The 57,671-nt window shown below is 64.7% G+C and carries 42 protein-coding genes and 2 tRNA genes (2 of these 44 cut by a window edge); 24 read left to right on the top strand and 20 right to left on the bottom strand.

From position 1 onward, the window contains the following. A protein-coding gene (locus tag L6Q67_RS04260; RefSeq protein ID WP_296565810.1) for an SAM-dependent methyltransferase crosses the window boundary here: on the top strand, positions 1–605 show its 3' portion. It extends 109 nt beyond the left edge of the window; the window shows 605 of its 714 coding nt (coding positions 110–714); its start codon lies off the left edge, out of view; its stop codon occupies positions 603–605. A 25-nt stretch (positions 606–630) separates the two neighbouring features. Here L6Q67_RS04260 and L6Q67_RS04255 read toward each other — a convergent pair whose 3' ends face one another. The 3 genes from L6Q67_RS04255 to L6Q67_RS04245 are packed head-to-tail and all read right to left on the bottom strand — an operon-like array spanning position 631 to position 2,559. Then, on the bottom strand, positions 631–957 hold the full coding sequence (locus L6Q67_RS04255) for a Rieske 2Fe-2S domain-containing protein (protein WP_296565807.1): 327 nt from the start codon (positions 955–957) through the stop codon (positions 631–633). Beyond that, entirely contained in the window at positions 954–1,610 is a 657-nt protein-coding gene (locus tag L6Q67_RS04250; protein WP_296565804.1) for an HAD family hydrolase, read from the bottom strand. The genes L6Q67_RS04255 and L6Q67_RS04250 overlap by 4 nt, the downstream gene beginning before the upstream one ends. Further along, complete coding sequence (locus L6Q67_RS04245) at positions 1,603–2,559, bottom strand: RluA family pseudouridine synthase (protein WP_296565801.1); 957 nt, start codon at positions 2,557–2,559, stop codon at positions 1,603–1,605. Before L6Q67_RS04245 ends, L6Q67_RS04250 begins: the two co-directional genes overlap by 8 nt. A gap of 556 nt (positions 2,560–3,115) precedes the next feature. Between L6Q67_RS04245 and L6Q67_RS04240 the strand changes: the two genes are divergently transcribed. Further along, positions 3,116–6,064, top strand: coding sequence for an Rne/Rng family ribonuclease (locus L6Q67_RS04240; RefSeq protein ID WP_296565798.1), 2,949 nt, complete (start codon positions 3,116–3,118; stop codon positions 6,062–6,064). An 80-nt stretch (positions 6,065–6,144) separates the two neighbouring features. Here L6Q67_RS04240 and L6Q67_RS04235 read toward each other — a convergent pair whose 3' ends face one another. Together L6Q67_RS04235 and uvrB are read right to left on the bottom strand one after the other, a co-directional pair. Next, on the bottom strand, positions 6,145–6,639 hold the full coding sequence (locus tag L6Q67_RS04235) for a low molecular weight protein-tyrosine-phosphatase (RefSeq protein WP_296566200.1): 495 nt from the start codon (positions 6,637–6,639) through the stop codon (positions 6,145–6,147). Between the two features lie 78 nt (positions 6,640–6,717). Then, entirely contained in the window at positions 6,718–8,796 is a 2,079-nt protein-coding gene (uvrB, locus tag L6Q67_RS04230) for an excinuclease ABC subunit UvrB (protein ID WP_296565796.1), read from the bottom strand. Between the two features lie 117 nt (positions 8,797–8,913). Between uvrB and L6Q67_RS04225 the strand changes: the two genes are divergently transcribed. The 8 genes from L6Q67_RS04225 (at position 8,914) to pabB (ending at position 17,600) form a co-directional block, all read left to right on the top strand. Continuing rightward, a complete protein-coding gene (locus L6Q67_RS04225; protein WP_296565794.1) occupies positions 8,914–10,122 on the top strand; it encodes an amino acid aminotransferase in 1,209 nt (402 codons plus the stop codon). A gap of 105 nt (positions 10,123–10,227) precedes the next feature. Further along, positions 10,228–10,303: transfer RNA gene (locus L6Q67_RS04220), tRNA-Asn, on the top strand. A 196-nt stretch (positions 10,304–10,499) separates the two neighbouring features. After that, a complete protein-coding gene (locus L6Q67_RS04215) occupies positions 10,500–11,834 on the top strand; it encodes a PAS domain-containing methyl-accepting chemotaxis protein (protein WP_296565791.1) in 1,335 nt (444 codons plus the stop codon). A gap of 81 nt (positions 11,835–11,915) precedes the next feature. Then, positions 11,916–11,991 (top strand) — tRNA-Asn (locus L6Q67_RS04210). 219 nt (positions 11,992–12,210) lie between these two features. Next, on the top strand, positions 12,211–13,299 hold the full coding sequence (moaA, locus tag L6Q67_RS04205; RefSeq protein ID WP_296565788.1) for a GTP 3',8-cyclase MoaA: 1,089 nt from the start codon (positions 12,211–12,213) through the stop codon (positions 13,297–13,299). A 180-nt stretch (positions 13,300–13,479) separates the two neighbouring features. Further along, on the top strand, positions 13,480–14,403 hold the full coding sequence (locus L6Q67_RS04200; RefSeq protein ID WP_296565785.1) for a hypothetical protein: 924 nt from the start codon (positions 13,480–13,482) through the stop codon (positions 14,401–14,403). Between the two features lie 139 nt (positions 14,404–14,542). Beyond that, entirely contained in the window at positions 14,543–15,703 is a 1,161-nt protein-coding gene (ppk2, locus tag L6Q67_RS04195) for a polyphosphate kinase 2 (protein WP_296565783.1), read from the top strand. Between the two features lie 106 nt (positions 15,704–15,809). Continuing rightward, positions 15,810–17,600, top strand: a complete 1,791-nt coding sequence (gene pabB / locus L6Q67_RS04190) for an aminodeoxychorismate synthase component I (RefSeq protein ID WP_296565781.1) — start codon at positions 15,810–15,812, stop codon at positions 17,598–17,600. A 12-nt stretch (positions 17,601–17,612) separates the two neighbouring features. On the opposite strand, the gene L6Q67_RS04185 is transcribed toward pabB, so the two are convergent. The 3 genes from L6Q67_RS04185 to L6Q67_RS04175 all read right to left on the bottom strand — a co-directional run bounded on the left by L6Q67_RS04185 (position 17,613) and on the right by L6Q67_RS04175 (position 19,644). Beyond that, a complete protein-coding gene (locus L6Q67_RS04185; protein WP_296565778.1) occupies positions 17,613–18,359 on the bottom strand; it encodes a hypothetical protein in 747 nt (248 codons plus the stop codon). After that, entirely contained in the window at positions 18,356–19,021 is a 666-nt protein-coding gene (gene parA / locus L6Q67_RS04180) for a ParA family partition ATPase (protein ID WP_296565775.1), read from the bottom strand. Before parA ends, L6Q67_RS04185 begins: the two co-directional genes overlap by 4 nt. A gap of 203 nt (positions 19,022–19,224) precedes the next feature. Beyond that, entirely contained in the window at positions 19,225–19,644 is a 420-nt protein-coding gene (locus tag L6Q67_RS04175) for a hypothetical protein (protein ID WP_296565771.1), read from the bottom strand. 196 nt (positions 19,645–19,840) lie between these two features. On the opposite strand from L6Q67_RS04175, the gene L6Q67_RS04170 reads away from it, so the two are divergent. Further along, positions 19,841–21,124: an aminotransferase class I/II-fold pyridoxal phosphate-dependent enzyme gene (locus tag L6Q67_RS04170; RefSeq protein ID WP_296565768.1), complete on the top strand. Its 1,284-nt coding sequence runs from the start codon at positions 19,841–19,843 to the stop codon at positions 21,122–21,124. A 72-nt stretch (positions 21,125–21,196) separates the two neighbouring features. Here L6Q67_RS04170 and leuA read toward each other — a convergent pair whose 3' ends face one another. Further along, positions 21,197–22,888: a 2-isopropylmalate synthase gene (gene leuA / locus L6Q67_RS04165; RefSeq protein ID WP_296565766.1), complete on the bottom strand. Its 1,692-nt coding sequence runs from the start codon at positions 22,886–22,888 to the stop codon at positions 21,197–21,199. Positions 22,889–23,252: 364 nt separating this feature from the next. Then, complete coding sequence (locus L6Q67_RS04160) at positions 23,253–24,701, bottom strand: hypothetical protein (RefSeq protein ID WP_296565763.1); 1,449 nt, start codon at positions 24,699–24,701, stop codon at positions 23,253–23,255. A 206-nt stretch (positions 24,702–24,907) separates the two neighbouring features. On the opposite strand from L6Q67_RS04160, the gene L6Q67_RS04155 reads away from it, so the two are divergent. Both L6Q67_RS04155 and L6Q67_RS04150 read left to right on the top strand, forming a co-directional pair. Beyond that, positions 24,908–25,702 (top strand): thymidylate synthase, encoded by a 795-nt coding sequence (locus L6Q67_RS04155; RefSeq protein ID WP_296565760.1) that lies wholly within the window; start codon positions 24,908–24,910, stop codon positions 25,700–25,702. Continuing rightward, positions 25,699–26,199: a dihydrofolate reductase gene (locus tag L6Q67_RS04150; RefSeq protein WP_296565758.1), complete on the top strand. Its 501-nt coding sequence runs from the start codon at positions 25,699–25,701 to the stop codon at positions 26,197–26,199. Before L6Q67_RS04155 ends, L6Q67_RS04150 begins: the two co-directional genes overlap by 4 nt. 78 nt (positions 26,200–26,277) lie before the next feature. Here L6Q67_RS04150 and L6Q67_RS04145 read toward each other — a convergent pair whose 3' ends face one another. The 3 genes from L6Q67_RS04145 to apbC all read right to left on the bottom strand — a co-directional run bounded on the left by L6Q67_RS04145 (position 26,278) and on the right by apbC (position 30,402). After that, on the bottom strand, positions 26,278–28,521 hold the full coding sequence (locus L6Q67_RS04145; RefSeq protein ID WP_296565756.1) for an arginine/lysine/ornithine decarboxylase: 2,244 nt from the start codon (positions 28,519–28,521) through the stop codon (positions 26,278–26,280). Between the two features lie 114 nt (positions 28,522–28,635). Continuing rightward, the gene (gene dcd, locus L6Q67_RS04140; protein ID WP_296565754.1) at positions 28,636–29,205 is read right to left on the bottom strand and encodes a dCTP deaminase; all 570 of its coding nucleotides are present in this window, start codon (positions 29,203–29,205) and stop codon (positions 28,636–28,638) included. A 105-nt stretch (positions 29,206–29,310) separates the two neighbouring features. Further along, a complete protein-coding gene (apbC, locus tag L6Q67_RS04135) occupies positions 29,311–30,402 on the bottom strand; it encodes an iron-sulfur cluster carrier protein ApbC (protein ID WP_296565750.1) in 1,092 nt (363 codons plus the stop codon). Between the two features lie 169 nt (positions 30,403–30,571). Between apbC and metG the strand changes: the two genes are divergently transcribed. The 4 genes from metG (at position 30,572) to L6Q67_RS04115 (ending at position 37,543) form a co-directional block, all read left to right on the top strand. Beyond that, complete coding sequence (gene metG, locus L6Q67_RS04130; RefSeq protein WP_296565748.1) at positions 30,572–32,734, top strand: methionine--tRNA ligase; 2,163 nt, start codon at positions 30,572–30,574, stop codon at positions 32,732–32,734. Between the two features lie 36 nt (positions 32,735–32,770). Further along, the gene (locus L6Q67_RS04125) at positions 32,771–33,052 is read left to right on the top strand and encodes a hypothetical protein (RefSeq protein ID WP_296565746.1); all 282 of its coding nucleotides are present in this window, start codon (positions 32,771–32,773) and stop codon (positions 33,050–33,052) included. A 134-nt stretch (positions 33,053–33,186) separates the two neighbouring features. After that, positions 33,187–34,872, top strand: coding sequence for a SulP family inorganic anion transporter (locus L6Q67_RS04120; RefSeq protein ID WP_296565743.1), 1,686 nt, complete (start codon positions 33,187–33,189; stop codon positions 34,870–34,872). 178 nt (positions 34,873–35,050) lie between these two features. After that, a complete protein-coding gene (locus tag L6Q67_RS04115) occupies positions 35,051–37,543 on the top strand; it encodes a bifunctional diguanylate cyclase/phosphodiesterase (RefSeq protein WP_296565741.1) in 2,493 nt (830 codons plus the stop codon). A 21-nt stretch (positions 37,544–37,564) separates the two neighbouring features. On the opposite strand, the gene dnaE is transcribed toward L6Q67_RS04115, so the two are convergent. The 3 genes from dnaE to L6Q67_RS04100 are packed head-to-tail and all read right to left on the bottom strand — an operon-like array spanning position 37,565 to position 43,548. After that, positions 37,565–41,053, bottom strand: coding sequence for a DNA polymerase III subunit alpha (dnaE, locus tag L6Q67_RS04110; RefSeq protein ID WP_296565739.1), 3,489 nt, complete (start codon positions 41,051–41,053; stop codon positions 37,565–37,567). A 32-nt stretch (positions 41,054–41,085) separates the two neighbouring features. Further along, positions 41,086–42,402 (bottom strand): hemolysin family protein, encoded by a 1,317-nt coding sequence (locus L6Q67_RS04105; RefSeq protein WP_296565735.1) that lies wholly within the window; start codon positions 42,400–42,402, stop codon positions 41,086–41,088. Positions 42,403–42,426: 24 nt separating this feature from the next. Further along, entirely contained in the window at positions 42,427–43,548 is a 1,122-nt protein-coding gene (locus L6Q67_RS04100; RefSeq protein ID WP_296565733.1) for a rhomboid family intramembrane serine protease, read from the bottom strand. A 188-nt stretch (positions 43,549–43,736) separates the two neighbouring features. Between L6Q67_RS04100 and L6Q67_RS04095 the strand changes: the two genes are divergently transcribed. Beyond that, positions 43,737–44,789, top strand: coding sequence for a GGDEF domain-containing protein (locus L6Q67_RS04095; protein WP_296565730.1), 1,053 nt, complete (start codon positions 43,737–43,739; stop codon positions 44,787–44,789). A 12-nt stretch (positions 44,790–44,801) separates the two neighbouring features. Here the strand turns inward: L6Q67_RS04095 and L6Q67_RS04090 are convergent, their stop codons facing one another. The 3 genes from L6Q67_RS04090 to L6Q67_RS04080 form a co-directional block, all read right to left on the bottom strand. Beyond that, positions 44,802–45,182, bottom strand: a complete 381-nt coding sequence (locus L6Q67_RS04090; RefSeq protein ID WP_296565726.1) for a hypothetical protein — start codon at positions 45,180–45,182, stop codon at positions 44,802–44,804. 8 nt (positions 45,183–45,190) lie between these two features. After that, positions 45,191–46,165 (bottom strand): quinone oxidoreductase, encoded by a 975-nt coding sequence (locus L6Q67_RS04085; protein ID WP_296565723.1) that lies wholly within the window; start codon positions 46,163–46,165, stop codon positions 45,191–45,193. Between the two features lie 102 nt (positions 46,166–46,267). Further along, the gene (locus L6Q67_RS04080; RefSeq protein WP_296565721.1) at positions 46,268–48,562 is read right to left on the bottom strand and encodes an NADP-dependent malic enzyme; all 2,295 of its coding nucleotides are present in this window, start codon (positions 48,560–48,562) and stop codon (positions 46,268–46,270) included. Positions 48,563–48,906: 344 nt separating this feature from the next. On the opposite strand from L6Q67_RS04080, the gene L6Q67_RS04075 reads away from it, so the two are divergent. From L6Q67_RS04075 to L6Q67_RS04065, 3 genes are all read left to right on the top strand, one after another. Further along, positions 48,907–49,677, top strand: coding sequence for a ParA family protein (locus L6Q67_RS04075; protein WP_296565710.1), 771 nt, complete (start codon positions 48,907–48,909; stop codon positions 49,675–49,677). 192 nt (positions 49,678–49,869) lie between these two features. Next, positions 49,870–50,997 (top strand): glycosyltransferase family 2 protein, encoded by a 1,128-nt coding sequence (locus L6Q67_RS04070; RefSeq protein ID WP_296565707.1) that lies wholly within the window; start codon positions 49,870–49,872, stop codon positions 50,995–50,997. Positions 50,998–51,071: 74 nt separating this feature from the next. Continuing rightward, entirely contained in the window at positions 51,072–52,367 is a 1,296-nt protein-coding gene (locus L6Q67_RS04065) for a glycosyltransferase family 39 protein (RefSeq protein WP_296565704.1), read from the top strand. Positions 52,368–52,397: 30 nt separating this feature from the next. On the opposite strand, the gene L6Q67_RS04060 is transcribed toward L6Q67_RS04065, so the two are convergent. Then, entirely contained in the window at positions 52,398–54,620 is a 2,223-nt protein-coding gene (locus tag L6Q67_RS04060) for a UvrD-helicase domain-containing protein (protein ID WP_296565702.1), read from the bottom strand. A 332-nt stretch (positions 54,621–54,952) separates the two neighbouring features. Between L6Q67_RS04060 and L6Q67_RS04055 the strand changes: the two genes are divergently transcribed. The 3 genes from L6Q67_RS04055 to secD form a co-directional block, all read left to right on the top strand. Continuing rightward, positions 54,953–55,279, top strand: a complete 327-nt coding sequence (locus tag L6Q67_RS04055) for a hypothetical protein (RefSeq protein ID WP_296565698.1) — start codon at positions 54,953–54,955, stop codon at positions 55,277–55,279. 192 nt (positions 55,280–55,471) lie between these two features. Then, a complete protein-coding gene (yajC, locus tag L6Q67_RS04050) occupies positions 55,472–55,804 on the top strand; it encodes a preprotein translocase subunit YajC (RefSeq protein WP_296565690.1) in 333 nt (110 codons plus the stop codon). Positions 55,805–55,878: 74 nt separating this feature from the next. Continuing rightward, positions 55,879–57,671, top strand: partial view of a protein translocase subunit SecD gene (gene secD, locus L6Q67_RS04045; protein ID WP_296565687.1) — the 5' portion only. Its footprint extends 67 nt past the window's final position; only the first 1,793 of its 1,860 coding nucleotides appear in the window; its start codon is at positions 55,879–55,881; its stop codon lies beyond the right edge, outside the window.

The following is a 57,671-nucleotide window of genomic DNA, read 5'->3' as shown; positions in this document are numbered from 1 at the left end:
TCGTCGAAAACGCCAAGACGGCCCGCGCCGAACTCAAGCGCCTGGAGCACCCCGCCCAACTGCGCGACCTGGACATCCGGGAACTTCCCGAAAAGCCCGGCACCGCAGACCTGGATGGTTTGCTGGCCCCACTGCTGGCCGGCCAGGATGCCGGCCTGATGTCAGAGGCCGGCTGCCCTGCGGTCGCCGACCCCGGCGCCCTCCTCGTCCGCCGCGCCCACGAAAAAGGCATCACGGTCGTTCCGCTGGTCGGCCCCTCCTCCCTGCTGCTGGCCCTGATGGCTTCAGGGCTCAACGGACAGAGCTTCGCCTTTCACGGCTACCTGCCCGTCGATGAAGAGGCCCGCAACAAGCGCATTCGCGAGCTGGAAACGGAATCGGCGCGATACGCCCGCACCCAGCTGTTCATCGAAACGCCTTACCGCAACGAGCGCATGTTCGAGGCCCTGCGCAGCACCTGCCGGCCAGACACCCGTTTGTGCGTGGCGCGTGACCTGACCCTCGAAAGCGAGTGGATCACCACCCACAGCATCGCCGACTGGAAGCGTGCTCCGGCGCCCGACCTTGCCAGGCGCCCCACCGTCTTCCTGATCCTCACCGCCTGAGCAAGGCCGGCAGGCAGGCGCCGGCTCACTCGACCAGATAGATTCCGCCGCCCCGCTCCTCGACACGCAGCGGCACAAGACGCGCACCACGGCAAGGGCCCGAGACGCAGTATCCGGTCTCCGGCTCGTACAGGGCGCCATGGGTCGCACAGATCACATACAGCCGGGAATCATCGAAGAACTTGCCGGGCAGCCAGTCGAGCTCCACCGGCACGTGGGCGCAGCGGTTGATGTAAGCATGAACCCGCCCCTGAAAGCGCACCACGAAGGCCGGCTCCTGGCCGGTCACGCGCGTCACGCTGAAGCGCACCCCATCCTCACCCTCGCGCACCGCCTCCGAACTGCAGATCATGCCTGCTCCTCGAGCCAGGCGCGGAGCTCGGCAGGCGTATGCACGCAGGCCAGAGGGGCCTCCGCCAGCAACTGCGCTGCCGGATGAGCACCAAAACTGACCGCCAGCCCCGCCACCCCGGCATTCCTGGCCATCTGCAGATCGTGGGTGGTATCGCCGATCATCAGACAGGCATCCGGCCCCACCGCCAATTCCTCCATCAGCTCATGGAGCATGGCTGGATGGGGCTTGGAGAAACACTCGTCCGCACAGCGCGTGGCATGGAAGAAACGGCCCAGCCCGGAAAACTCAAGCGCACGGGCCAGCCCCTTGCGGCTCTTGCCGGTCGCCACCGCCAGGCTGTGGCCTCGCCCGTGGAGCGACTCGATCAGCGAATGCGTGCCCTCAAAGAGCTCGAGCTCATGATCACCCGACAGATAGTGATGGCGATAGCGCTCCACCATCGCGGGATAGTCCTTCTCCGCAAGCTCCGGAACCGCGTGGCGCAGCGCATCCACCAGACCCAGGCCGATGACGTAGCGCGCCCGCGCATCCGGCGGCACCGGCAGCCCGAGGTCGGCGCTGGCAGCCTGGATGGCGCGCACGATGGCCGCCGCGGAATCCATCAGCGTGCCATCCCAGTCAAAGACAATCAGCTCGAAACGCTTAGCCATGCTCCCTCTCCCGGGTCTGTTCGACGAAGGCCACAAAGCCTTCCAGTTCGGCCGGCAGGGGCGCCGAGAGTTCAATCGCCTGGTCGGTCAGCGGATGCCGGAAGGCCAGCTTCGCCGCGTGCAGGAACATCCGCTTCAGCCCCTCCTTCTCGAGTTGCTTGTTGAGCGCGAAATCCCCGTACTTGTCGTCACCGCACAAGGGAAAGCCCAGGTGACTCAGATGAACGCGGATCTGGTGAGTCCGCCCCGTCTTCAGTTCCACCTCGACCAGGCTATAGCCGCTCCAGCGCTTCACCAGCCGGACGATGCTGTGCGCCGGCTTTCCCTCCGGGTTCACGCTGACGCGACGCTCGCCGTTGTCCAGAAGGTATTTGTGCAATGGCAGCTTTACGTGCTGCTGCAGATTAAGCCAGCGCCCCGCCACCATGGTCAGGTAGCGCTTCTGTACCTTGCCGTCACGCATCATGTCGTGGAGTACCGTGAGCGCGCTGCGCTTCTTGGCAACGATCAGCAGGCCCGAAGTTTCCCGGTCGAGGCGATGCACCAGTTCCAGAAACTTTGCCTCCGGCCGCTGCCGGCGGAGTTGCTCGATGACACCGAAACTGACACCACTTCCCCCGTGCACCGCCAGGCCAGCGGGCTTGTCGAGCACCAGCAGGGCTTCATCCTCAAAAACGATGTCGAAGGCCTTGCCCACCGGCACCGGGGCTGCCGCAGGCTTGTCCGCCAGGCGGATCGGCGGGATGCGCAATTCGTCCCCCTCCTGCAGTCGGTAGGTCTGGTCGACGCGCCGACTATTCACCCGCACTTCGCCGCTGCGCAGGATGCGATAGATGTGGCTCTTGGGCACCCCCTTGCACACCCTCACCAGGAAGTTGTCGATGCGCTGTCCGGCGCTGCCGTCATCCACGCGGACATGGCTTACAGCGGGAGCTTTACTCAAGGCCATCTTTTTGAAATATACTAATTAACGGTTTTTTCGGTACTGATGCGTCGCGCCCGCCTGCAGCTGTATGTCGCTGTGCTGTCGGATTTCGACACCGGCCCGCGTCGTCCCAGAGCGACTCAACGCCTGGTTTTCCAGCGCCTTCACCGCTCCCGAACAAACCACAGGAAGGTCCATCGCCGGACAAAAAGAGGGCGATGGTACTGTATTCGACAATAAACTTGTATCAATTGCGCGCAGGCGCACACGCAGATTGACGGCCCTGAAACCGGGGGTCGCGAAGCACACCAGGCAAGCAGGCCCGAGGTCGCAACGAGAGACGCCGTCGTACCCGTGAGTACGCCCCGTCCCGGAATGGCGAGACCAGGCGACGCAGCCGGCGCTTCGCAGCCCCCCAGCGTATATCGCGGGTTCAGGGTGCAAAAGACGAATCCCGCCACCCACTTTAGTTTGTTTCCCCCCGATGAAGGATAGTCGCGAAAACGCCAAACTAAGTCACCGCAGTTAAGCGGGTGGCGCGCTTCGTCCTGCCCGTGTGCCGCGCGGGAGAAGAAGACGAATGAAGCGCATGCTCTTCAACGCAACGCAGGCCGAGGAACTCCGCGTTGCCATTGTCGACGGTCAGAAGCTGATTGACCTCGACATTGAGTCGGCCGCCAAGGAACAACGTAAGAGCAACATCTACAAAGCCGTCATCACGCGCATCGAGCCCAGCCTCGAAGCCGCGTTTGTCGACTATGGCGCCGAGCGCCACGGCTTCCTGCCGTTCAAGGAAATCTCCCGCTCCTACTTCCAGCCCGGCGTGGAAGCCAGCCGCGCCTCCATCAAGGAAGCCCTCAAGGAAGGCCAGGAGCTGATCGTCCAGGTCGAGAAGGACGAGCGTGGCAACAAGGGCGCCGCCCTGACCACCTTCGTTTCCCTGGCTGGCCGCTACCTGGTGCTGATGCCCAACAACCCCCGTGGCGGTGGCGTGTCCCGCCGTGTCGAGGGTGACGAGCGCGCCGAACTGCGTGACGTCATGGATCAACTCGAAGTGCCTGGCGGCATGAGCCTGATCGCCCGCACTGCCGCCATCGGCCGCAATGCCGAAGAGCTGCAATGGGACTTGAACTACCTCCTGCAACTGTGGCGCGCCATCGACGGTGCCGCCCAGTCCCAGGACGGCGCCTTCCTGATCTACCAGGAAGGCAGTCTGGTCATCCGTGCCATCCGTGACTACTTCCAGCCCGACATCGGCGAGATCCTGATCGACACCGACGACGTGTACGAACAGGCCCGCCAGTTCATGGCCCACGTGATGCCGCAGAACGTGAACCGCGTGAAGCGTTACCACGACGACGTGCCGCTGTTCTCGCGCTTCCAGATCGAACACCAGATCGAGTCCGCCTACTCCCGCCAGGTCAGCCTGCCCTCCGGCGGCGCCATCGTGATCGACCACACCGAGGCCCTGGTCTCCGTGGACGTGAACTCCGGCCGCGCCACCCGTGGCGCAGACATCGAGGAAACCGCCTTCAAGACCAACTGCGAAGCCGCCGACGAAGTGGCCCGCCAGCTGCGTCTGCGCGACCTGGGCGGCCTGATCGTCATCGACTTCATCGACATGGAGTCGCAAAAGAACCAGCGTGAGGTCGAGAACCGTCTGCGCGACGCCCTGCGCTATGACCGCGCCCGCGTCCAGACCGGCAAGATCAGCCGCTTCGGCCTGCTCGAACTGTCCCGCCAGCGCCTGCGCCCGGCCCTCGCCGAGACCAGCTACATCCCCTGCCCGCGCTGCAACGGCACCGGTCACATCCGCAGCACCGAATCCTCGGCCCTGCACATCCTGCGCATCCTCGAAGAAGAGGCCATGAAGGACAACACCGGCGCCCTGCACTGTCAGGTTCCGGTGGACGTGGCCACCTTCCTGCTCAACGAGAAGCGCGACGACATCGCCAAGATCGAGGTTCGCCACAAGGTCGGCCTGGTGTTGATCCCGAACCGCCACCTCGAGACGCCGCAGCACGAGATCGTCCGCCTGCGCCACGACCAGCTCAACCAGGAAGACAGCGCCCTGCCGAGCTATCGCATGGCCACCAAGCCGGCCGACGAGTCCTACTCTCCGCCGTCGGCCAATACCGATCGCCCGGTGCGTCAGGAAGCCGCGGTCAAGGGCATCACCCCGGACCAGCCCGCCCCCATCGTCGAGGCAAAGGCTGCGCCGGCGCCCGCCCCCGTGCCCGAAAGCCAGCCCGGCCTGCTGTCCCGCATCTTCGCCTTCTTCCGCGGCGAAAAGCAGCCCGAACCCGCACCGGTGGTCGTCCAGCCGGAAGCACCCCGTCGCGAATCCCGCCCGCGCAACGAGCGCGGTCGTCGTGAAGGCCGCGAGGGCCGCGAAGGTCGCGGTCGCCGCGACGGCCAGCGTGAAGAACGCGGCGAGCGCAGCGACAGCCGTGAAGCTCGGGACAACAATCGCAACAACGCCCCCGAAGCCCAGGCAGAAGCCCGGGAGAAGCCCCAGCGTCAGCGTGGCGAACGCCAGGAACGGGAAGGCCGCAACGGTGAACGTACCGAGCGCGCCGAACGCGGTGAGCGGAGTGAGCGTGGCGAGCGCGGTCGCAACCGCAACGCCCAGACCCCGAAGCCGGCCGAGACCGAAGCCCTCGTCGCCACCGAGCAGCTGAGCGCCGTTGCTGTCTCTGCAGCCGTCGCCGCCCCTGAGGCAGCAGCGGCCATCGAAGGCGAAGCGGGTGCGGAGCGCAGCCGTCGCAGCCGTCGTGGCCGTCGTGGCGGCCGTCGCAACGAGGAAGCCGGCACCAACGAAAACGCCGCCCAGGGCGAACTGGAGATCGGTGAGCAGGCCCAGATCGCGGAATCCACCGCGGCAGTGGCGGTCAGCACCGCAGCAGTGGAAGCGGTCGTTGCCGCGACCGAAGCCACTCCGGCTCCGGCCGCTCCCGAGACGACGGAAGCCGTGGCAACCGTCGCAGCGGAGCCGGCACCTGCAGCAACTCCCTCAGTCGCACAGGTCGACGAGGCCCCCGTCGCTGCAGAAGCGGTCGTCGCCCCGCCCGTCGCTGCACAAGGCGCAGATCTTGACCTGATCGAGCAGGCCGTGGCGGTCAGCCGTCAGCCCGCCGTCGAACTGGCTGCCGAAGCCCCCGTCGCCCCGGCAGCCCCGGAAGCCGTCGAAGCGCCGGTCGAGGTGGTCGCGCCCAGCGTGGAGGTCGTTACCGCCGCAGCAGCAGAACCGGTCGCCATCGAAACCCCCGCCGATGTGGTGGCGCCCGCGGCCCCGGCAGAGCCTGCGGTGGTCAACATCGTCGAGATCGCCACCCAGGCGACGCCCGTCGCCATCGAACTGCCCGATCTCGAAGCCAGCGGTCTGGTGATGATCGAAACCCGGGCCGGCTCGGTGAGCGCCCAGGCAGCGATCCCTGCCGAGCCAGCCCAAGCCCTCGGCCGTCGTCGCACCCGCAGTGCCGCACCGGTCGTAGAGGAAGCGCTGGTCCAGGTGGAAACCCAGAAGTAATCAGCAGCACGACAAGCAAAAGGCCAGTCCCGAGGGACTGGCCTTTTGCGTTTACTGCACCCCTGCCAGGATCAGGTGCTTCAACTCACGGACTGACGCCGTCGATTCACTTCCGGAAGAATATCCTCGATCAGCCCCTGCACCGCGTCCTCACACAAATCGAGGACAGCGTCGAACCCCTTCGCCCCACCATAGTAGGGATCGGGCACATCGTCGCGACGGGAGCTGCGGGCAAAGCTCATGAACATGCGCACCTTGTGCTTGCAGCCATCGGGTGCCCTGTCCCGCAGGTAGTTGAAGTGGTCCCGGTCCATGGCCAGCACCAGGTCGAAATCGGCGTAATCCTTGGGTTGAACCTTGCGCGCCCGGAGGCGGGAAAGATCGTAGCCCCGACGCAGGGCCGCCGTCTGGGCCCGCGGATCCGGCGCCTCGCCAGAGTGATAGCCCTGGGTGCCCGCTGAATCCACGCCAACCACGTCCTCAAGCCCCGCCATGGCCAACCAGCGGCGTGCCACACCTTCCGCCGTAGGTGACCGGCAGATATTGCCGGTACACACGAACAGTATTTTCATTATGGGTGTCCCTCCTACCGGTAATTTAAGCAGTCGGCGGGCGGAACGTACAAGCTCAAGGACCAATTTCTTCAGATTCTCTCAGCCAGCGGCGTCGGGTGAAGCGGATGCGTCATGTCCCTCAGCCCCGAAAGCCTGCTGACGCAGGCGAAAAAGCCGGTCACGCGCAGCCGCTGCTTTCTCGAATTCGAGGTTGCGGGCGTGCTCCTGCATTTCCTTCTCGAGCTGACGGATGGTCTTGGCCAGCGCCTTTTCATCCAGGACTCCGTACTCGGCACGGGTCTCGGCGGCGTTGACGGTGGCATCCCCTGAGCCTGCATCATAGACACCGTCAATGATGTCCTTTATGCGTTTTGTCACGGACTTGGGTGTAATTCCGTTAGCTGCGTTGAAGGCCAGCTGTTTTTCCCGGCGGCGCTCCGTTTCGCCGATCGCCGCCTTCATCGAGTCGGTGATGCGGTCGGCGTAAAGGATCGCGGTGCCGTGCAGATGCCGGGCTGCCCGGCCGATGGTCTGAATCAGGGAACGCTCGGAACGCAGGAAGCCCTCCTTGTCCGCATCCAGGATGGCCACCAGCGACACCTCCGGGATATCCAGCCCCTCCCGCAGCAGGTTGATGCCCACCAGCACATCGAACTCCCCAAGGCGCAGGTCACGGATGATCTCCACCCGTTCGACGGTATCGATATCCGAGTGCAGGTAGCGCACCCGGATGCCGTTCTCGGCCAGATACTCGGTGAGATCCTCGGCCAGACGCTTGGTCAGCACGGTGACCAGCACACGCTCCTGAGCCACCAGTCGCTGTTTGATCTCGCCCAGCAGGTCGTCCACCTGAGTGGTGGCCGGCTTAACGACGATGATCGGATCCACCAGCCCGGTCGGGCGCACCACCTGCTCCACCACCTGCCCCTGATTGGCCTTCTCGTAGGCCGCCGGGGTTGCCGAGACGAAGACCGTCTGGGGCAGCAGACGCTCGAACTCCTCGAACTTGAGGGGCCGGTTGTCCAGGGCCGAAGGCAGGCGGAAACCGTACTCCACCAGGTTCTCCTTGCGGGAGCGGTCGCCCTTGTACATCGCCCCCACCTGCCCGATGGACACATGGGACTCATCGATGAACATCAACCCGTCCTTGGGCAGGTAGTCGATCAGGGTGGGCGGCGCATCGCCGGCACTACGGCCCGACATGTGCCGCGAGTAGTTCTCGATGCCCTTGCAGAAGCCCAGCTCATTGAGCATCTCCAGGTCGAAGCGGGTGCGCTGCTCGATGCGCTGGGCCTCGACCAGCTTGCCCGCCTTCTGAAAGGTCTTGATGCGCTCCCGCAGCTCGTCCTTGATCGCCTCCACCGCCCGCAGCACGGTGGCCCGGGGCGTTACATAGTGGCTGGACGGATACACGGTGAAGCGCGCCAGCTTCTGCTTGAGGTGACCGGTGAGCGGATCGAACAGGGTCAGGTGTTCGATCTCGTCGTCGAACATCTCCACCCGCAGGGCGTGCTCGGCACTTTCGGCCGGGTAGATATCGATCACGTCACCGCGCACGCGGAAGGTTCCGCGCTTGAAATCCACGTCGGCGCGGGAATACTGCATGGCCACGAGGCGCTGCACCAGATCCCGGTGCACCACCTGCTCCCCCTCGCGCAGGTGCAGCACCATGCTGTGGTAGTCCCCCGGGTCGCCAATACCGTAGATGCACGACACGGAGGCCACGATCACCACGTCGCGACGCTCCATCAGGCTCTTGGTGGCCGACAGGCGCATCTGCTCGATGTGTTCGTTGATCGCCGAGTCCTTCTCGATGAAGAGATCCCGGGACGGCACATAGGCCTCCGGCTGGTAGTAGTCGTAGTAGCTGACGAAATACTCCACGGCATTTTCCGGAAAGAACTCCCGGAACTCCGAATACAGCTGGGCGGCCAGGGTCTTGTTGTGGGCCAGCACCAGGGCCGGCCGGCCGCAGCGGGCAATCACGTTGGCCATCGTGTAGGTCTTGCCCGAACCGGTCACCCCCAGCAGGGTCTGGAACATCAGGCCATCCCCGATCCCTTCGACAAGCTGGCGGATCGCCTCCGGCTGATCTCCGCCCGGGGCAAAAGGTTGGTGGAGCCGGAAGGGGCTCCCGTCGAAAACCACCACACGCCCACTATCGGATTGATCGGCCATGATAAAATTTCAGGTTGAAGTCAGTCGGCACTGCCCGGAAGCCTCCGGACAAGTCCGCATTATCGCCCAGCGGCCGGCACCCCGTGCCCCGCACCCTTCGCCCCATTTGGAGAACCCATGAGCTCGTCGATCTTTGCTGCGGTGGAAATGGCCCCCCGCGATCCGATTCTCGGTCTGAACGAAGCCTTCAACGCGGATACCCGCAGCACCAAGGTCAACCTCGGCGTTGGCGTCTATTTCGACGACAACGGCAAGATCCCCCTGCTCGGCGCCGTCAAGACCGCCGAAAAGGCCCGCCTCGAAGCCGCCCCGCCCCGCGGCTACCAGCCCATCGAGGGCCCGGTCGCCTACGCCAACGCGGTGCAGAACCTGCTCTTCGGCGCTGACAGCAAGCTCATCGCCGACGGCCGCGTCGTCACCGCCCAGGCCCTCGGCGGCACCGGCGCCCTGCGCATCGGCGGCGACCTGATCAAGCGCGTGGTGCCGGGCGCCACCGTCTACATCTCCGATCCCTCCTGGGAAAACCACCGCGCCCTGTTCGAGGCCGCCGGCTTCCCGGTGGACACCTACCCGTACTACAACCCGGAAACCCGCGGTGCCAACGCTGAGGCGATGATCGCCAAGCTCAACACCCTGCCGGCCGGCTCGGTGATCGTGCTCCACGCCTGTTGCCACAACCCCACCGGCGCCGATCTCACCGAAGCCCAGTGGGCCGAAGTGGTCAAGGCCTGTGCCAACCGCGGCCTGATCCCCTTCCTCGACATGGCCTACCAGGGCTTTGCCGACGGCATCGAGCCCGACGCCGTCGCGGTCAATCTGTTCTCCGCCTCCGGCCTGTCCTTCTTCGTCTCCAGCTCCTTCTCCAAGAGCTTCTCGCTCTACGGCGAGCGTGTTGGCGCCCTGTCCGTCGTCACCCAAAGCAAGGACGAGTCCGCCCGCGTGCTGTCCCAGCTCAAGCGCGTGATCCGCACCAACTACTCCAACCCGCCGATCCATGGCGGCGCCGTGGTTGCCGCCGTGCTGTCCACCCCCGCCCTGCGCGCCGAGTGGGAAGCCGAGCTGGCCGGCATGCGTGACCGCATCCGCGCCATGCGCACCGGCCTGGTCGAGCAGCTGGCCGCCCGCAAGGTTGACCAGGACTTCTCCTTCGTGATCAAGCAGCGCGGCATGTTCTCCTACACCGGCCTCACCACCGCCCAGGTGGACCGCATGAAGGACGAGTTCGGCATCTACGCTGTCGGCACCGGCCGCATCTGCCTGGCCGCACTGAACAGCAAGAACCTCGACTACGTGGCCGACGCCATCGCTGCCGTCATCAAGGCTTGATGTTGTCTTTTGCCTTCACCCTCGGGATGGAGGCAAAAATTCACGCTTCCACGGCGGCAAATTCTTGACTTACCTGAATTCGCCAACTAGAATGCGGGCCTCTGCTCCTCGATAGCTCAGTCGGTAGAGCGCCGGACTGTTAATCCGTAGGTCCCTGGTTCGAGCCCAGGTCGAGGAGCCAAAGATTCAAGCAAAAAAGCCAATCCACTCGGGTTGGCTTTTTTGCTTTGCATCGCTCATTTTGCAATCTGCGACACACCTTCCTAAAGAACGCCGCCTGACGGTCGATTTACTCCAGATACAGGCACGGCGAAAAAATACCCCCCCGGAACGTACGACGGCACGTCGAGCCCGGGCATCAACGGAAGGATGGGTTCATGTTTGGCAGCGGATTGAAACGTCAGGTATCAGAACTCGAGACCCGGCTCGCAGAGCACGCCACCACACAACAAGCCCTGGATCGCTCCCTTTCCATCGTCGAATTGGGCCCGGACGGCACCGTGCTCACCGCCAATGAGAACTTCTGCGCCACCATGGGTGCCCGGCAGACCGAGATCGTCGGGCAGAAGCACGCCAGCCTCTGCGATCCAGCCTATACGGCCAGCCATGCCTATCAGCAATTCTGGTCCGACCTGCGCGCGGGAAAGTTCTTCCAGGGGTGCTTTCGGCGACGCCACCGCTCCGGCCGGGCAGTCTGGCTTGAAGCCACCTACAATCCGGTCTTCGATCCGCAGAGCGGTCACATCACCCGGGTCATCAAGTTCGCCACGGACATCACCGAGCGCGTGGAGGAAGCCGCGCGGGCGGCAGCCCTCATCACCGCCATCGAACGCGCCATGGCCGTCATCGAGTTCGCCCCCGACGGCACCGTCCTGCGCGCCAACGACAACTTTCTCCAGACCATGGGCTACAGCGCCGGCGAGGTGATCGGAAAGCACCACCGCCTGTTTTGCCCGACCGACTTCGCGAACAGCGGCGAGTATGAGAGCTTCTGGCGCGACCTGAGGGCTGGCCGCCACGTCAGGGGCCAGTTCTGCCGCCTCGACAAGCACGGCATGCCCGTCTGGCTCGAGGCCAGCTACAACCCCGTACTGGACGAAGACGGGCAGGTGGTCCGGATCGTGAAAACGGCGTCCGATGTCTCCGCCCAGGTACGCCGCTACCATGCCGAGCAGGAGAGCACTGCCACCGCTGCCGCGGCAGCCCAGGAAACGGAGCGGATCTCGGCCCACGGAGAGGCCGTCATCCTGGAAACGGTGACCAGAATCCAGTCGATCTCCCGCGCCGTCGACGAAGCCGCCATCCAGGTGGACTCCCTGGGCCGGCGCACGACCGACATCTCCCTGATCACCAGCACCATCAAGGAGATTGCCGATCAAACCAATCTGCTCGCTCTGAACGCAGCCATCGAGGCTGCGCGGGCGGGTGAATCCGGACGAGGCTTTGCCGTGGTCGCCGACGAGGTCCGCAAACTCGCCGAGCGCACCGCCCGATCCACCGAAGAGATCACCCGCATGGTGCTCGCCATCCAGACCGAGAACAAGGCCGTCACCGCCAACATGAACGCCAACCTCAGCCAGGTCGCCGAAGGCGTCCGCCTCGCCAACAGCGCCGGCGAAGCCATCCAGCGCATCCGCGAAGAGGCACGGCGCGTGGTGGATGTCATCCGGCAGCTCAAGGACAGCGTGGCACGGAAAGCCCCCCATACGTGAGCTTCCCCCGTACCGAACCCATGTAGCAAGCCAGGCACCGTTGACACCCAGCCATCTTACGCTTAGACTATCGAGCTCAATTCCTCGATAGCTCAGTCGGTAGAGCGCCGGACTGTTAATCCGTAGGTCCCTGGTTCGAGCCCAGGTCGAGGAGCCAAGATTCAAGCAGAAAGCCAGTCCTTCGGGGCTGGCTTTCTGCTTTCTGTCGTCCGCATTCGCGCGCCCGGCAGCAAGGCGAAGCGCCTCTTCCACCTTGCCCTGCCCTCCGCCAGGCTCCATAATTTTTGAAACACAGGGGTTTCTTAGCACGAGACAAGGCGTGCCCAAGCCCATCGACCTATAAAAGGCGGCCGCGCCTCCCACCCCCGACAACGCGATGAACCAGCGAGTGATCCCTCTTGCCGACGAGCGGCAGCTCCGGCAGCTGCCCGCCATTCCGGCAGACCTGAGCCCCGCCAGCGGTACGCTGCTCGACAGCCGCGGGCGCCCGGTAAAGGATCTGCGCATCTCGGTCACCGACCGCTGCAATTTCCGCTGCGTCTACTGCATGCCCAAGTCGGTGTTCGACAAGGACTATGCCTTCCTGCCGCGCAACTCCCTGCTCTCCTTCGAGGAGATCACCCGGCTGGCCAGGCTGTTTTCCGCCCACGGTGTCACCAAGGTCCGCCTGACCGGCGGCGAACCCCTGCTGCGCCGCAATCTGGAGCAGCTGATCAGCCAACTGGTGAACATTCCCGGCATGGAAGTCACCCTGACCACCAATGGCGTCCTGCTCCCCAGGAAGGCTGCCGCTCTGAAGGCGGCCGGCCTGCAACGCGTGACGGTCAGCCTCGACTCCCTCGACGACACCATCTTCCGCGCCATGAATGACATGGACGTGCCGGTCACCGACGTGCTCAAGGGTATTGCGGCAGCAGAGGCGGCCGGGCTCGGGCCGATCAAGATCAACATGGTGGTCAAACGTGGCCTCAACGACCAGGAGATCCTGCCCATGGTCGAGCGCTTCCGCGGCACCGGCCACATCCTGCGCTTCATCGAGTTCATGGACGTGGGCAGCTCCAACGGCTGGCGGATGGACGACGTAGTACCGTCAGCCGAAGTCGTGCGACGCATCCATGAGCACCACCCCCTGGTGCAGATCGACCCCAACTACTCCGGCGAAGTCGCCGAACGCTGGCGCTTTGCCGACGGAGCCGGCGAGATTGGCGTCATCTCGTCGGTCACCCAGGCCTTCTGTTCCACCTGTACCCGCGCCCGTCTTTCCACCGAGGGCAGCCTCTACACCTGCCTCTTCGCCCAAAGCGGCCACGATCTGCGCAGCCTGATGCGGGAGGGCCGCAGTGACGCCGAACTGTCAGCCGCCATCCGCCAGATCTGGCACCGGCGCAGCGACCGCTATTCCGAGATCCGCAGCGCCGAAACCGCCTCCCTGCGCAAGATCGAGATGTCCTACATCGGAGGCTGAGCGCCGCCCCTGGCACGTGGGAGCACCACGCCAGCGCTGTGACGGGGTGCATAGTTTTCGGGTGAATTTGTTGGTCGACTACGTCGACAGGCCCGTTATGGTGCAAAATTTCGTGCTGCAACAAAACATACGAAGCCATCAACTGGCCAAGCCGCCCCCCAACCCTAGCAAGAGCGGATCATGAACAACGACGTCCCGGAAGGCACCAAGCAGATCATCGATGGGCGTGAACGGGTTTTTTACTCAGGATACTGGGTCAAGACCTATACGGTTCCCGAAGACACCCTCCAAGCCAAGCGCAAGCTGATCGGTGCCCTTACCCGCCGACTTTTCAACCACGTCGAGCACGGCCTCAACATCCCGGGCAGCCGCCTCAACGAAGCCCGCAAGAGCTATGAGGACGAGAGCGACGCCGACCGCCGGAGGGTAAAGGGCGCCATGCTGGCTGGCGCCCTGTTCAACCGGGCGGCCGACATCTTCACCAAGCTGGTGGAACTGCAGAGTGTGGGCATCGAGATCCAGTCGGACAATGCCCTGATGCGCGAGTGTGGCCGCTGCCTGCAGGAAGCCCTGGGCCTCGGGCGGCTGGTCCTGCACCGCTCCGGTGAAGAAGGCATCGACGAATTGTGGGGCGAACCCTTCAAGGCGTTTTCGATTCCCCTCGAAGACTTCTACGAGAGCCGCTACGTCAAGATCGCCATGACCCTGCGCGACATCGACCAGCTCGCGGAAGCCATGATTGCCACCTTCGAGGCGCTCCCCTGTTTCAAGGGTGTCGAGCCCCACATCCACGAGTTCGCCAACGCCGCCAAGATCAAGACCGAAACCCTGCGCACCGACCCGGACATCTTCGACATCTGGACCAGCTTCGTCACCGCCGCCGAGCGCATGTGCGGCCACTTCAACGCCGAAGCCATGCCGGTCAACCTCGAAGAACAGCACCTGGTGGCCGACGGACGCCTGCTCATCCAGCAGGGGCGCGACCTGGTCAGCTACATCACGCGGGCACGCACCCCCATGCCCAAGAGTGCCAACGAGTACATCGAACGCTGCCGTGCCTACACCGAACGCTGCGCCCGGCGAGCCTCCCGCTCGGCACTCTAGAAGACCATACCCATTGCAGGGAATTGCAGCTTCCCAGAAAATGACGGGAGAACACCTCTTGCTCGCCAGCGCCGATCATTCCCCTTCGCCGTGACGAGCTCCTGCCTATCGCAGTCACCAAGAAGAAGGAAGCCAGGCCATGAGCGCAAAACAGGACGCTACCCCCCGCAACACCGCCAAGCCCCCGCGAAAGGCATCTGCCCCGCGCCCCAGCAGCGCCGGGGACATCGCCCCCCGGAACACCCCCGAAGCCCTTGAGGACTACGTGGTCGACGAAGCCGTGGAGGCCGCCCGGGATGCCAAGCTCTCCGCGGTCAGCGACATCGTCGCCACCCTCGCCCGCCACGACACCCACAGCATTGCCGAAACCCTGCAGGCCATCATGGCCGGCGCGTCCCCCGACGACGCAGCCATTCTGCGCAATGCCCTGCTGGCCGAAGATGAGGCCGTTTACAAGAAGCTGCCCTCCCATCCGGACGAGGAGCTCGCCGACGGCTGGCGTGAAGGCGGCTATCCCTACAAGAACCTGATGTCCCGCAAGGCCTATGAGAAACAGAAGTACCGCCTTCAGGTGGAACTGCTGAAGCTCCAGGCCTGGGTCAAGGAAACCGGCCAGCGCGTGGTGATCCTGTTTGAAGGCCGTGACGCGGCGGGCAAGGGAGGCACCATCAAGCGCTTCATGGAGCATCTCAACCCGCGGGGCGCACGTGTCGTCGCCCTGGAAAAGCCCACCGAGACCGAACGCGGCCAGTGGTACTTTCAGCGCTACGTGCAGCACCTCCCCACCGCTGGCGAAATCACCCTGTTCGACCGATCCTGGTACAACCGGGCCGGCGTCGAACGGGTCATGGGCTTCTGCTCGCCCGACGAATACCTTGAATTCATGCGCCAGACGCCCGAATTCGAGCGTCAGCTGGTACGCAGCGGTGTACACATCATCAAGTTCTGGTTCTCCGTCAGCCGTGAGGAACAACGCCGCCGCTTCAAGGAGCGGGAGGCCCATCCCCTCAAGCAGTGGAAACTCAGCCCCATCGACCTGGCCTCCCTCGACAAGTGGGATGACTACACCAAGGCCAAGGAGGCCATGTTCTTCCACACCGACACCGCCGACGCCCCCTGGACGGTGATCAAGTCGGACTGCAAGAAGCGCGCACGCCTCAACGCCATGCGCTACATCCTGCACAAGCTCCCCTACACCAACAAGGACATGGACCACATCGGCCCCCTCGACCCCCTGCTGGTCGGCCGTGCCCACGTGGTGTATGAACGTGGTGAGCACGCCGGCAGCCCCTTGCTGTAAAAGCCTGCACGCCATCGATCAGGCGGCCTGCCGCCGATCGATGGGTGCAACTGACTTCCAGGCCTTCCACTACGCCAATCCGTGACGAGCGGTTAAACTGCGGCGCGTGAACGCCCAGCCCCCCACCCCCACCTTCGCCCTGTTCGACAACAATCTGGATGCCGCCGATGCGCGCGGCGCCTGGCTTCTCACCGATCTGAGAGAGGTCGTGGAATGCCGGCCCACGGACGACTGGCAGGCCGCCCTGCTGCGCCTTGAGGACGCCGCCCGACGCGGCGCATGGGTGGCGCTGGCCGCCAGTTACGAACTCGGCTATTTGATCGAAACACGCCTGCGCCCCCTTCTCCCCCCTGGCGACACCCCGCTTCTCACGGGCTGGATCTTCGAACAGGGTCAATGGCTCAGTGACGAGGCCTGCGACACCTGGCTCGCCAGGCAGGCCACATCGCCCGCTGGCGGCACCAGCCAGCTGAACGCGCTCATCCAGGAGGACGCCTACCTGGCAAGCATCGCCCGCATCCGCGAATACATCGCCGAGGGTGACTGCTACCAGGTCAATTTCACCTTCCCCCTGTCCGGCCAGGCCTTCGGTGCCCCCGCCAGCCTCTATCGCGCCCTGCGTCGGGCCCAGCCGGTACGCTACGGTGCCTTCATCAGCCACCCCGACGGCGCCATCCTGTCCCGCTCCCCGGAGCTCTTTCTCGAACGCCAGGGCCACACCCTGAGCAGTCAGCCCATGAAGGGCACGGCGGCACGCCATACCCCGCCAGAGGCCCTCGCCGCCTCCGAGAAGGACAGGGCCGAGAACATCATGATCGTCGACCTGATTCGCAACGACATGGGGCGCCTGGCCCCTCCTGGCGGCGTGCGGGTCGAGGATCTCTTCCGTATCGACCCCTACCCCACCGTCTGGCAGATGACCTCCCGGGTCATTGCCGAACCGGTCACGGCCGATCTCGGCAAGATCTTCAGCGCCCTCTTCCCCTGCGGTTCAATCACCGGCGCCCCAAAGATCCGGGCCATGGAGATCATCCGGGAACTGGAAGTGGAGGCCCGCGGGCTGTATTGCGGCGCCCTCGGCTGGATACGCCCCGGCGGCGACTTCCGTTTCAGCGTCCCGATCCGCAGCCTTCTGATGGACCAGACCGGTGAAGCCCGCCTGAACGTGGGCAGCGGCGTGGTGTATGACTCCATCCCGGCCGCGGAATGGGCCGAGTGCCATCTGAAATCACGCTTTCTGACCGCCTTGCCAAAGGGCCTGCGCCTGATCGAGACCCTGCGTTACACGCCGGGAGAAAACCCCTTCCCCTTCGTGCACGAACACCGGGCGCGGCTGAAGGGCTCGGCACAGACCTTTGGCTTTCCCTTCGACGAAGCGGCCTTCCAGCAATTGCTCGACAGCGTGAACGCCGGGGAGGCCCTGCGCGTCCGCATCACCCTGGGGCCCGACGGCGACTTCACCCTGGAGCAGACCGGCCTGGGCACGGGCGCCCCGGCGGCAAACCCGAGCATCGTGCTGTCCCCTCGGCGTACCTCCAGCCACGATCTTCTCTTCCGCCACAAGACCACCGCCCGCGCCCTCTACGATGCAGAGCTGGCGCGGGTCATGGGCCTGGGGCACTTCGACGCCCTGTTCCTGAATGAAAAGGGCCAACTGACCGAAGGCGCCCGCAGCAATCTCTTCGTGGAGAGGGGTGGCATCCTGCTGACCCCGCCGCTGGACGCCGGGGTGTTGAACGGTGTCCTGCGCCAGCGTCTGCTCAGCGAAGGAAAGGCCAGGGAAGCCCAACTGAGCCTGGACGACCTCCGCGACGCAGAGGCCATCTTCATGGGCAATGGCCTGCGAGGCCTGCTCCGCGTACAGCTGGAGAGCGCGGAGCAGGCAAGCCTGGCCTGAAAGGCCCCGGCCTTACTTGGCGCCCTTGCCCTTCGGCACCACCACCAGGCGCTCGACGAGGGCCTTGGCGCTGGCGGCGTCTTCCTTCAACAGCAGCTGCACACCCGCACGCAGCAACTCCGATTTGGTGCAGATCCGCCCGGCCTTGGCCAGGGACTCACGCAGCTGCTTGAGCTGGGCATGCTCGCTCTTGGGCATCGAGAAGGAGTCACGCACCACCTTCTCGCGGCTGGCCTTGACCGGCTTCTCTGCCTTGACGGCCTTCTCCTTCACCGGCTTCTCCGCCTTGACGGCCTTCGGCTTCTCGGTCTTGGGTGCCTTCACGGCGGCTTCAGCCTTGACGGGCACCGCCTTCTTGGCAGCGGCAACCGGCTTGGCGGGCGCCTCCACGGCCGGCGTTGCGGCCTTTGCCGGCTTGGCCGGAGCCGGTATCTTGGCCTTCGCCGGGGCTGCGACCTTCACCGGCTTCGCCGCCTTGACCACCTTGGCGGGCGCCGTCGGCTTGGCTGCGGCAGCCCGGACCGGGGCCTTCACCGGCGCCACCGGCGCGGCGACCACCTCGGGAACAGCAGGTGCAACGACAGCGGCCACCGGCACCGCCTCATCTGCCACTACATTGACCGGCACCTCGGCCACCGGAGCGGTAGGCTCGGCAGGCTGCGCTGGTGCATCCTGAGCCGGATCAGGCAGGCGTACCGCCAGGGCTTCATTTTCCTTCTGCAGCGTCGAACGCAGGGCAGACTTGGTCTTGCTGTTCATACTTTTTCTCCTGTCAGTTTCAATACTTCCACAACCAGTTTGTCCACTTCCCGGGCCGCCTCGGCCCCGCTGCGGCCCAGTTGATACACCGTGCCGCCAATAACTGCGCTCTGGGCAAAGGCGTTGCGCTGGGACAACGCCGCACCGAGGACCGGCAAGGAAAAGTCGCGCATCACCTCGAGCACATCCCAGGCAAGATTGGTCCGCAACACGCGGTTGGGCACCAGGGCCGCGCGCAGGCCCTTGCGAGCTGCCTGGGCCTGGAGAATCAGTCGTTCCACCGCCTTCGTGGACCACAGATCAGCCGGGCTGGGCACCACGGGCACCAGGGCCACGTCGGCCTCGGCCAGGGCGGCCAGCGTCATCGGGTGCTCGATGGATGGCGGGCAGTCCAGCAACACCATGCCCGCCTCGCGCCCGAGCCGCCGCAAGCAGGCCTGCAGGCCTTCCGCGGGCCCGTCGGGCCGCAGCACCTTGGCCGGAAAGGGCGTTGCCTCCGGCGCCGCATGGGACCAGCGCAAGGCCGTCTCCTGGGGGTCGAGATCGATCACGACCACCCGTTGCCCGCTCCGCACCAGGCCGCCGGCCAGCTGCATCGTGAGGGTCGACTTTCCCGCACCACCCTTCTGGGACAGCACGGTCACCACCTTGGCTCTTGCCACGGAACCTCCATTAGGTAATACCGTATTATTTTTACCCAAGACCACCGCAAACACAAGCTGCGCTCAACGGGCGAACATTGACGGCCAGGCTGGGCGGAACACTCCACCACCGGCACGGACAGGTACGAATGTGGAGCGCATGAGGCAAAACGCCCCGGACAAAGACCGGGGCGTCAGAAGAAACCAGGCTGAAGAAGCGCGTGTCAACGCAGGAAATCGGTTCGGAAGGATGGCCGTCGTGGCGCCGACTGGATGACGATCTGCTGCGCCCCGTCGCCGCGCCGCGGACGCACCCCGGCGCCGTCACACTCCCGCAGTCCGCGGGTGCCCAGGCGCAGGCACTGCACCTCACCGCCACCGCAATGGGCCCCCATGTCCGTCGGGCACCCTTCTTCCATGTGCTCGATGCGCAACAGCTCCAGAAAGCGGATGGCCGAATCGCGACAGCCGAAGACGGTGAGCCGCCCGTCATTGGCGCACAGCCAGCGCTCATCCACCGTGATGCCCACACAGCAGTCACGCCCGCCTTTGAGTGTGTGGATGCGTACCCGGGTCTGCCCGAGGCGCCATAGCGGCGCCACGGCGAGTTCGAGCCAGGTCGCGTTGCGTCCCTTGAGTTCCATTTGTCCCCTCCATTATTTTTGCTGTGTCTGCTCGAAAACGCCAAAATCCGGGCGTCTTCCGCGACACTATGAGTATTATCGACAAATAACCCAGCTATGGGTATGGGAATAATTGATGGCAGAAAATCCGGGCTACCCCGGCAATCCACGGCCCGATGCCTGCCCTCGTACACGCTTTCAACCGGAGAAAAACACAATGAAAATCGAGACACTCGCCGTCCACGGTGGCTACAGCCCTGACCCGACCACCAAGGCCGTGGCCGTGCCGATCTACCAGACCACGTCCTACGCCTTCGACGACACCCAGCATGGCGCCGATCTGTTCGACCTGAAGGTGGCCGGCAACATCTACACCCGTATCATGAACCCCACCCAGGCCGTGCTTGAGGCCCGCGTGGCGGCCATGGAGGGCGGCATCGCCGGCCTGGCCCTGGCTTCCGGCATGGCCGCCATCACCTACTCGATCCAGACCATCGCCGAAGCCGGCGACAACATTGTTTCGGCATCCACCCTGTACGGCGGCACCTACAACCTGTTTGCCCACACCCTGCCGCAGATCGGCATCCAGGTGCGCTTTGCCGACCACCGCGACCCGGCCTCCTTCGCCCCGCTGATCGATGCCCGCACCAAGGCCATCTTCTGCGAGTCGGTGGGCAACCCCCTGGGCAACATCACCGATTTCGAAGCCCTGGCGGCCATCGCCCACGCTCACGGCATTCCGCTGATCGTGGACAACACCGTGCCCTCGCCCTACCTGTGCCGCCCCATCGAGCATGGCGCCGACATCGTCGTGCACTCGCTGACCAAGTACATCGGCGGCCACGGCACCTCCATCGGCGGCATCATCGTCGACAGCGGCAAGTTTCCCTGGGCCGAGCACAAGGAGCGCTTCCGCCGCCTGAACGAGCCGGACGTGTCCTACCACGGCGTGGTCTACACCGAAGCCCTCGGCCCGGCGGCCTACATCGCCCGCGCCCGCGTGGTGCCCCTGCGCAACATGGGCGCCGCCATCAGCCCCTTCAACGCCTTCCTGATCCTGCAGGGCGTCGAGACCCTGGCCCTGCGCATGGACCGGATCTGTGAAAGCACCCTGAAGGTGGCCGAGTTCCTGAAGGGACACGCCAAGGTGGCCTGGGTGAACTACGCCGGCCTGCCCGACCACCCCGACCACGCCCTGGTGCAGAAGTACATGGGCGGTCGCGCCTCGGGCATCCTCAACTTCGGCGTGAAGAGCGCCGACGGTAACGGCCAGGCTGCCGGCGGCCGCTTCCAGGATGCGCTCAAGCTGGTGACGCGCCTGGTGAACATCGGTGACAGCAAGAGCCTGGCCTGCCACCCGGCGTCCACCACCCACCGCCAGCTGTCTCCGGAAGAGATGAAGAAGGCCGGCGTATCGGAAGACATGGTGCGCCTGTCCATCGGCATCGAGCATATCGACGATATCCTCGCCGACCTGGATCAGGCTCTCGCCGCAGTCTGACTGATCGAGCGCACGTAAAGAAAAACGCCGGACTTTCATCCGGCGTTTTTCATTTCAGGCCCCGACCGGAAGTCAGGCTGCGCAACCCTCCGCATCTTCCTCGGCCACCGGCACGACATGCGCGCCGGCACGGTTCGCCGCGCTGATGATCGCCTGCACCGATGCCGTCACCGTGTTGCGGTGCATGCCCGCGCCGAAGCGGCTGCCCGCCATGCCCTCCATCGCCACCTCGACGATGCACATCGCCGCTGCATCCGCGCCCTCTCCCATCGAACGCTCCTCGAAGCTCTGCACACGGATCGGCACGCCGATGGCGGCCACCGCGGCCTCCACCGGGCCGTTGCCTTCGCCGACGAACTCCACCGTCCGGCCATTCACCTCGGCCTCGATGCGGATGCCCTGGCGACTGCCCGCCTCGAAGAGGTGGTGGGCCACATAGCGGATCGGCGCGTCCGCCTCGAGGTATTCGCGGCTAAAGAGGGTCCACAACTGGTGGGCATCCACTTCCTGGCCGGTCTCGTCGGTGAGGCGCTGCACGGCGGCGCTGAACTCCACCTGCATCCGCCGCGGCATCACGAGGCCGTAATGGGCCTGGAGCAAATGGGCCACCCCCCCCTTGCCGGACTGGCTGTTAACCCGGATCACCGAGTCGTAGGTGCGCCCCACGTCGAGGGGGTCGATGGGCATGTAGGGCACCGCCCATTGCGCCCCCGGCTGCTGCACCTCGAAGCCTTTCTTGATGGCGTCCTGGTGGGAGCCCGAGAAGGCCGTGAACACGAGATCGCCCACATAAGGGTGACGCGGATGGATGGGCAACTGGGTGCATTCCTCGGCCACCCGCGCCACGTCGTTGATGTCGGAGAAGTCGAGGCCCGGGTGGATGCCCTGGGTGTACATGTTGAGGGCGAGGGTCACGATATCCACGTTGCCGGTGCGCTCCCCGTTGCCAAAGAGGCAGCCCTCGACCCGGTCCGCCCCGGCGAGCATGCCAAGCTCTGCGGCCGCCACCGCCGTGCCCCGATCATTGTGGGGGTGGAGGCTGAGAACGATCTGATCGCGCCGGGCGAGATGGCGATTCATCCACTCGATCTGGTCCGCGTACACATTCGGGCCAGCGACCTCCACCGTGGACGGGAGGTTGATGATGACCTTTTCGCCTGCCTGCGGATCCCAGGCGTCCACCACCGCGTCGCAGACCTCCTTGGCAAACTCAAGCTCGGTGGCGGTGAAGGTCTCGGGGCTGTACTCAAGCACCCACTCGGTCTCAGGCTGCTGGGCAGCAAGCTCCTTGACGAGCGTCACGCTGGCAACGGCGAGGGCCTTGACCTCGTCCTTGCTCATGCCGAACACCGTCTCCCGGAACACCGGCGAGGTGGCGTTGTAGATGTGCACGATGGCGCGACGGGCGCCCTTGAGGGACTCCATGGTGCGGCGGATGAGGTGCTCGCGGGCCTGGCTGAGGACTTCGATGGCCACATCATCGGGAATCTCGTTTTCCTCGATGAGCTTGCGGACGAAGTCGAAATCGGTCTGGGAGGCCGAGGGAAAGGCAACTTCGATTTCCTTGAAGCCGATGGCCACGAGCTTGCGGAACATCTGCAACTTGCGGGCGGGGTTCATGGGCTCGAAGAGGGCCTGGTTGCCGTCACGGAGATCGGTGCTCATCCAGATCGGCGGATGGGTGATCGTGCGGCCGGGCCACTGGCGGTCGGCGAGGGCGACCGGGGGGAAGGCGGAATACTTGGTGTTCGGATTCTTCAACATGATGATCTTGTCCTTTGCTTTCGTCGGATACGGTTCGGGTGTTCGGATGCGGACGCAGGGCTGCCAGACTGCCGCGGGCTCGTGGCCTGGCAACCGGGGCGCAGTCGTAGGGACAGCAGGGAAAGGTTCAGCGTGGTCATGGTGAAGCTCCGTTCAAAACGCGTGCGAAGACGCAATTCGCCTGTGAGCGGCGACGGGATACGACAACAGGAAGGGGGAGAAAAGATGTGCCCGTTAGGGCAGCAGCAGACCCAGCCCGGAGAGGGCCAGTAGGGAGAGAAGCGTGGTCTGTTGCCTGGAGCTCATGGACAGAAATTAGCAGGTCGATGGCGCGGCGTCAAACCATTGATGCGATAACACCGATCTATGGCACCTGGCAGGCGATGATCTGGTAGCCCGGCCCGCCCATCAGCACCCGCCCTGGCTCGAGCTTCACCATGCGGGCGCCGAGCCTGGCAAACACCTGCCCTTCGGCACGCATGAACCCCGGTTCGCACGCCACCCGGACACTCCGGCCGCGTACCACCGGATCACACAGGATGCCGCTCCAGCTGCGGCTCCCGTCATCCAGAACGACATGCTGGGGGTCACTGGAGATGGTCTGCAAACCGACTGAAACCCCGGCCTGATCGCAGTAACGGACACGTCGCACCAGGGCCAGCACCCAACGCCCGGTTTCGCCCACATGGGCCCCCACCAGGGCACCGACGCGGCACACCTCCGGATCCATCATCGACGAAGACACCCCGAAACCATTGCGGCTCGCGTCCATCAGCATCCATGCGGCAGCCGGCCGCAGCTGCGCATCGCCCGACAGCAGCGAGCGGATGAAACCCAGCCCGGTGGCCAGCGCCAGCTGCCCCTGAACATGGTGCCGCCGATACTGACGCATGGGCGGCTGCGCGCCCCACTGCCGCGACAGGTGACGAATGGTGGCCGTCACCGAAGGCAGGCTGAGCCCGGCGAAGGCCGGCGCCCCCGACGCCTCGACGAGGGTCTGCTGCAGCTCCTCGAGCATGGGCACGGCGTCCGCCGGCCGGAAGAAACGCAGCGCCGCCGACGGGGCTTCAGGCAGGCTGAGGCAGCGCCGCGGCGGCGCCAGGGTTTCCAGATCGATGGAGAACAGCCCGCCCCGGGCCGGCTCGCTGCTCAGCTCCAGGGAATGCTGCAGATAGCGCACCAGCTTGTCTGTCGCCTCGATGCGCTCCGGCGACAGCTGATCGAGGCTGGCACACTGCAAGGCCACCAGGCGCACGAACTCGCGGCTGATGGTGGAGCGGGTCTCACGCCCCTCGCGGATCGACACCGGCGTGTTGAGGGCACCGCTGGCACTGGCTGAACGGAAGGCACCACCAGCCCGCAGCCACACTTCCGGCGCCAGCCCCTGGTAATCAAAGGCCGCCCATTTCATCTCCCCTGCGGCGCTACGCACGGTGCGCAGCAGGATCTCCGTATGCAGGCCCGTCGCCGGAGAAAGGGTGGTATCGAGCGCCAGCCCGGCCAACACCAGATCGTAGGCACGCCCGAGGCTGGCGTAGAAATCCCGCCCCAGCGCCTTGTAACGGACACTGCGGGAACCAAAGGCATTGGAGAGGTAGAGGCCCGCCGCCTGACGCAGCTGGGGCTGGGCGGCTTCATCGAGGATGACCACCAGCCGGGCCAGCTCGGCAACGGAGAGTTCGGCCTCGTAGTGGAAGGAATCCAGCCAGCGGATCAGCTCGACGATGGCGGTCGGTGCCGCGTTGGTGGCGATCTCGTTGAGCGTCTTGCCCAGGGTGTCGGGATGCAGGAGCGGATGCGCATTGTGGACCACCGTGCCTCCCCCCATGACGAACCTCGAGCCTCCAAGACAAGCTGATTGAAACGAATTTTTACGCCGGGCGATGTTAGCACAAAGGGCTATTGATCTCTTCGGGCCACCCGGCCCTAGAAACACGCCCGACACAATCCGGCTGCAGCCCCCGCGGAAGCCGGACAGCCCTTGATCGGGTAAACTGGAGTCTTTGCCTGCGAGCCTCCATGCGACAGTACCTTGAACTCATGCGCCACGTGGCGGAGCGCGGCCACCGCAAGGACGACCGCACCGGCACCGGCACCCTTTCGGTTTTCGGCTGGCAGATGCGCTTCGACCTCGCCGAAGGCTTCCCCCTGCTCACCACCAAGAAGCTCCACACCCGCTCCATCATCCACGAGCTGCTGTGGTTTCTGCGCGGCGAGACCAACATCCAGTATCTCAAGGACAACAAGGTCTCGATCTGGGATGAGTGGGCCGACGAGAACGGCGAACTCGGCCCCGTCTACGGCAAGCAGTGGCGCCGCTGGGAAACCGCGGACGGCCGCAGCATCGACCAGATCGCCCAGCTCATCGAGGCCCTGAAGAAGAACCCGGACTCGCGCCGCCACATCGTCTCAGCCTGGAACCCGGGCGAGATCGAGGGCATGGCGCTGCCGCCCTGCCACGCCCTGTTCCAGTTCTACGTGGCCGGCGGCAAGCTGTCGTGCCAGCTGTATCAGCGCAGCGCCGACATCTTCCTCGGCGTGCCCTTCAACATTGCCTCCTATGCCCTGTTCACCATGATGGTGGCCCAGGTGTGCGGCTACGAAGCCGGCGATTTCGTGTGGACCGGTGGCGACTGCCACCTCTACGTGAACCACCTGGAGCAGACGCAGCTGCAGCTCTCCCGCGAGCCACGCGCCCTGCCGACGATGTGCATCAACCCGGAGGTGAAGGACATCTTTGCCTTCACCATCGACGACTTCACCCTCGAAGGCTACGACCCGCATCCCCACATCTCCGCTCCGGTGGCGGTATGAGCGGGCCCGTGCTGGCGCTGATCGCAGCCTGTGGCCATGGCCGGGTGATCGGTATCGACAACCAGCTGCCCTGGCACCTGCCGGAAGACATGAAATTCTTCCGCGAGACCACCCGCGGCAAGCCGGTGATCATGGGGCGCAAGACCTGGGAATCCTTGCCCGACGCCTTCCGGCCGCTGCCGGGCCGGCTCAACATCGTGGTCAGCCGCAACGGGGATTACCAGGCGGCAGGCGGGCGCGTCGTCGGCAGCCTGCAGGCGGCACTGAACGCCGCCAGCGATGCGGAGATTGCCTTCGTGATCGGGGGTGCCGAGCTTTTCAGCCAGGCCTTGCCGCTGGCAGACCGACTGATTCTCACCGAGATCGACCAGGACTACCCGGGCGACGCCTTCTTCCCGGCCTTCAGCCCGGACGAGTGGGTCGAAGCCAGCCGTAAGCCCCAGATTTCTGCCACCGGCCTGCCCTTCGCCTTCGTCACCTACGAACGGCGGCGCTGATGCCTTTGCCTGCGGGCACTGGCAACAAAAAACGCCGCAAATCCGCGGCGTTTTTTGCTTCAGGCGCCGCAGCGCGCTTCAGTCCTTCACGCAATCCACGAAGTAGTGGATGCGCCCGTCACGCACTTCCTTCACCAGACCGTGCACGTCGGTCTCGAAGCCCGGGAAGCGCTCGTTGAACTCCCGGGCGAACTGCAGATAACGCATCACCGTCTTGTTGAACCGCTCGCCCGGAATCAACAGCGGGATACCCGGCGGGTAGGGGGTGAGCAGCACGCTGGTGACCCGGCCTTCGAGCTCGTCAATGGCCACCCGCTCGATCTTGCGGTGGGCCATCTTGGCAAAGGCATCGGCCGGCTTCATGGCGGGCACCATGTCCGACAGGTACATCTCGGTGGTCAGGCGGGCCACATCGTTGCTGCGGTAAACGGCGTGGATGTCACGGCACAGGTCGCGCAGGCCGACGCGCTCGTAGCGCGGGTTCTTCTGCACGAATTCAGGCAGCACCTTCCACAGGGGCTGGTTCTTGTCGTAGTCGTCCTTGAACTGCTGCAGCTCGGTCACCATGCTGTTCCAGCGGCCCTTGGTGATGCCGATGGTGAACATGATGAAGAAGCTGTAGAGGCCGCACTTCTCGACGATCACGCCGTGCTCGGCCAGGTATTTGGTGACGATGGCGGCCGGAATGCCGCGCTCGGCAAACTCGCCGTCCACGTCGAGGCCCGGAGTGATGATGGTGGCCTTGATCGGGTCGAGCATGTTGAAGCCGTCGGCGAGCTGGCCGAAGCCATGCCAACGGTCGCCGGGCTTGAGCATCCACGCATCGCGCTCCTCGATGCCTTCCTCGGAAAGATCGTCCGGGCCCCACACCTTGAACCACCAGTCGGCCCCCCACTCCTCGTCCACCTTGCGCATGGCGCGGCGGAAATCGAGGGCTTCGGCGATGGACTCTTCCACCAGCGCGGTGCCGCCGGGCTCTTCCATCATCGCCGCCGCCACATCGCAGGACGCGATGATCGAGTACTGGGGGCTGGTGGAGGTGTGCATGAGGTAGGCCTCATTGAACACATCCCGGTCCAGGTGACTGTTCTCGGCGTCCTGCACCAGGATCTGCGAGGCCTGGGACAGCCCGGCCAGCAGCTTGTGGGTGGACTGGGTCGAGAAGATCATCGACTCCTTGCAGCGCGGGCGGTCGGCGCCGATGGCGTGGTAGTCGCCATAGAAATCATGGAAGGCCGCGTGGGGCAGCCAGGCTTCGTCGAAGTGCAGGGTGTCGATCTTGCCATCCAGCTCTTCCTTGATCGCCTCGACGTTGTAGAGCACCCCGTCGTAGGTGGACTGGGTAATGGTCAGCACCCGCGGCTTGGCCGTCTTGTCGGCGATGAAGGGGTTGGCGGCGATCTTGCGCTGGATGCTTTCCCAGTCGAACTCGCTGCGGGGAATGGGGCCGATGATGCCGAAGTTGTTGCGGGTGGGCATCAGGAAGACCGGGATCGCGCCGGTCATCATGATGGCGTGGAGCACCGACTTGTGGCAGTTGCGGTCCACCACCACGATGTCGCCCGGGGCCACGGTGGAATGCCAGACGATCTTGTTGGAGGTGGAGGTGCCGTTGGTGACGAAGTACAGGTGGTCGCAGTTGAAGATTCGTGCGGCGTTGCGCTCGGAGGCGGCCACCGGGCCGGTGTGGTCAAGCAGCTGGCCGAGTTCTTCGACGGCGTTGCAGACGTCGGCGCGGAGCATGTTCTCACCGAAGAACTGGTGGAACATCTGGCCGACCGGGCTCTTCAGGAAGGCCACGCCACCGGAGTGGCCGGGGCAGTGCCAGGAGTAGGAACCGTCGGAGGCGTAATGGGTCAGCGCGCGGAAGAAGGGCGGCGGCAGGGATTCGAGATAGGCCTTGGCCTCGCGCACCACGTTGCGGGCGATGAACTCGGGCGTGTCCTCGTACATGTGGATGAAACCGTGCAGTTCGCGCAGCACATCGTTGGGGATGTGACGCGAGGTACGGGTTTCACCGTGCAGGAAGATGGGGATGTCGGCATTGCGGGCGCGGATCTCGCTGACGAAGGCGCGCAGATCGGCGATGGCCTTCTCCGCTGCCTCAGGCGACGAAAACTCCTCGTCATCGATGGACAGGATGAAGGCCGAGCCGCGGCTCTGCTGCTGGGCAAAGGAGGCCATGTCACCGTAGCTGGTCACCCCAAGCACCTGCAGGCCCTCCTTCTCGATGGCTTCCGCCAGGGCGCGAATACCCAGCCCGGACGTGTTTTCCGAACGGAAGTCCTCATCAATGACGATGACCGGAAAATTGAAGCGCATGCTCGACTCCTCGATGCCCGTTATTCAGTGCGGGCGGATCAACAAAAAGCTTTGGGCGGACCTGCGTGGCTGCGCATGGTCCGCCCGTCGTTCAAACTGTAGCTGACAAGTATTTCAGATTTTCGGCAGGGTCACGCCGGTCTGACCCAGATATTTACCACCCCGGTCCTTGTAGGAGGTGGCGCACACCTCGTCGGATTCGAAGAAGAGCATCTGGGCCACGCCCTCGTTGGCGTAGATCTTGGCCGGCAGCGGCGTGGTATTGGAAAACTCCAGCGTCACGTGGCCTTCCCACTCGGGCTCGAGGGGCGTCACGTTGACGATGATGCCGCAGCGGGCATAGGTGGACTTGCCCAGACACACGGTCAACACGCTGCGCGGGATGCGGAAGTACTCCACGGTGCGGGCCAGGGCGAAGGAGTTCGGCGGGATGATGCACACATCACCGACGAAATCGACGAAATTGCGCTCGTCGAAGTTCTTCGGGTCCACGATGGTGGAGTTGATGTTGGTGAAAATCTTGAACTCGTTGGCCACCCGCACGTCGTAGCCGTAGCTCGAGGTGCCGTAGGAAACGATCTTGCCGCCTTCATTGTGGCGCACCAGTTCGGGAGCGAAGGGTTCGATCATCTTCGCTTCGCCTTCCGACATGCGGCGAATCCAGTGGTCCGATTTGATGCTCACGGGCAGCCCCTGCAAAAAACGCGGATTGTACACATGCACGGTCAGCCGTGGGCGTTGATCGCCGGGGATCTGCAGCAAGCGATGGCTGCTGCAGACCCCTTCCGATCAGGTGTTCTGCACCACGATGTTCGGGAACTTGTGGCTCATGTCCTTCTGCTTCTCCGCAATGGCGATGGCCACCTGACGGGCGATGCCCTTGTAGAGCTCCGCCACACGGCCGTCGGGGTCGGCCACTACGGTGGGCACGCCGCTATCCACCTCGCGGCGGATCTGGATGTCGAGGGGCAACGCGCCGAGGAAGGGCACGCCGTAATCCTTGCACAGGGTCTCGCCACCTCCGGTGCCGAAGATATGCTCCTCGTGACCACACTTGGAACAGATGTGGAGGCTCATGTTCTCGACGATACCGATGATGGGCACACCGACCTTCTCGAACATCTTGAGCCCCTTGCGGGCGTCCAGCAGGGCGATGTCCTGGGGCGTGGTGACGATCACGGCGCCGGTCACCGGAACGCTCTGGGACAGGGTCAGCTGGATGTCACCGGTACCCGGGGGCATGTCGATGATCAGGTAATCCAGGTCGCGCCAGTTGGTCTCCTTGAGCAGCTGGTTGAGGGCCTGGGTGGCCATCGGGCCGCGCCACACCATCGGGGTTTCCACGTCGACCAGAAAGCCGATGGACATGACCTGCAGGCCATGGGCCTCCAGGGGCTCCATCGACTTGCCATCCACCGACTCGGGCTTGAGATCGCCGATGCCCAGCATCTGGGGCTGGGACGGACCGTAGATGTCGGCATCGAGGATGCCCACCGTCGCCCCCTCGGCAGCCAGGGCCAGGGCCAGGTTCACCGACGTGGTGCTCTTGCCCACACCGCCCTTGCCGGAGGCTACGGCGATGATGTTCTTGACCCCGGGCATCAGCTTGGCGCCCTGCTGAACCGCATGGGCCACGATCTTGCTGAACACGTTGGCACTCACGTTGCCCACACCCGGCACGGAGCGGACCTGGGCGATCAGGGCCTGGCGGATACCGTCCACCTGGCTCTTCGCCGGGTAGCCGAGCTCGATGTCGAAGGACACATCGGTGCCACTGATGCGCAGGTTCTTGACCCAGCGGGACGCTACATAGTCCTTGCCGGTATTCGGATCGGCATACTGCCGGAGGCTGTCGAGGACGCTTTGTTCAGTCAGGCTCATGGTGTCGGAGGCCGGTTTGCGGCGAAAGAATGAAAACATGGGTCCGGGGGGTTGGCAGCAAGCAAACCCGAGTAATTTACTCCAGTTTACCGAAATCCCGCCCCGGCCGCGATGGGGGAAGCCCTTTGATAGAATGCCGGATTCCGAATTCACTCGCAGCATGCCGCCCATGACCTCCCCGCGCACGATCCTCGTCACCAATGCCCTGCCCTACGCCAACGGCGACATCCACCTCGGTCACCTGGTGGGCTACATCCAGGCCGACATCTGGGTGCGCTACCAGCGCATGCGCGGCAACACGGTGCACTACGTGTGTGCGGACGACACCCACGGCACCCCGGTCATGCTCCGCGCCGAAAAGGAAGGCCTGACGCCCGAGCAGCTCATCAACCGGGTGCACGGCGAGCACAGCCGCGACTTCCGTGATTTCGGCGTGGCCTTCGACAACTACCATTCCACCCACAGCGACGAGAACCGCTGGTACGCCGAAGACATCTACACCCGCCTGCGCGACACCGCCCGGCTCATCGACACCCGGGCCATCGAGCAGTTCTACGATCCGGTCAAGGAGATGTTCCTGCCGGACCGCTTCATCAAGGGCGAGTGCCCCAAGTGTGGCGCAGCCGACCAGTACGGCGACAACTGCGAGGTGTGCGGCGCGGCCTACGCCCCCACCGAGCTCAAGAACCCCTACTCGGCCGTATCCGGCGCCAAGCCGGTGCTCAAGACCTCCGAGCACTACTTCTTCCGCCTCTCCGACCCCCGCGCCGTCGAGTTCCTGCGGGACTGGACCCAGGGCACCACGCCCGACGGTTCGCGCCGCCTGCAGCTCGAAGCCGCCAACAAGATGAAGGAGTGGCTGGGCGACGCTGGCGAGAACAAGCTCTCCGACTGGGACATCTCCCGCGACGCGCCTTACTTCGGCTTCCAGATCCCCGACGCGCCGGGCAAGTATTTCTACGTGTGGCTTGACGCCCCCATCGGCTACTTCGCCAGCTTCAAGAACCTCGCCGCCCGCAGGCCCGACATCGACGTGGCCGCCTTCACCGAGGCCGGCCCGGCCGCCGCCACCGGCACCGAGCTGATCCACTTCATCGGCAAGGACATCCTGTATTTCCACGCCCTGTTCTGGCCGGCCATGCTGCACTTCGCCGGCTACCGCGCCCCCACCCAGCTGTGCGTCAACGGCTTCCTCACCGTGGACGGCGCCAAGATGAGCAAGAGCCGCGGCACCTTCATCACCGCCCGCTCCTACACCGAGCAGAAGCTCAACCCCGAGTGGCTGCGCTACTACTTCGCCGGCAAGTCCAACGGCACCATGGAGGACGTGGACCTCAACCTCGACGACATGATCGCCAAGGTCAATTCCGACCTGGTGGGCAAGTTCGTCAACATCGCCAGCCGCTGCGCGGGGTTCATCGCCAAGCGCTTTGATGGCAAGCTCGGCGAGCACGACGCCACCGCCGCCCTCGACTGGAACCTGGACGAGGTCAGCGCCGCCTTCGAGACCCGCGACTTCAGCCGGGCCCTGCGCAAGATCATGGAGTTCGCCGACCAGGCCAACGGCTACGTCAACGACAACAAGCCCTGGGAGCTGGCCAAACAGGAGGGCCAGGAAGCCCGCCTGCACGTGGTGTGCACCACCGCCATCAACATCTTCAAGGCCCTCACCGGCCTGCTCAAGCCGGTGCTGCCGACCCTCGCCAGCCAGGTCGAATCCTTTCTCGCCATCGACGCGCTGGACTGGAACAACCTCCTCGCCCCGCTGCCGGCCGGCCACACCATCAACACCTACAGCCACCTGATGACCCGCATCGAGCGCAAGCAGGTGGATGCCCTGCTGGAGGCCAACCGGGAATCCCTGGCGCCCGCCGTCACCGAAGCCCAGCCTGCCAAGGGCAAGGACGACAAGGCCGCCCACTCCGAGCAGCGGCACGCCCAGCACCAGGCCCACGCCGCCACTGCCGAGGCCGCTGCGACCAGCGAGTTCGAGCCCTTCATCTCCATCGACGACTTTGGCAAGGTCGACCTGCGCATCGCGAAGATCGTCTCCGCCGAACACGTGGAAGGTGCCGCCAAGCTGCTGCGCCTGCAGCTCGACATCGGTGAAGAGAAGCCGCGCCAGGTCTTTGCCGGCATCAAGTCGGCCTACGACCCGGCCACCCTGGTCGGCCGCATGACGGTAATGGTGGCCAACCTGGCCCCGCGCAAGATGAAGTTCGGCATGTCCGAGGGCATGGTTCTGGCCGCGTCCGACGCCTCCGGCGAGACCCCGGGGCTGTTCATCCTGTCGCCCGACGCCGGCGCCACCCCCGGGATGCGCGTCAAGTAAGCCCCCTGTCAGCCACCCGCCTTAAGCTCCTGCGCGATGAACACCAAGCGTTCCCCCTTGCCCCGCCTGACCCCAGCCTTCTGGGGCTGGGCCGCCCTCGACATGGTCGGGGTGCTGGTCCTGGCCCTCGGGGCGGCCTACCTGATGGAAGGCCGGGCCTCGCTGCTGCCCGGTTTTCCGGCCAACAGCCTGCAGGCCTGGCTATGCATGGGCGGCGGCATCGCCACCGTCTTCGTGGCCGCAGTGAAGATGCTGGTGGAAGTCATGCACAGCGCTTCCGCCGGCAACAAGGCGGCCAACGACAGCCACTTTTCCTGAGTCACCCCCACCCACCATGCCCCTGACCGCCTGCAAGCGATGGATCGTCCAGCATCGCACCGGGCCAGGCATCGCAGCTCCGCAAGGCGCGCCCCATGGCGCACACCCGACTTTCCCTCGATTGCGGAGGCTGCATGAAAATCGTTTTCCACCCCAAGCTTCTCGACACCCTGCCCGGCTACAACGGCGCGCAGTTCGGTCGTGACGCCTCCGCCGGCCTGACGGTCGGCGTCCTTGCCCTGCCCCTGGCCATGGCCTTTGCCATCGCCTCCGGCATGTCGCCCACCGCCGGCATCTGGACGGCCATCGTCGCCGGCTTCCTGATTTCCGCCCTCGGCGGCTCCCGGGTGCAGATCGGCGGCCCCACCGGCGCCTTCATCCCCATCATCTACGGCATCGTCGTCGAGTACGGCGTACAGAACCTGCTGGTGGCCACCATGCTGGCCGGTGCCATACTGGTGGCCATGGGCGTGTTCCGCCTCGGCAACCTGATCCGCTTCATCCCCAAGACGGTGGTGATCGGCTTCACCAACGGCATCGCGGTGGTCATCTTCCTGGCCCAGATAAAGGATTTCCTGGGCCTGCGGATCGACCACCTGCCTGGCGAGTTCTTTGGCAAGGTCAAAGCCCTGGTCACCCACCTGGACACCATCGACCTGCCCACTGTGGCCCTGTCGGTCGCCTCCATCATCGTGCTCCTGTCGTGGAACCGGCTGGCCCGGCGCTTCAAGCCGCTTGCCCGGCTGCCCGGTCCCCTGGGCGTGCTGATCGTCGCCACCGCCGCCAATGCCCTGCTGCAGCTGCCAGTGGAAACCATCGGCACCCGCTTCAACGGCATCCCCCAGGATCTGCCCGCCTTCGCCCTGCCCCAGCTGTCCCTCGAGACCCTCGGCAAGCTGATCTCCCCGGCCCTCACCATCGCCCTGCTCGGTGCAATCGAATCGCTGCTGTCGGCGCGGGTGGCCGATGCAGCCATCGAGGACCGTCACGACCCCAACCAGGAACTCATCGCCCAGGGCCTGGCCAACCTCGCCGCGCCGCTGTTCGGCGGGTTTGCGGCCACCGGCGCCATCGCCCGCACCGCCACCAACGTGCGCACCGGCGGCCGCAGCCCGGTGGCAGGCATCGTCCATGCACTGGTGCTGCTGGCCGTGGTGCTGGTGTTCGCGCCCTTTGCCAAACACATCCCCCTGGCCACCCTGTCGGCCATCGTGGTGGTGGTGGCCATCAACATGGGCGAATGGCACGAATTCCGCGGCCTCACGCGCTTCTCGGTCAACTACCGCACCACCCTGCTGAGCACCTTCTTCGTCACCGTCTTCTTCGACCTGACCCTGGCGGTGGAACTGGGCATGGTGCTGGCCAGCCTGTTCTTCATCTACCGCATGTCCGATCTCACCCGGGTCGAGCGCCTGCCGCTGACCGAGCTGTCGATGCTGCCCGGCTTCCTCTACCCCGACGGATCACCCCGGGCCGTCGCCTACTCGCTCTACGGCACCCTCTTCTTCGGCGCCATCCACAAGCTCGAGACCCTGCTCGACCCAGCCCAGCGCCACCCCGAGGTGGTGATCCTCGACATGCACCACCTGGTCAACCTGGACACCACCGGGCTCGAGGGCCTGGAGAGCCTGTGCAAGAACCTCCACAAGAAGGGCTGTGCCTTGATCCTGAGCAGCCTGAACAACCAGCCCGCCTCCCTGATCCATCGCTCGGGCTTCGCGGATGAAGTAGGCATCAACAACATCTGCGGCGACATCTACGGCGCCCTGGCCCGTGCCCGTGATCTGCTGCCGAGGTTCATGGATGAAGACAACCTCTGAGCCCGCAACCCGACGGGCAGCGCCGGGGTGGGTCAGCCCGGCCGGCCGCCCCCCGGGCCACCGGAAGCGCCCGCAAAAAAGCACTTCAACCACCATACCCATACTGGGGTAGGTGCCAATCGGGATAGAATAAGGGCATTTTCTGGCGCCTTCACCAACCCGCGACCCGACCCTCGCCGTGCCCCACTCCGCCCACCCTGAAGGCCACGACATCTGGGACTTTTCCCTGTCCCCGTTCGAGCACTTTCCCACCCTGATCTGGCGTGCGGGCACTGACGCCAGGTGCAGTTACTTCAATCAGACCTGGCTTGACTTCACCGGCCGCAGCCTCGACCAGGAAGTCGGTGACGGCTGGACCCATGGCGTCCACCCCGAAGACTTCGATCGCTGCGTCGGCACCTATCTGGAGCACTTCGCGGTCCGCACCCCGTTCGAGATGGAGTACCGCCTGCGGCGCCGTGACGGGCAGTACCGCTGGATCATCGACACCGGCCGCCCCCTCTACGACAAGGCTGGCGAGTTTGCGGGTTACATCGGTTCCTGTCTCGACATCACCGACCGCCGCAACACCGAAGCCGAACTGCGCGAGCGCGAGAACCGCCTGAGCACCCTGCTCGCCTCCATGGGCGAAGGGGTGGTCATGCGCGACGCCCAGGGAATGCTGCTGCTGCACAACAGCAGCGCCGAACAGATCCTCGGGCTCAGCGCCAAGGCCATGCAGGGCTGGGATGTGCACGGCGGGCTCCTCACCTACCTCAACGAAGACGGCGAACCCATCCCCCCCGATCAGATCCCGGCCATGCAGGTGATCGCCACGGGTCAGCCCAGGGCCGGCTTGCTCGGGCTGGACCGCCGGGACGGACGCCGACGCTGGCTGTGGACCAATTCGATCCCCCTGTTCGACGATAACGACGCCACCACCCCCTGCGGAGTGGTCACCACCATCGCCGACATCACCGCACGACGGGAAGACGAGGAACAACTGCGCCTGGCGCTGACCGTCTTCCGCAACAGCGTCGAGGCGATCATCGTCACCGATGCCCAGGAACGCATCCTGTCGGTCAATCGCGCGTTCAGCGAAGTCACCGGCTACAGCGCCGAGGACGCCATCGGCAAGACCCCCCGCATGCTCCAGTCCGGCCACCACGGCCCGGACTTCTACGCTGCCATGTGGCGCGACATCCAGGAGCATGGTTTCTGGCAGGGCGAGGTTTATGACCGGCGCAAGAACGGCACCCTCTACCCCTCCGCCCTGTCCATCAGCGTGGTGCGCGACAAGCTGGAGCGCATCACCCATTACGTGGCGGTGTTTTCGGACATCACCGAGCGCAAGGCCTCGGAAGCCCGCATTGCCTACCTGGCCCAGCACGACCCCCTGACCGGCCTGCCCAACCGCGCCCTGCTCCAGGACCGCCTCGACCAGGCCCTGGCCAGCGCCGTTCGCCACAACAGCCGCATCGCCCTGCTGTTTCTCGATCTGGACCGCTTCAAGACCATCAACGACTCCCTCGGCCACATGACCGGTGACCGGCTGCTCCAGGGCGTGGCCCTGCGCCTGTCGGCGTGCACCCGGGAGACCGACACCATCAGCCGCCAGGGGGGCGACGAATTCCTGATTGTCCTCACCGATGTGGAGGGGCCCGACGACGCGGCCCGGGTGGCCGAGAAGATCCTCGACCAGCTGCGTCCGCCCTTCGACATCGACGGCCAGCAGCTGGCCACCTCCTTCTCCATCGGGATCGCCCTCTATCCCGAGGACGGAAGCTGTGCCGACAGCCTGATGAAGAATGCCGACACCGCCATGTACCACGCCAAGGAGTGCGGCCGGAACACCTACCGCTTCTTTGACGAGCTCATGAACGTCAATGCCCTTGAGCGCCTGCACATGGAAAACGCCCTGCGCCAGGCCCTCGAGCAGCAGGAATTCAGCCTCTATTACCAACCCCAGGTGAGCCTGGCGAGCGGCCGCATCATCGGTGTGGAGGCTTTGCTGCGCTGGTTCAGCGGCGCCCTGGGTGGCGTGTCGCCCGCGTCCTTCATTCCCCTTGCCGAAGAATGCGGGCTCATCGTGCCCATCGGGCGCTGGGTGCTCCATCAGGCCTGCCGGCAGGCCGTGCTGTGGCAGGAGCAGGGCTTCGAGCCCATCCCCGTGGCAGTCAACCTGTCGGCTCTGCAGTTCCGCCGGGCCGACATGGTGGCCACCGTGCGCGAAGCCCTCGAGGCCAGCGGACTGGCGCCCCGATGGCTGGAGCTGGAGCTCACCGAATCCCTGCTGATGCAATCAGGGACCGAAGTCGAACGCACCCTTGCCGGGCTCAAGGCCCTGGGGGTGCGCATGTCCATCGACGATTTTGGCACCGGCTATTCGAGCCTGGCCTATCTCAAGCGCTTTCCTGTGGACTGCCTGAAGATCGATCAGAGCTTCGTACGCGACCTCATCGACGACCCGGACGATGCCGCCATCGTGCGGGCGGTGATCCAGCTCGGGCGCAGCCTGCGCCTGGAGGTGATTGCCGAGGGCACAGAGACCCCCGAGCAGCTCGACGTCCTGCGCGCCGAAGGCTGCTTTGCCGCCCAGGGCTTTGTCTTCAGCCCGCCGCTGCCGGCGGAGGCGCTCAACGATCTGCTGCGCATCGGCGTGCTGCCGGGCAGCCTGATCATCTCGGACTGAGCCCGGGCTCCCCGGGGCGCGTCAGGGGTAGATGACCTCGACCGCGTCGGCCGGCAGCCACTCGCGCAGGCTCTCCAGCAGACTGTCGTCGGGACGCACCCGCCAGGCCGCACCGAAGGGCAGATCGCCCTCGGCCACCCCATTGCGGTAACGCACGCGGACCGCACACTCCCCGTCACGGAAGGGGGTCAGCACGCTCTGCAGGCGCTCGGCCGCGGCGACAGCGCCGCCCGTTTCCCCGACCTCACCATTGAGCCGCAACTGAAGCGCCCGGGCGTAACGCCCCCGCGCCTCACCGAGGGTCATCAGCTTGTCGGCGACGATGCGGTAACCACCCGAGAACTCGTCATTGCTGACCTTGGCCTCGACGATCAGCACTTCATCCACCACGATGCGCTGGCGGTTGTTGTCGAAGACCTCGGAGAACACCGAGACCTCCCGCGGGGTGGTGCCGTCATCCAGCAGCACGAAGGCGATCTTGCCCCGGGCCGTCATCTTGGCGCGCACCTCCATGACCACACCGGCCATGGTGACGAGATCGCGGGACGGTTCGACCTGAGTCAGGGGCCGCCGCACGAAGCGCCGCACTTCTTCCTTGAAGGCATTGAACGGATGGCCGGAGAGGAAGAAGCCGATGGCCAGCTTCTCCTCCTTGAGTTTCTCCCGCTCGCCCCAGGGGCGCACCTTCACATAGTCGACCATCGGCGCGGCCGCTTCGCCGGGGATGTCGAACAGGCCGCCCTGCAACGCGTTGGCGGCAATCTGCTCGGCGGCCTCCATGGCGATGCCCACGCTGGCCAGCAGCTTGTGGCGGTCGGCCGGCTGCACCGGGTCTAGGGTGTCGAAGGCACCGGCCCGCACCAGCGCCTCGATGACCCGCCGGTTGGCCATGCGCTTGTCCACCCGGCAGCAGAAGTCGAAGAGATCCTTGAAGGGGCCGGACTCCCGCGCGGCCAGGATGGCCCGCACGGCCGGCTCGCCCACGCCCTTGACTGCCCCCAGGCCATAGCGGATGGTCTTGGCGTCGGTGGGCACGAAACGGTAGTCGGACTGGTTCACGTCCGGCGGCAGCACCACGATGCGGTTGGCGATCGTGTCTTCGTAGAAGATCTTGATCGTGTCGGTGTTGTCCAGGTCCGACGACATGGTGGCCGCCATGAAGGCCGAGCAGTGATAGGCCTTCAGCCAGGCGGTATGGTAGGTGACCACCGCGTAGGCCGCCGTGTGCGACTTGTTGAAGCCGTACTCGGCAAACTTGGTCATCAGGTCGAAGAGCTGCTCGGCCAGGGCCGGGTCATAGCCCTTCTGGCGGGCACCGTCGGCGATGGTCTCCCGGTGCTTGGCCATCTCGTCGGCCTTCTTCTTGCCCATCGCCCGGCGCAGCATGTCGGCGCCACCGAGGGTGTAGCCGCCGATGATCTGGGAGATCTGCATCACCTGTTCCTGGTACACGATCACCCCGTAGGTGGGTGACAGGCAGGCGGTGAGGTCCGGGTGGAAGTAGTCGATGGCCTGCTGGCCCTTCTTGCGCAGGATGAAGTCGTCCACCATGCCCGAGCCCAGCGGGCCCGGCCGGTAGAGGGCCAGCACGGCGATGATGTCTTCGAAGCGGTCGGGGGCGAGCTTCTTGAGAAGCTTCTTCATGCCGTCCGACTCCACCTGGAAGATCGCCGTGGTGTTGGCTTCGCGGAGGATCTGGTAGGCCGCCTGGTCTTCGAAGCCCAGGCTCATCAGGTCGGGCCGCTCACCGGTGAGGCGCTTCACGTATTCGAGGGCAAGCTCGATGATGGTGAGGTTGCGCAGGCCCAGGAAGTCGAACTTGACCAGGCCCACCGCCTCCACGTCGTCCTTGTCGAACTGGGATACCGGCGTGGCGTCGTCGCCGTCGGCGATGTACAGCGGGCAGAAATCAGTGAGTTTGCCCGGCGCGATGAGCACGCCCCCGGCGTGCATGCCGACCCCGCGGGTGAGGCCTTCGAGGGGCTCAGCCAGGCTCCACAGCTCCTGCACGGATTCGCCATCGTTGCCGTCGACCATCAGTTCGTTGATCTGCGGCTCCTGCTCCCGGGCCTCGGCCAGGGACAGGGGCTTGTTCTGCACCACCGGGATCAGCTTGGACAGGCGATCACACAGGCCGTAAGGCAGGTCGAGCACCCGGCCTACGTCCCGCACCACGGCCTTCGAGGCCATGGTGCCGAAAGTGGCAATCTGGCTCACCGCGTCGGCGCCGTAGTGGGCGCGCACGTACTCGATGACCTTGTAGCGGTTGTCCTGGCAGAAGTCGATGTCGAAGTCGGGCATGGACACCCGCTCCGGGTTGAGGAAGCGCTCGAACAGCAGGGCGTAGGCCAGCGGATCGATGTCGGTGATGCGCAGGCTGTAGGCCACCAGCGAGCCGGCACCCGACCCCCGCCCCGGGCCCACCGGCACCCCGTTGTGCTTGGCCCAGTTGATGAAGTCGGCCACGATCAGGAAGTAGCCGGGGAAGCCCATCTGGATGATGGTGTCGGTCTCGAACTTGAGCCGGGCTTCGTACTCCTCGCGTTTCTGCTCCCGCTCCACCTCGTTGGGGAAGAGCTCCTTGAGGCGCACCTCCAGGCCGGAGCGGGCCTCCGCCACCAGGAAGTCATCGAGGGTCATGCCCTCGGGGGTCGGGAACTGGGGCAGGAAGTTCTTGCCCAGCTGCACGGTCAGGGAGCAACGCCGGGCGATCTCGACGCTGTTCTCAAGGGCCTCGGGGATGTCGGCAAACAGCGCACACATCTCGTCCTGGGTCTTGAAGTACTGCTCGGGCGTGAAATCCTTCGGGCGGCGCTTGTCGGCCAGCACATTGCCCTGGGCAATGCACACGCGGGCCTCGTGGGCCTTGAAGTCCTCGGGCCGGGTGAACTGGATCGGGTGAGTGGCCACCACCGGCAGGTCGAGGCGCGAGGCGATCTGCAGGGCGTCGCGGATGTAGGCCTCGGTGCCCGGATGCCCTGCACGCTGGATCTCGACGTAGAAGGCGCCCGGAAAGCGTTCCGCCCAGTCTGCCGCCAGCTTCTCGGCCAGGGCCACATTGCCGTTGGCCAGGGCCTGGCCCATATCGCCATCCCGGGCGCCGGACAGGCACAGCAGGTCGCTGGCGGTCCCGGCGTCCAGCCAGTCGCGGCGCAACTCGGCCCGCCCCCGGTATTTGTTCTCGATGAAGGCCCGGGTCAGGAGCTCGCACAACTGGCCATAGCCCTTGCGATTGCGGCAGATCAGCAGGACCCGGGTCGGCTTGTCGCGCTCGATGTCGTTGGTGATCCAGCAATCGGCGCCGATGACCGGCTTGATGCCCTTGCCGCGGGCACCCTTGTAGAACTTGACCATCCCGAACAGGTTGGCCAGATCGGAGATACCAAGGGCCGGCATGCCGTCGGCAGCGGCGCGGGCAATGGCGGAGTCCACCTGCACGATCCCGTCGGAGATCGAATACTCGGTATGGAGGCGCAGATGGATGTAGCGGGGGGCGTGGGATTCAGGCATCCCGCAATTTTACCCGCCCGCCCGCATCGGTTTCACCCTTCGGTAGAGATTTCTCCGGCGGGCGGCACCAGCCGGCTGACCAGCAGCTGATCGATGCGGTGGCTATCCACATCGATGACCTCGAAGCGGTAGCCGCCAAAATCCACCCGGTCGGTACGGCGGGGGATCTTGCGCAGGTGATACATCATGAAGCCGGCAATCGTTTCGTAGTGCTCGCTGCCGTCGCCATCGTCGATGTCGAGCACGCGCATCACGTCAGCCGCCGCAGTGGCCCCATCCACCAGCCAGGAGCTATCGTCCCGGCGCACGATCTGCTCTTCCTGGACCTGCTCGACGTCGTCCCCGACCAGGGCCCGGAAGATGTCATTGAGGGTGATCACCCCCACCACCAGGGCGTACTCGTTGATGATCACCGCAAAATCCTCCCGGGCCTCGCGAAAGCGCTCGAGCACCTCGGACAGGGTCAGGGTGTCAGGCAGGGCCAGCAGCGGATTGATCGGGGCATCGGCCTTCATGGACAGGGACTGGCCCGCCAGCACCCGGTTGAGGAGATCCTTGGCATCCACATAGCCCACCACCTTGTCGATACCGCCGTCGCACACCGGAAAACGGTTGAAGGGCCGCCCGGCGATCTTCTGGCGGATGCTGTCCTCCCCCTCCTGCAGGGTGAAGAACACCACGCTGTCACGGGTGGTCATGGCCGACGGGGCGCTGCGCACCTCCAGGCCAAACACGTTCTCGATCAGCGCATGCTCCTGCTCGGCCAGCACCCCCGCCTGCGCCCCGGCCTCAACTACAGCGATGATCTCGTCCGGCGTTACCGTATCGTTGCGGGTGGTGGCCACCCCGAGGAGGCGGAACAGCAGGTCGGCGGCCTCGTTGTAAAGCCACAACAAGGGACGCAACCAGCGGATCAGCACACTCATGGGCGCGGCCACCGCCATCGCCATGCGCTCCGGCGCAGCCATGCCCAGACGCTTGGGCATCAGGTCGGCAAACAGGATGAACAGGGAGGTGACCACCATGAAGGACAGGGCGAAGGCCAGTGTGTCCACGTAGGCCGCCGGCACCAGCGCCGCCAGCAGGCCCGCCAGCCACGGCGAGAAGGCACCCTCGCCGACAATGCCGCCCATGATGGCCACTGCATTGAGCCCGATCTGCACCAGGGTGAAGAAGGGCCCCGGCCGGGCCTGCAGGGCCAGCACTCGTGCCGCGCCCTCGCTGCCGTTCTCGGCCAGCACCGCCAGCCGCGACTTGCGCGACGCCGCCACCGAAATCTCGGCAATCGAGAAGAAGGCGCTGATGCCGACCAGGAGCAGGATGAGGAGGATATGCTGGAAGAAATCCATGACGCGCTCGGCCCGGGGCGACGCTCAGCGGGCCCCTGCCTCCACCGACTTGCGCAGACGCATCTGGAGCAGGATGTTGTCGGCCTGCACCTGGAGCGCCCGGGAGCGCTCCACCCATACCGTCTGCCGGGTTTCAAAAGCCTGGGCAAGCGCCTTCAGGGCGTCCCGCCGGGTGCTGGCATAGTTGATCAGCTCGCGGCGTTGCCAGTCGCCGGCCGCCGGCGCTTCGGTCCACGACAGCTGATTGACCTGCCGCTCCCAGCGCGGGATGAAATCGTGCTCCAGCACATCCAGGGCTGCGGCCTCGGTGATGCGGCGCTGGCGCAGGGAATCCATCAGGGCAGCCTGTTCGCGCAGCAGGTCCTGCTCTTCGAGGGCGAAATGCTGGAGGGTCTGCTGGTAGGCCGAGTCAACCTCGTAGCGCCGGACCACCTCGGGCGTCTGCTGCCACAGCACACCGCCGATGGCCACCACAGCGAGCATGCCCCCCAGGGCCCGGCCGGTCAGCCACTGCACCGGCCGCGGCGAGACGATGGGCTCGGCCAGCGCCAGGCCCAGCAGCGCCCCGCCCGCCAGCCCGCCCAGGTGGGCCGCGTTGTCGATGCCCGGCAGTGAAAAGCCGGCAAACAGGGAGTAGCCGATGAAACCCAGGGTGCCGGAACGCATCTCCCTGAACACCTCGCCGGGCACCGAGCCTCGTTGCAGCAGCAGGTAGGCCAGCAAGGCACCGTACACGCCAAAGATCGCCCCCGAGGCGCCAACACTGACGCCCCCCTGCTTCCACCACAGGCTGGCCAGGTTGCCGATCAGCCCGGCGCCGATGTAGATCACGATGAACCCGGCCCGGCCGAACAGACGCTCGACCACCTGCCCCGCCTGGTAGAGCGCCAGCATGTTGAGCCCCACGTGGAGCAGCCCCCCATGCAGGAACAGGGCCGACAGCAGCCGCCAGGGCTCCCCCTTCTGGATCAGGGGCGCGAAGTTGCCCCCCGCCCGGATCAACAGCTCGGACGGAAACTGCATCGGGCTCCGGGAAACCACCGCGAGCAGCGCAAAGACAAGAACATTGACGACCACGATGGCGAGGGTGACATCGGCCCGGCGAACGCGTGAAAAGAGGAGGTTGGCGAAGGTGTCGTAGTTCAAGGGAGGGGTGGCGCAGCGGGAAGACCGTCCGATTATACGCATGGCCGGATGACGACCTTGAGGATCCCTGGCAACGTGAAACGGCACGCCACAGGACGTGACAGACTACCGGAACGAAGTCATCAAAGACGTGAAAAACACCAAGTCCCTGGGATAGAATCAAGGGTTGAAAGCCTCCTATCGGGCCCATGATCCACGTTCTCAAGCATGTCGAATCCATCACCCAGCACCGGGATCGCACCCTGCTGGAGTTGGGTGTCGCCTCAGCCCTGTTCGAACTTGTGAAGGCCCGGGAGGTGAACCTTTACAAGGTCAGCCAGCACGGCACCGACAGCTTCCTTGCCCGTGTCACCCACGTCGGCCAGGACGGGGTGCGCTACGTGCAGTCGGAGTTCGACGAGGGCGGCGAGGCCATCCCCCTGACTCAGCGCCCGGAAATGGTGGCCTGCGTGGAGCAGACCCAGATCGTGCGACGCCACGACAGTGAGCACAGCGGCTACGTGCACTGCTTTCCAATCAGCGTCGACCGCCGCGTGCTGGGCGTGCTCGAAGTCGTCTGCAACACCCCGCTCTCGACGGAAGATCTGGGCACTGCCGAGGGTTTTCTGGGCCTCTACCGGAACTATCTCAGCCTGCTCGACTACAGCGAGCGGGACACCCTGACCGGGCTGCTCAACCGCAAGACCTTCGACGAAAACCTGGGCAAGATCCTCCAGGGGCTCGCACCTGGCGAGTCAGGCCTGAACCGGGATGCCACCCCGCCCCATCGCCGGCGCCAGCATGAAGACGGCAGCTACTGGCTGGCCGTGGTGGACGTGGATCACTTCAAGCGAGTGAACGACCAGTTCGGGCACCTGTATGGTGACGAGGTGCTGCTGCTGCTTGCCCGGATCATGCAGGAGAGCTTCCGGCATCAGGATCGCCTGTTCCGATTCGGGGGCGAGGAGTTCGTGGTCATTCTGCGGGCATCCTCCGACCACGAGGTGTCTGTTGCGCTTGAACGCCTGCGTGCTGGCGTCGAAGCCCACACCTTCCCGCAGGTCGGCACGGTGACGGTGAGCATCGGCTACACCGGCATCCACTCCAGTGACACCATCCCCGACATCGTTGGCCGGGCTGACGACGCCCTTTACGTGGCCAAGGACAATGGCCGCAACCAAGTGCGCAGCTACGAGACGCTCCTGGCCTGCGGTCAGGTCTCTGCCCGCGAAGCACCCGACAGCGACATCGAGCTGTTCTAGCGCGCAGCCAGCCTAGCGCGTCGCGGCCTGGGCCGGCAGATCCTTGAGGGCCTGTTTGCGCTCTCCGTCCGCAGCAAAGATCAGGGCCTTCTGTTCGTCGCTGAGGGGCGCTCCCAGGTCACGCTCAAGGGAACTGTAGATGCGCGCCAGCCGCTCGGTGAGCCGCCCCTTGGCCGGAATGGCCCGTAGCACCTGCTCCCGGCGGGCACCGGTGATGCTCATGACTTTCTGCACAAAGCCCTCATCGATGCGACGCGTTTCCGCCTGGATGAAGGCGGCCTGAACCGGCGTCAGAACCACGGGCGGCGGCGCCGGCGCAGCCGCCGCCGGAAGGGCAAGGGCGGCCCCCAGGGCCAGGGCCGCCAGCACAACGCAGGAACAGGGATGTTTCATGATCAGGCTCAGGGAACCAGCACCGTGGAACCCGTCGTCCGCCGTGCCTCGAGCTCACGGTGCGCCGTGGCTGCGTCCTGCAGCGGAAAACGTTGATTGATGGACAGACGCACCTGCCCTGACAGCACCACGGCAAAGAGATCTTCAGCCATGGCCAGCAGATCGTCGCGACGCGCCGAATAGGCGAACAGGCTGGGACGGGTCAGGAACAGCGACCCCATCTTGCCGAGCAAGCCGGGATCAAACGGCGCCACCGGGCCGGACGCGTTGCCGAAGGTCACCATCATGCCGAGGGGGCGCAGACAGGCCAGGGAATCCATGAAGGTGTCCTGACCGATGGAGTCGTACACCACCGCCACCCCCTCTCCGCCCGTGAGCTCCCGGACGCGGCCGGAAACGCTCTCGCGGGTATACACAATGGTGTGGTCGCAGCCGTACTGGCGCGCCAGCGCCGCCTTCTCGTCGGAACCCACCGTGCCGATCACGGTGGCGCCCAGGGCCTTGGCCCACTGGCAGACGATCAGGCCGACGCCACCGGCGGCAGCGTGGATGAGGATGGTGTCACCGGGCTGGACCCGGTAAGTGCGACGCAGCAGATACTGGGCGGTAAGCCCCTGCAGCATCATGGAGGCTCCCTGCTCGAAACTCAGGGCATCGGGCAGGCGGACCAGACGGTCGGCGGGAATGTTGCGGCGCTCGGCATAGGCACCAAGGGGACCACCGGCATAGGCAACCCGATCGCCGGGCCGCAGATCGGTCACCCCCTCGCCCACCGCCTCGACCACGCCGGCAGCCTCGAGCCCGATGCCCGAAGGCAGCGGAACCGGATACAGGCCGGAGCGATGATAGGTATCGATGTAGTTCAGGCCGACAGCATGGTGCCGGAGCTGGGCCTCGCCAGGAGCCGGCGGGGCCAGGTCAGCCTCGACCCACTGCAGGACCTCGGGACCGCCGGTACGCTCAAAACGGATCAAACGGGACATGGCCTCACCTCGCGGAACATTGTCCCCGATTGTACCGGAGGGCGATTTCAAATAGCGGACGGAAGCACCCCGCCCCGGGTCACGGGGCGGGGTAATCCGGGTTCAGACCGGCAATTCTTCACGCTGCTCGGCAGCATCCACCACGGCCAGGGCGGTGATGTTGACCAGCCGGCGCACCGATGCCGAGGGCGTCAGGATATGCACCGCACGGGCGCTGCCCAGCAGGATGGGGCCGACCGAAACGCCATCGCCATTGGCAACCTTGAGCAGATTGAAGGCAATGTTGGCAGCATCCAGGTTGGGCATCACCAGCAGGTTGGCCTCGCCGTGGAGGCTGGAGTCCGGGTGGAGACGGTCGCGAATCTCGGGCGACAGGGCCGAGTCACCGTGCATCTCACCGTCACACTGCAGATCCGGTGCCTTCACCCGCAGGATGTCGCGGGCATCACGCATGCGCCGGGACGAGGCGCTGCGGGCGCTGCCGAAATTGGAATGGGACAGCAGGGCTACCTTGGGCTCGATACCGAAACGCTTCAGCTCGTCCGCCGCCATCAGGGCGATCTCGGCAGTTTCCTCGGCGCTGGGCATCTCGTTCACGTAAGTGTCGGTAATGGCCAGGACGCGCTGGGGCAGCAGCAGGATGTTCATTGCCGCATACAGGCTGGCGCCGTTCTTCAGACCGATCAGGTTCTGGACGTGATTGAAGTGGTGATCATAGCCACCGGTCGTGCCGCAGACGAGGGCATCGGCATCGCCACGACGCAGCAGCATGCAGCCGATCAGGGTACTGTCGGCGCGCATGGCTTCGCGGGCGGAGTCGGGCGTCACGCCATCGCGGCCCATCAGACGGTAGTACTCCTGCCACAGTTCGCGGTAGCGACCGTCGGACTCCACGTTGACCACGTCGAAATCACGGCCGGCCACGAGGTTGAGGCCGAACTTCTCGATGCGCATGTCGATGACCGCCGGACGACCGATGAGGATCGGACGCGCCAGGTTTTCGTCCACCACGGCACGAACGGCGCGCAGGACGCGCTCGCTCTCACCTTCCGCATAGAGCACGCGCTTTTTGTCGGCGGGAACCGCCTTGGCCTTGGTGAACACCGGCTTCATGATGATGCCGGACTGGTACACGAATTCGTTGAGACTCTGGACGTAAGCGTCCATGTCCACCTTGCGGGTGGCCACGCCGGAATCGATGGCGGCCTGGGCCACGGCGGGGGCGATCTTGACGATCAGGCGCGGATCGAAGGGCTTGGGGATCAGGTAGTTCGGGCCGAAGGACAGGTCGGCACCACCATAGGCCTGGGCCACCACATCGGATTGTTCCGCCTCGGCCAGCTCGGCGATGGCCTTCACGCAGGCCAGCTTCATCTCCTCGTTGATCTTGGTGGCGCCGGCATCCAGCGCACCACGGAAGATGAAGGGGAAGCACAGCACGTTGTTGACCTGGTTCGGGTAGTCCGAACGGCCGGTGGCGATGATGGCGTCGGGACGCACTTCCTTGGCCAGCTCCGGCAGGATTTCCGGGGTCGGGTTGGCGAGGGCGAAGATCAGGGGCTTGTCAGCCATGGTCTTGACCATCTCGGGCTTGAGCACGCCGGCGGTGGACAGGCCCAGGAAGATATCGGCGCCGACCAGGGCGTCGCCCAGGGTGCGGAACTCGGTCTTCTGGGCGTAACGGGCCTTGTTGGCCTCCATGTTTTCTTCACGCCCCACCCAGATCACGCCCTTGGAGTCGCAGACGAACACGTTCTCGCGACGGATGCCGAGGCCGCACCACAGGTCGAGGCAGGCAATGGCCGCCGCACCGGCACCGGAGCAGACCACCTTCACCTCTTCGATCTTCTTGCCGACCACCTTGAGGCCGTTGAGCATGGCGGCGGCGGAGATGATGGCGGTACCGTGCTGGTCGTCGTGGAAGACCGGAATGTTCATCCGCTCACGCAGCTGCTGCTCGATGTAGAAGCACTCGGGTGCCTTGATGTCTTCCAGGTTGACGCCGCCCAGGGTGGGCTCCAGCGCCGCGATCATGTCGATCAGCTTGTCCGGATCGTTCTCGGCCAGCTCGATATCGAACACGTCGATGTTGGCAAACTTCTTGAACAGGCAGCCCTTGCCCTCCATCACCGGCTTGGCAGCCAGGGGGCCGATGTTGCCAAGGCCCAGCACCGCGGTGCCGTTGGTGATCACCGCCACCAGGTTGCCGCGGGAGGTGTACTCCTGGGCATCGGCCGGATCGGCCACGATGGCGTCACAAGCCGCGGCCACGCCGGGGGAGTAGGCCAGGGCCAGGTCCCGCTGGTTGGTCAGGCCCTTGGTGGGCACCACCGCGATCTTGCCGCGCGTCGGGCTGCGGTGGTAATCGAGGGCGGCTGCAATGAAATCCTTGTCCATGTTCTCTCTTCTCTCAAAATGGTCCGACCCCCGCAAGCCAGGGCAACGGGATGCCGCTGGCGGGGGATATCACCGATGGTCTGGCCGGAAATCTGGATGTGTCCTGGGTACCCTGAGGCGAGCGTGTGCCCCGTATGACAGCCGTGCGGTGGTCACCCTGCCGCCCGACCGGAGTTCCGCGCCCGGGAGGGGGGCACGAAGACTTCATGTTGATTGCTTTATTGTTTGCATACGAGTTTACCCGACCCCGGCCTTTTTCGCATCCTCGGTAATTTCAGGCCGCTCCCCAATGCGTGGCACAATCGCGCGCATCCAAACAGCACCAGAAAATCAGGGGAGAAGCGATGCGACGCGTTGTATTCAATCAAAAAGGAGGGGTGGGCAAGTCCACGATCACCTGCAATCTGGCAGCGATCAGCGCCCATAATGGCCTGCGCACCCTGGTTGTCGACCTCGACCCCCAGGGCAACTCCACCCACTACCTGTTGGGGGACGCGGCGGAGAACCAGGACGACACCCTGGCCGGACTCTTCGAGCAGACCCTGTCCTTCAAGTTCAGCCCCAAGAAGACCGAGGAGTTCGTCCACCCGACCCCCTTCGCCAACCTGTCGATCATGCCCTCGCACCCCAATCTGGAAGAACTCCAGGGGAAGCTGGAATCCCGCTACAAGATCTTCAAGCTGCGGGACGCCCTGGACGAGCTGGCCGATGACTACGACGCGGTGTTCATCGACACCCCGCCGGCCCTCAACTTCTATACCCGCTCGGCCCTGATCGCCACCCGCCTGTGCCTGATCCCCTTCGACTGCGATGACTTCTCCCGCCGCGCGCTGTACGCGCTGATGGAGAACGTGCAGGAAATCCGGGCCGACCACAATCGGGATCTGGAGGTGGAGGGCATCGTGGTAAACCAGTTCCAGCCCCGCGCCAGCCTGCCCCAGAAGCTGGTCCAGGAGCTGATCGCCGAAGGCCTGCCAATCTTCAAGACTTACCTGTCGAGCTCCATCAAGATCCGCGAAAGCCATGAACAGGCCAAGCCCATGATCCACCTGGACCCCAAGCACAAGCTGGCCCAGGAGTTCGTGGCCCTGCATGCTGAGCTGCGCGGCACCTGAGTGCCGACACTCGCACACCATCGAAACCGTTCCCATGACGCTAAGAATTTAACGGACGAAGGCGGCGCTGACTTGTGCGCCGCAAGAATTTCATTAACATTCATCCTGGAAACTTAACCATCGAAAAGAGCAACGCATTGATTTTTGGCTTTTTTTGACGCCATCACAACGTCATTCACGAAACAATTCCGCATGAATGCCAAACCCCTGAAGACCGTCATCATCGTCCCGACCTACAACGAGAAGAGCAATATCGCTGCGTTGGTCGATGCACTTCAGGAGCAGTTCCTGCAGCTAGAGCACGACATGCACATCCTGGTCGTGGATGACAATTCGCCCGATGGCACCGCGGACGTCGTCCGCACCCTCCAGACAAGTCACCCCAATCTCCAACTGCTGAACGGCCAGAAACAGGGCCTGGGCGTCGCCTACATCCGTGGCATGCGCCACGCCATGCAGGAGCTGCAGGCGGATGTCGTTTTCGAAATGGACGCGGACTTCTCCCACAAGCCGGAAGACGTCCCCCGCCTGCTGGCAGCCATAGACGAGGGCGCCGATTTCGTGATCGGCAGTCGCTATGTTCCGGGAGGCACCATCCCCGAGGAATGGGGCCTGTATCGCCGCCTGAACTCGCGTTTCGGGAACATCGTCGCCCGCTACCTGGCGGGCATCTACTCCGTGCGCGACTGCACCGCCGGTTTCCGGGCGATCCGGACTTCCGTCCTGCGACGCATCGATTTCGACAAGCTGCGCGTTCAGGGCTACGCGTTCCAGGTCGCGTTGCTGCATGCGGCAAAGACCAACAAGGCGAAGATCGTGGAGATCCCGGTCAACTTCATCGACCGCACCCACGGCGAATCAAAGCTCGGCCTGCGCGACATCATCGAATTCATCCTCAATGCCTGGTGGATCCGGTTTGACAGCTCGAAGACCTTCATCAAGTTCCTGATCGTGGGGGCCTCGGGGGTCGTCGTCAATCTGGGCGCATTCACGCTGCTGCTGGCGCAAGGTCTCAACAAATACGCGGCCTCGCCCATTGCCATCGAGCTGTCGATCATCACGAATTTCTTCCTCAACAACGGGTGGACCTTCCGCTGGCGGAAAACCAAGGATCGCATGCGGACTCGCGGCATCAAGTTCAACGCCGTCTCCCTGCTGTCCCTGGGCCTGAGCTATTCGACATTCGTCCTCCTGTCCGTGCTGCTCCCGGAATATCCGCCCCAGCTCCATCAGTTCGCGGGCATCGTTCCGGCCACCCTGGCCAACTATTTCCTCAACTCCTACTGGACCTTCAAACACGTCGAGGACACGCCCTCCTGAGGCCACCGATTTTCCCCAGGCGAGATCGATCTCATGCCCTGCCACTACCTTGCCCCTGCCACCGGGACACGCCTGTGAAAGCACTCAAGCAACTCCTGACCTGGTTTACCTCGCCAGCGGCCTTGCCGGCCCTTTTCCTGCTCTACCTGGCACCACGGATTGCCATCCTGTTTGTTCCCGTGGAGGCCACGTCCGACGGAGAGTGGTACCTCGCCCGTGCCGTGGAGATGTCCCAGGGGCTGGGCTATATGGAAGATGGCGTGCCGACCGCGTTCTGGCCACCGGGCTGGCCCATGACCCTGGCCGTTCTGTTCCGCTTTTTCGATGCCTCACTGCTGACCGTACAGATCTTCAATCTGCTGTGCTCGCTGCTCACGGGCTGGCTGACCCTTGATCTGGGCAAGCGGCTCTTCAAGTCGGAGGCTGCGGGCAGACTGGCCCTGCTGCTGCTCGCGATCTACCCCAACAACATCGGCTACATCCCCCTGGTCGCCACCGAGATCTTCTACACCACCCTGCTTCTTGGCGGCTGCCGCTTGCTGATTGCGGACCAACGCCACCGGATACTCCCCATCGCCGGCATCCTGTTCGGTGCCGCCATGCTCATCAAGGCCCAGTCGCTCCTGGTCATTCCGCTGATTTTCGGCGTCGCGCTCCTTCGCGATGCAGTCAACGTCAGGAACATCCTGATCGCCATGACAAAGGCTGGAGTCGTGATCCTGACCGCACTGCTGGTGGTGATGCCCTGGAGCTATCGCAACCACACGGTCTTTGGTGAATGGGTGATGGTCTCCACGAACGGCGGCCTCACCCTGCTGACCGGCAACAACCCGAGCGCCAACGGCGACTACACGCCCGACGATCCTCTGGTCACGAGCATCACACGGACAGTGGAAAACCAGCTCGAGGTGGACAAGGAAGCCCGCCGGCGCGGAATGGCGTGGATCAAGGAAAACCCGGCGCGCTTTGCTGCGCTGATGCCATTGAAAGCCTTTCGGCTGTGGGCGCCAGACGGCGAGGCCGAGTGGCTGTACCAGCTCGGCTCCCCCTTGTACGCCGATCACGCAGCAGCTTTTCGCACCCTGCGCTACGCCAACCAGGCCTACTACACTCTTCTGATGCTGGGCTTTGGCGTTGCCGGCTTCCTGCTGGTGACCCGTCGCCGCCCGCTCTCCCCCATGCGGATAGACTGGTGGCTTCTGCCCTACGCCATAGCCCTGTATCCAACGCTCATAGCGATGGTGTTTTCAGGCCAGTCCCGCTTCCACTACCCGGTAATGCCTTTTGTCGTCATGTGCTGCGGCTGGCTGCTCGCCGAGTGGATCGGCAACGACCGCTCACAGGGCCATGACAGCCCGGTAACCAGATAACGCCCCGGACCACTCCGCACCGAGGGCTCATCAGACCGGCGTCAGCTTCGCCACCGCCAGCATCAGCCACTTGCTGCCCGCCTCGGCAAACTTGACGTGCACCCGCGCGTCGTTGCCGCTGCCCTCCGCGGCGATGATGACACCATCGCCAAAACGGGCATGCTGAACGCTCTGACCAATCCGCAGCCCCCCCAGATCGCGGGATTTCATCGGTGGAGCAGGCGGCTGGCTGGCCGCTGCCGGCTTGGCCGCACCCGGGTTGTAATAGCGTGCGGAGGGCTCGGACACGAAACTGCGGCGCGGATTGGGCGGTGTCAGCCACTTGGTCAGCCCCTCCGGGATCTCCTCCAGGAACCTCGAGCGCAGGTTGTAACGCACCTGGCCATGGAGCATGCGGCTCTGGGTGAAGCTCAGGTAGAGACGCTGACGGGCGCGGGTTACCGCCACGTACATCAGGCGCCGCTCCTCCTCCAGCCCGTCGGCCTCCTGGGCGCTGTTCTCATGGGGGAACAAGCCCTCCTCCAGACCGGACAGGAAGACCACGTCAAACTCCAGCCCCTTGGCGGCATGCACGGTCATCAACTGGACGGCCTCGGTACCCGCATCGGCCTGATGATCGCCGGCCTCCAGGGACGCGTGGGCCAGGAACTCCGCCAGCACCGACTCACCCGCCGAGGGCAGATCGCCAGGCACCTGACCGGCACCAACCTCGGCGCTGAAATTGGCCGCGGCGTTGATCAGCTCATCCAGGTTCTCGAGCCGCTCCTGCCCTTCCTTCTCCGCCTTGTAGTGGGCGCGCAGGCCGGACACCTCGATCACGTGCTCCACCATCTCATGCAGCGGCAGCTCTCGCGTTTCGCCGCGTAGTCGCTCGATCAGAACCACGAACTGGGCCAAGGATGAGCCCGGCTTGCCGGAGAGATGGGGCACGGTCTGGTAAAGGGGCGTGTTCCAGGTACGGGCAGCGTCCTGCAAGGCCTCCAGAGAGCGGGCACCAATGCCACGGGTAGGAAAATTGACGACCCGGGTGAAGGCCGTGTCATCGTCCGGATTGGCAATCAGGCGCAGGTAGGCCAGGGCATGCTTGACCTCCTGACGCTCGAAGAAGCGCAGCCCCCCGTAAACACGGTAGGCAATGCCGCTGGAAAAGAGCTGATGCTCGAGCACCCGCGACTGCGCATTTGAGCGGTACAACAGGGCGATATCGGCACGGCTCGCGCCGTCCCTCACCAGGGACTGGATCTCCTCGACAATCCAGCGGGCCTCGTCGGTATCCGTGAACGCCTCATAGACACGGATCGGCTCCCCGGCCCCCCGGTCGGTCCACAGGTTCTTGCCCAGGCGCTTGCTGTTGTGGGTGATCAGCGCATTCGCCGCATCGAGGATGTTGCCGTGGGAACGGTAGTTCTGCTCGAGGCGGATCACGCTCTCCACGTGGAAATCCCGCTCGAAATCCCGCATGTTGCCGACCTCCGCCCCCCGGAAGCGATAGATGGACTGGTCATCGTCACCGACGCAGAACAGGCTGGCGCCGCCCTCCTCGCCCTTGCCGGCCAACAGGCCCAGCCAGCGGTACTGGAGCACGTTGGTGTCCTGAAACTCGTCCACCAAAATGTGGCGGAAACGCGCCTGGTAGTGCCGGCGAATAGGCTCGTTGCGCTCGAGCAGCTCGTAGCTGCGCAGCAACAACTCGGGGAAATCCACAACTGCCTCCCGCTGGCACTGTGCCTCATACTCCATGTAAAGCTCGACCCGGCGGCGGCTGTAGTCGTCCCAGGCCTCCACCGCTGCGGGCCTCAAGCCGGCTTCTTTTTGGCCGTTGATGAAGTGCTGCAGATCACGGGGCGGGAATTTCTCGTCGTCCACGTTCAGCGCCTTCAGCAAACGCTTGATCGATGCAAGCTGATCGCCGGTATCCAGGATCTGGAACAGCTGGGGCAACCCGGCCTCGCGGTGATGGGCGCGCAGAAAGCGGTTGCACAGGCCATGAAAGGTGCCGATCCACATGCCGCGGGTGTTGACCGGAAACAAGGCCGAAAGCCGCGTGAGCATTTCCTTGGCCGCCTTGTTGGTAAAGGTGACCGCCAGAATGCCCTGGGGACTGCAGTAGCCGTTTTGCAGCAACCAGGCGATGCGGGTGATGAGCACCCGGGTTTTGCCGGAGCCGGCCCCGGCGAGGATCAGTGCGTGCCGGGGCGGCAAGGTCACAGCAGCGAGCTGTTCGGGATTGAGGTGATCGAGGAGCTGGGACATGGGTGAGACGGAATGCGGCGAAGCCCCACATTCTACCGCCAGCACCCGGGATCAGATGACCCTGAAGCGCCGGAAGCGACTGTTGCGAAAACGCTGCGCAGCCGTGACGGATTACGTGAAAGAAATTGAAAAGGGTCTTGCAGTCAACAGCGCAAGTACCTAAACTGAAATTGTGCAATGCAACAAACAAGGCTGACTAGAGGCTGACAAAACCGAATAAACATCGGAAAAAACGCTTAAAAAGACAATTTTGCATCGCGTCAAAACCGTCTTGAAGCGCTACAGAGATCAGCCCGCTTGTTTGATGCCCCCAAATACAGGAGTAACAGCAAATGAAAGCACCTAAACTACTACATTGGCACGCCCGCAAAGCCGGCGTTCCTGTCGAACGCGCCGAAGCCCTCTGGCGCAAGGCCCTTCGTGAAGCCACAGCCGATACCGGCTGGGTGGGCACCTCCGAATTCTGGGGCGCAGCGGAAGCACGCTTTCTGGAGCTGCTTGCCGAAGAGCAAAGCACACTGTGCACGCCCCATGTCGAAACCTTCATGCGCACCCAGCACCGCATGGGTCTGATGCCCCTGCTCGCCGCAGAGCAAATGTTTTCCGCGATGTCTGCCAACTGGCAGCGATTCTGCAACCAGATGAACAAGGCTGCCTGAGTGCGCCCGCCGGCGCCCTGCGCCGGCTCAACCGGGTTTTTCTCCCTCCTCTCCTTTTTGGAGATTTGACGGCGTCTGTCGCAAGGCAGACGCCGCTTTTTTTTGCCCTGTCCACCCGCAACAGCCGCTCGAGGGCCACCCGCCGGGTACTGCTATAATCCGAAGCTTTGTATCTTGACTCCGGAGTTCAATGTGCTGATTTCCAACGCCTTTGCCCAAGCCGCGCCGGCTGCCGCGCAAGACCCCCTGGGCGGTCTGACCGGCATCCTGCCGATGATTTTCATGTTCGGGGTGCTTTGGTTCCTGATGATTCGCCCCCAGATGAAGCGTGCCAAGGAACATAAAGCGCTGCTCGAAGGTCTGCAGAAGAACGACGAAGTCCTGACCGGCGGCGGCATTGTCGGCAAGGTCGTGGCCATCAGCGACGCCTACGTCACCGTGGAAGTCGCGGCCAACACCCAGATCGTCGTACAGAAGCAGGCCATTGGCGCCGTGCTGCCCAAGGGCACCCTCAAGTCGATCTGAACGGCCGACGGGCCGGTGCCCGGCACCGGCCGTCGCCAGTCGCAGCGCCCGTTCCCTCTCCTTCCCGCCAGACCATGAATCGCTACCCTCTCTGGAAAAACCTCCTCATCGGGCTCGTCCTGCTGTGGGGCCTGATCTACACCCTGCCGAACTTTTACGGGGAGGTGCCCGCCGTCCAGGTCTCCAGCGGCAAGGCCACCCTCAAGCTGGATGCCAGCGCCACCCAGAAGCGCGTCGAGGAAAGCCTGGCTGCAGCCGGCATCCAGCACGACGGCCTGTTCTCCGATTTCAACAGCGTGCGCGCCCGTTTCCGCGACACGGACACCCAGCTCAAGGCCAAGGACGCCATCGAGAAGGCCTTCAACCCGGATGCGGCCGACCCCGCCTACGTGGTCGCCCTCAACCTGCTCTCCGCCAGCCCCCAATGGCTCACCAGCATCGGCGCCCTGCCCATGTACCTGGGCCTGGATCTGCGCGGCGGCGTGCACTTCCTGCTCCAGGTGGACATGAAGGGGGCCGTCACCAAGCGCCTTGATGCCACCACCGGCGACCTGCGCACCCTGCTGCGCGACAAGAACGTCCGCCATGCGGGCATCACCCGTGAAAACCAGAGCGTGGTCATCCGGTTCCGCGATACGGAATCCCAGACCCGCGCCCGGGCCGTGATCACGGCAGGCACCAACGATCTGCAGCTGACGGAAGGCCAGGACGGCGCCGACTTCAAGATCACTGCCACGCTCACGCCCCTGGCCCAGAAGTCCATCCAGGAGTTTGCCCTCAAGCAGAACATCACCACCCTGCACAACCGCATCAACGAGCTGGGCGTTGCCGAGCCCGTGATCCAGCAGCAAGGCGTCGACCGCATCGTCGTGCAGCTGCCCGGCGTGCAGGACGTGGCCAAGGCCAAGGACATCCTCGGCCGGACGGCCACCCTCGAGATCCGCATGGTGGACGACACCCCGGGCGCCCTTGAGGCTGCCGTAGGCGGCGCGATCCCCCCGGGCACCGAGGTTTACAACGACCGGGAAGGCCGTCCCCTGCTCGTAAAGAAGCAGGTTGTGCTCACCGGCGAGCGCCTGACCGACGCCCAGCCCGGCTTTGACGGCCAGACCCACGAAGCCGCCGTGCACCTGACCCTGGACTCTGCTGGTGCCCGCATCTTCAAGGACGTGACCCGCGAGAACATCAACAAGCGTATGGCCATCCTGCTGATCGAGAAGGGCAAGGGTGAAGTCGTCACCGCACCGGTGATCCGCGGCGAGATTGGCGGCGGCCGCGTGCAGATCTCCGGCAAGATGAGCTCGGAAGAAGCCACCGACACGGCGCTGCTGCTGCGTGCCGGCTCCCTGGCCGCCCCCATGGAGATCATCGAGGAACGCACCATCGGCCCGAGCCTTGGCGCCGAGAACATCAGCAAGGGCTTCCACTCCACCCTGTGGGGCTTCGTGGCCATCGGCATCTTCATGTGTGCCTACTACATGCTTTTCGGCTTTGTATCAGTGGTGGCCCTGGCCTCCAACCTGCTGCTGCTGATCGCCTTGCTGTCCCTGCTCCAGGCCACCCTCACGCTGCCCGGCATTGCCGCCATCGCCCTGACCCTGGGCATGGCCATCGACGCCAACGTGCTGATCAACGAACGCATCCGGGAAGAGCTGCGCAACGGCTCCAGCCCCCAGGCGGCGATCACCGCCGGCTACGACCGGGCCTTCGACACCATTCTCGACTCCAACGTCACCACCCTCATCGCCGGCATCGCCCTGCTGGTCTTCGGCTCCGGTCCGGTACGCGGCTTCGCGGTGGTCCACTGCCTCGGCATCCTGACCTCCATGTTCAGCGCCATCCTGGTCTCCCGTGGCCTGGTCAACCT

The organism is Zoogloea sp. (genome assembly GCF_023150065.1).
Taxonomy (GTDB): domain Bacteria; phylum Pseudomonadota; class Gammaproteobacteria; order Burkholderiales; family Rhodocyclaceae; genus Zoogloea.
The sequence above is the reverse complement of the archived record's forward strand: the minus strand, read 5'-3'. Positions and strand labels throughout refer to the sequence as shown.

What these genes read in the sequence shown, in the direction of transcription:
- L6Q67_RS04255 (WP_296565807.1), bottom strand. Translation starts at nt 957, where the DNA reads ATGATCTGCAGTTCGGAGGCGGTGCGCGAGGGTGAGGATGGGGTGCGC.
- L6Q67_RS04250 (WP_296565804.1), bottom strand. Translation starts at nt 1,610, where the DNA reads ATGGCTAAGCGTTTCGAGCTGATTGTCTTTGACTGGGATGGCACGCTG.
- L6Q67_RS04245 (WP_296565801.1), bottom strand. Translation starts at nt 2,559, where the DNA reads ATGGCCTTGAGTAAAGCTCCCGCTGTAAGCCATGTCCGCGTGGATGAC.
- L6Q67_RS04240 (WP_296565798.1), top strand. Translation starts at nt 3,116, where the DNA reads ATGAAGCGCATGCTCTTCAACGCAACGCAGGCCGAGGAACTCCGCGTT.
- uvrB (WP_296565796.1), bottom strand. Translation starts at nt 8,796, where the DNA reads ATGGCCGATCAATCCGATAGTGGGCGTGTGGTGGTTTTCGACGGGAGC.
- L6Q67_RS04225 (WP_296565794.1), top strand. Translation starts at nt 8,914, where the DNA reads ATGAGCTCGTCGATCTTTGCTGCGGTGGAAATGGCCCCCCGCGATCCG.
- L6Q67_RS04215 (WP_296565791.1), top strand. Translation starts at nt 10,500, where the DNA reads ATGTTTGGCAGCGGATTGAAACGTCAGGTATCAGAACTCGAGACCCGG.
- moaA (WP_296565788.1), top strand. Translation starts at nt 12,211, where the DNA reads ATGAACCAGCGAGTGATCCCTCTTGCCGACGAGCGGCAGCTCCGGCAG.
- L6Q67_RS04200 (WP_296565785.1), top strand. Translation starts at nt 13,480, where the DNA reads ATGAACAACGACGTCCCGGAAGGCACCAAGCAGATCATCGATGGGCGT.
- ppk2 (WP_296565783.1), top strand. Translation starts at nt 14,543, where the DNA reads ATGAGCGCAAAACAGGACGCTACCCCCCGCAACACCGCCAAGCCCCCG.
- L6Q67_RS04185 (WP_296565778.1), bottom strand. Translation starts at nt 18,359, where the DNA reads ATGAACAGCAAGACCAAGTCTGCCCTGCGTTCGACGCTGCAGAAGGAA.
- L6Q67_RS04175 (WP_296565771.1), bottom strand. Translation starts at nt 19,644, where the DNA reads ATGGAACTCAAGGGACGCAACGCGACCTGGCTCGAACTCGCCGTGGCG.
- L6Q67_RS04170 (WP_296565768.1), top strand. Translation starts at nt 19,841, where the DNA reads ATGAAAATCGAGACACTCGCCGTCCACGGTGGCTACAGCCCTGACCCG.
- leuA (WP_296565766.1), bottom strand. Translation starts at nt 22,888, where the DNA reads ATGTTGAAGAATCCGAACACCAAGTATTCCGCCTTCCCCCCGGTCGCC.
- L6Q67_RS04155 (WP_296565760.1), top strand. Translation starts at nt 24,908, where the DNA reads ATGCGACAGTACCTTGAACTCATGCGCCACGTGGCGGAGCGCGGCCAC.
- L6Q67_RS04150 (WP_296565758.1), top strand. Translation starts at nt 25,699, where the DNA reads ATGAGCGGGCCCGTGCTGGCGCTGATCGCAGCCTGTGGCCATGGCCGG.
- L6Q67_RS04145 (WP_296565756.1), bottom strand. Translation starts at nt 28,521, where the DNA reads ATGCGCTTCAATTTTCCGGTCATCGTCATTGATGAGGACTTCCGTTCG.
- apbC (WP_296565750.1), bottom strand. Translation starts at nt 30,402, where the DNA reads ATGAGCCTGACTGAACAAAGCGTCCTCGACAGCCTCCGGCAGTATGCC.
- metG (WP_296565748.1), top strand. Translation starts at nt 30,572, where the DNA reads ATGACCTCCCCGCGCACGATCCTCGTCACCAATGCCCTGCCCTACGCC.
- L6Q67_RS04125 (WP_296565746.1), top strand. Translation starts at nt 32,771, where the DNA reads ATGAACACCAAGCGTTCCCCCTTGCCCCGCCTGACCCCAGCCTTCTGG.
- L6Q67_RS04120 (WP_296565743.1), top strand. Translation starts at nt 33,187, where the DNA reads ATGAAAATCGTTTTCCACCCCAAGCTTCTCGACACCCTGCCCGGCTAC.
- dnaE (WP_296565739.1), bottom strand. Translation starts at nt 41,053, where the DNA reads ATGCCTGAATCCCACGCCCCCCGCTACATCCATCTGCGCCTCCATACC.
- L6Q67_RS04105 (WP_296565735.1), bottom strand. Translation starts at nt 42,402, where the DNA reads ATGGATTTCTTCCAGCATATCCTCCTCATCCTGCTCCTGGTCGGCATC.
- L6Q67_RS04095 (WP_296565730.1), top strand. Translation starts at nt 43,737, where the DNA reads ATGATCCACGTTCTCAAGCATGTCGAATCCATCACCCAGCACCGGGAT.
- L6Q67_RS04090 (WP_296565726.1), bottom strand. Translation starts at nt 45,182, where the DNA reads ATGAAACATCCCTGTTCCTGCGTTGTGCTGGCGGCCCTGGCCCTGGGG.
- L6Q67_RS04085 (WP_296565723.1), bottom strand. Translation starts at nt 46,165, where the DNA reads ATGTCCCGTTTGATCCGTTTTGAGCGTACCGGCGGTCCCGAGGTCCTG.
- L6Q67_RS04080 (WP_296565721.1), bottom strand. Translation starts at nt 48,562, where the DNA reads ATGGACAAGGATTTCATTGCAGCCGCCCTCGATTACCACCGCAGCCCG.
- L6Q67_RS04075 (WP_296565710.1), top strand. Translation starts at nt 48,907, where the DNA reads ATGCGACGCGTTGTATTCAATCAAAAAGGAGGGGTGGGCAAGTCCACG.
- L6Q67_RS04070 (WP_296565707.1), top strand. Translation starts at nt 49,870, where the DNA reads ATGAATGCCAAACCCCTGAAGACCGTCATCATCGTCCCGACCTACAAC.
- L6Q67_RS04060 (WP_296565702.1), bottom strand. Translation starts at nt 54,620, where the DNA reads ATGTCCCAGCTCCTCGATCACCTCAATCCCGAACAGCTCGCTGCTGTG.
- L6Q67_RS04055 (WP_296565698.1), top strand. Translation starts at nt 54,953, where the DNA reads ATGAAAGCACCTAAACTACTACATTGGCACGCCCGCAAAGCCGGCGTT.